General features: G+C 42.6%; 60 protein-coding genes, 1 tRNA gene and 3 pseudogenes (2 of these 64 cut by a window edge). 40 read left to right on the top strand and 24 right to left on the bottom strand.

Annotation, left to right across the window (positions count from 1 at the left end):
• From Bealeia2_RS01160 to Bealeia2_RS01175, 4 genes are all read left to right on the top strand, one after another.
• Positions 1-130 carry the 3' end of a glycosyltransferase family protein gene (locus Bealeia2_RS01160; RefSeq protein WP_331255338.1) on the top strand. The gene continues 1031 nt to the left of window position 1, outside the view, so only the last 130 of its 1161 coding nucleotides appear in the window; the start codon falls outside the window, past its left edge; its stop codon occupies positions 128-130.
• Between the two features lie 87 nt (positions 131-217).
• Positions 218-2731 carry a polysaccharide pyruvyl transferase family protein gene (locus Bealeia2_RS01165; RefSeq protein WP_331255339.1) on the top strand — a complete coding sequence of 838 codons (2514 nt, stop codon included), beginning with the start codon at positions 218-220 and terminating at the stop codon, positions 2729-2731.
• 88 nt (positions 2732-2819) lie between these two features.
• Complete coding sequence (locus tag Bealeia2_RS01170) at positions 2820-2942, top strand: entericidin A/B family lipoprotein (RefSeq protein ID WP_331255340.1); 123 nt, start codon at positions 2820-2822, stop codon at positions 2940-2942.
• A 383-nt stretch (positions 2943-3325) separates the two neighbouring features.
• Positions 3326-4228 (top strand): phosphatase domain-containing putative toxin, encoded by a 903-nt coding sequence (locus tag Bealeia2_RS01175; RefSeq protein ID WP_331255341.1) that lies wholly within the window; start codon positions 3326-3328, stop codon positions 4226-4228.
• Here the strand turns inward: Bealeia2_RS01175 and Bealeia2_RS01180 are convergent.
• Positions 4225-4809, bottom strand: a complete 585-nt coding sequence (locus Bealeia2_RS01180; RefSeq protein WP_331255342.1) for a peptide deformylase — start codon at positions 4807-4809, stop codon at positions 4225-4227. The two genes, Bealeia2_RS01175 and Bealeia2_RS01180, sit on opposite strands and share 4 nt — an antisense overlap.
• Before the next feature lie 306 nt (positions 4810-5115).
• Here Bealeia2_RS01180 and tolB point away from each other — a divergent pair, with 306 nt between their 5' ends.
• The 6 genes from tolB (at position 5116) to Bealeia2_RS01210 (ending at position 11921) form a co-directional block, all read left to right on the top strand.
• Positions 5116-6426, top strand: coding sequence for a Tol-Pal system beta propeller repeat protein TolB (gene tolB / locus Bealeia2_RS01185; RefSeq protein WP_331255343.1), 1311 nt, complete (start codon positions 5116-5118; stop codon positions 6424-6426).
• A gap of 152 nt (positions 6427-6578) precedes the next feature.
• Positions 6579-7073 (top strand): OmpA family protein, encoded by a 495-nt coding sequence (locus Bealeia2_RS01190; RefSeq protein WP_414437820.1) that lies wholly within the window; start codon positions 6579-6581, stop codon positions 7071-7073.
• 201 nt (positions 7074-7274) lie between these two features.
• Positions 7275-8084, top strand: a complete 810-nt coding sequence (gene ybgF / locus Bealeia2_RS01195) for a tol-pal system protein YbgF (RefSeq protein WP_331255345.1) — start codon at positions 7275-7277, stop codon at positions 8082-8084.
• Positions 8072-9052, top strand: a complete 981-nt coding sequence (gene tilS / locus Bealeia2_RS01200; RefSeq protein ID WP_331255346.1) for a tRNA lysidine(34) synthetase TilS — start codon at positions 8072-8074, stop codon at positions 9050-9052. Before ybgF ends, tilS begins: the two co-directional genes overlap by 13 nt.
• A 97-nt stretch (positions 9053-9149) precedes the next feature.
• On the top strand, positions 9150-11375 hold the full coding sequence (gene rnr, locus Bealeia2_RS01205) for a ribonuclease R (protein WP_331255347.1): 2226 nt from the start codon (positions 9150-9152) through the stop codon (positions 11373-11375).
• 141 nt (positions 11376-11516) lie between these two features.
• The gene (locus tag Bealeia2_RS01210) at positions 11517-11921 is read left to right on the top strand and encodes a response regulator (protein ID WP_331255348.1); all 405 of its coding nucleotides are present in this window, start codon (positions 11517-11519) and stop codon (positions 11919-11921) included.
• 76 nt (positions 11922-11997) lie between these two features.
• Here the strand turns inward: Bealeia2_RS01210 and rpsI are convergent, their stop codons facing one another.
• Together rpsI and rplM are read right to left on the bottom strand one after the other, a co-directional pair.
• Positions 11998-12513 (bottom strand): 30S ribosomal protein S9, encoded by a 516-nt coding sequence (rpsI, locus tag Bealeia2_RS01215; protein WP_414437821.1) that lies wholly within the window; start codon positions 12511-12513, stop codon positions 11998-12000.
• A gap of 2 nt (positions 12514-12515) precedes the next feature.
• The gene (rplM, locus tag Bealeia2_RS01220; RefSeq protein ID WP_331255349.1) at positions 12516-12980 is read right to left on the bottom strand and encodes a 50S ribosomal protein L13; all 465 of its coding nucleotides are present in this window, start codon (positions 12978-12980) and stop codon (positions 12516-12518) included.
• A gap of 167 nt (positions 12981-13147) precedes the next feature.
• Between rplM and Bealeia2_RS01225 the strand changes: the two genes are divergently transcribed.
• Positions 13148-14422 (top strand): O-acetylhomoserine aminocarboxypropyltransferase/cysteine synthase family protein, encoded by a 1275-nt coding sequence (locus Bealeia2_RS01225; RefSeq protein ID WP_331255350.1) that lies wholly within the window; start codon positions 13148-13150, stop codon positions 14420-14422.
• A 1-nt stretch (position 14423) separates the two neighbouring features.
• On the opposite strand, the gene hflX is transcribed toward Bealeia2_RS01225, so the two are convergent.
• The 7 genes from hflX to Bealeia2_RS01260 form a co-directional block, all read right to left on the bottom strand.
• A complete protein-coding gene (hflX, locus tag Bealeia2_RS01230; RefSeq protein ID WP_331255351.1) occupies positions 14424-15737 on the bottom strand; it encodes a GTPase HflX in 1314 nt (437 codons plus the stop codon).
• A gap of 18 nt (positions 15738-15755) precedes the next feature.
• The gene (gene hfq / locus Bealeia2_RS01235) at positions 15756-16010 is read right to left on the bottom strand and encodes an RNA chaperone Hfq (RefSeq protein ID WP_331255352.1); all 255 of its coding nucleotides are present in this window, start codon (positions 16008-16010) and stop codon (positions 15756-15758) included.
• A 158-nt stretch (positions 16011-16168) separates the two neighbouring features.
• Positions 16169-16819, bottom strand: coding sequence for an HAD family hydrolase (locus Bealeia2_RS01240; protein ID WP_331255353.1), 651 nt, complete (start codon positions 16817-16819; stop codon positions 16169-16171).
• Positions 16820-16831: 12 nt separating this feature from the next.
• Positions 16832-17341: a L,D-transpeptidase family protein gene (locus tag Bealeia2_RS01245; protein WP_331255354.1), complete on the bottom strand. Its 510-nt coding sequence runs from the start codon at positions 17339-17341 to the stop codon at positions 16832-16834.
• Entirely contained in the window at positions 17338-17841 is a 504-nt protein-coding gene (locus Bealeia2_RS01250) for a hypothetical protein (RefSeq protein ID WP_331255355.1), read from the bottom strand. The genes Bealeia2_RS01245 and Bealeia2_RS01250 overlap by 4 nt, the downstream gene beginning before the upstream one ends.
• Positions 17842-17874: 33 nt before the next feature.
• Positions 17875-18846, bottom strand: a complete 972-nt coding sequence (locus Bealeia2_RS01255; protein ID WP_422388038.1) for an IS701 family transposase — start codon at positions 18844-18846, stop codon at positions 17875-17877.
• 220 nt (positions 18847-19066) lie between these two features.
• Positions 19067-19966 (bottom strand): hypothetical protein, encoded by a 900-nt coding sequence (locus Bealeia2_RS01260; RefSeq protein ID WP_331255356.1) that lies wholly within the window; start codon positions 19964-19966, stop codon positions 19067-19069.
• A 277-nt stretch (positions 19967-20243) separates the two neighbouring features.
• On the opposite strand from Bealeia2_RS01260, the gene Bealeia2_RS01265 reads away from it, so the two are divergent.
• From Bealeia2_RS01265 to Bealeia2_RS01275, 3 genes are all read left to right on the top strand, one after another.
• Complete coding sequence (locus tag Bealeia2_RS01265) at positions 20244-20867, top strand: DsbA family protein (protein ID WP_331255357.1); 624 nt, start codon at positions 20244-20246, stop codon at positions 20865-20867.
• 94 nt (positions 20868-20961) lie between these two features.
• Positions 20962-21036 (top strand) — tRNA-Gln (locus tag Bealeia2_RS01270).
• 34 nt (positions 21037-21070) lie between these two features.
• Positions 21071-22333, top strand: coding sequence for an AmpG family muropeptide MFS transporter (locus Bealeia2_RS01275; RefSeq protein WP_414437835.1), 1263 nt, complete (start codon positions 21071-21073; stop codon positions 22331-22333).
• Positions 22334-22363: 30 nt separating this feature from the next.
• Here Bealeia2_RS01275 and Bealeia2_RS01280 read toward each other — a convergent pair whose 3' ends face one another.
• The gene (locus Bealeia2_RS01280) at positions 22364-23386 is read right to left on the bottom strand and encodes a C1 family peptidase (RefSeq protein WP_331255358.1); all 1023 of its coding nucleotides are present in this window, start codon (positions 23384-23386) and stop codon (positions 22364-22366) included.
• A gap of 263 nt (positions 23387-23649) precedes the next feature.
• Between Bealeia2_RS01280 and Bealeia2_RS01285 the strand changes: the two genes are divergently transcribed.
• Positions 23650-24162, top strand: a complete 513-nt coding sequence (locus tag Bealeia2_RS01285) for a hypothetical protein (protein ID WP_331255359.1) — start codon at positions 23650-23652, stop codon at positions 24160-24162.
• A 21-nt stretch (positions 24163-24183) separates the two neighbouring features.
• On the opposite strand, the gene Bealeia2_RS01290 is transcribed toward Bealeia2_RS01285, so the two are convergent.
• The 5 genes and pseudogenes from Bealeia2_RS01290 to Bealeia2_RS10485 form a co-directional block, all read right to left on the bottom strand.
• Positions 24184-24318 carry a hypothetical protein gene (locus tag Bealeia2_RS01290; RefSeq protein ID WP_331255360.1) on the bottom strand — a complete coding sequence of 45 codons (135 nt, stop codon included), beginning with the start codon at positions 24316-24318 and terminating at the stop codon, positions 24184-24186.
• Positions 24319-24455: 137 nt separating this feature from the next.
• Positions 24456-26075 (bottom strand): protoglobin domain-containing protein, encoded by a 1620-nt coding sequence (locus Bealeia2_RS01295; protein ID WP_331255361.1) that lies wholly within the window; start codon positions 26073-26075, stop codon positions 24456-24458.
• Between the two features lie 63 nt (positions 26076-26138).
• Positions 26139-26333, bottom strand: a complete 195-nt coding sequence (locus Bealeia2_RS01300; protein WP_331255362.1) for a hypothetical protein — start codon at positions 26331-26333, stop codon at positions 26139-26141.
• A gap of 6 nt (positions 26334-26339) precedes the next feature.
• Positions 26340-27605: a citrate synthase gene (gene gltA, locus Bealeia2_RS01305; protein WP_414437836.1), complete on the bottom strand. Its 1266-nt coding sequence runs from the start codon at positions 27603-27605 to the stop codon at positions 26340-26342.
• Between the two features lie 240 nt (positions 27606-27845).
• Positions 27846-28660: pseudogene (locus Bealeia2_RS10485) on the bottom strand (transposase).
• Between the two features lie 206 nt (positions 28661-28866).
• Here Bealeia2_RS10485 and Bealeia2_RS01320 point away from each other — a divergent pair.
• Positions 28867-29205 (top strand): IS630 transposase-related protein, encoded by a 339-nt coding sequence (locus Bealeia2_RS01320; protein WP_331255365.1) that lies wholly within the window; start codon positions 28867-28869, stop codon positions 29203-29205.
• A 22-nt stretch (positions 29206-29227) separates the two neighbouring features.
• Entirely contained in the window at positions 29228-29728 is a 501-nt protein-coding gene (locus tag Bealeia2_RS01325) for an IS630 family transposase (RefSeq protein WP_331255955.1), read from the top strand.
• Positions 29729-29738: 10 nt separating this feature from the next.
• On the opposite strand, the gene Bealeia2_RS01330 is transcribed toward Bealeia2_RS01325, so the two are convergent.
• Complete coding sequence (locus tag Bealeia2_RS01330) at positions 29739-30161, bottom strand: transposase (protein ID WP_331255956.1); 423 nt, start codon at positions 30159-30161, stop codon at positions 29739-29741.
• Between the two features lie 78 nt (positions 30162-30239).
• Here Bealeia2_RS01330 and petA point away from each other — a divergent pair, with 78 nt between their 5' ends.
• The 5 genes from petA to Bealeia2_RS01355 are packed head-to-tail and all read left to right on the top strand — an operon-like array spanning position 30240 to position 33689.
• Positions 30240-30830: a ubiquinol-cytochrome c reductase iron-sulfur subunit gene (gene petA / locus Bealeia2_RS01335; RefSeq protein ID WP_414437837.1), complete on the top strand. Its 591-nt coding sequence runs from the start codon at positions 30240-30242 to the stop codon at positions 30828-30830.
• On the top strand, positions 30823-32061 hold the full coding sequence (locus Bealeia2_RS01340; RefSeq protein WP_331255367.1) for a cytochrome b: 1239 nt from the start codon (positions 30823-30825) through the stop codon (positions 32059-32061). The genes petA and Bealeia2_RS01340 overlap by 8 nt, the downstream gene beginning before the upstream one ends.
• 2 nt (positions 32062-32063) lie before the next feature.
• Positions 32064-32294: a hypothetical protein gene (locus tag Bealeia2_RS01345; RefSeq protein WP_331255368.1), complete on the top strand. Its 231-nt coding sequence runs from the start codon at positions 32064-32066 to the stop codon at positions 32292-32294.
• Between the two features lie 29 nt (positions 32295-32323).
• The gene (locus tag Bealeia2_RS01350) at positions 32324-33085 is read left to right on the top strand and encodes a cytochrome c1 (RefSeq protein WP_331255369.1); all 762 of its coding nucleotides are present in this window, start codon (positions 32324-32326) and stop codon (positions 33083-33085) included.
• A gap of 43 nt (positions 33086-33128) precedes the next feature.
• Positions 33129-33689 (top strand): hypothetical protein, encoded by a 561-nt coding sequence (locus Bealeia2_RS01355; RefSeq protein WP_331255370.1) that lies wholly within the window; start codon positions 33129-33131, stop codon positions 33687-33689.
• A gap of 9 nt (positions 33690-33698) precedes the next feature.
• Here the strand turns inward: Bealeia2_RS01355 and rlmB are convergent, their stop codons facing one another.
• Positions 33699-34427: a 23S rRNA (guanosine(2251)-2'-O)-methyltransferase RlmB gene (gene rlmB / locus Bealeia2_RS01360; RefSeq protein WP_331255371.1), complete on the bottom strand. Its 729-nt coding sequence runs from the start codon at positions 34425-34427 to the stop codon at positions 33699-33701.
• A 150-nt stretch (positions 34428-34577) separates the two neighbouring features.
• Between rlmB and Bealeia2_RS01365 the strand changes: the two genes are divergently transcribed.
• On the top strand, positions 34578-35075 hold the full coding sequence (locus Bealeia2_RS01365) for a CarD family transcriptional regulator (RefSeq protein ID WP_331255372.1): 498 nt from the start codon (positions 34578-34580) through the stop codon (positions 35073-35075).
• Positions 35076-35117: 42 nt separating this feature from the next.
• Positions 35118-36140 carry an NAD(P)/FAD-dependent oxidoreductase gene (locus Bealeia2_RS01370; protein WP_331255373.1) on the top strand — a complete coding sequence of 341 codons (1023 nt, stop codon included), beginning with the start codon at positions 35118-35120 and terminating at the stop codon, positions 36138-36140.
• Here Bealeia2_RS01370 and Bealeia2_RS01375 read toward each other — a convergent pair.
• Positions 36095-36856: a sensor histidine kinase gene (locus Bealeia2_RS01375; RefSeq protein ID WP_331255374.1), complete on the bottom strand. Its 762-nt coding sequence runs from the start codon at positions 36854-36856 to the stop codon at positions 36095-36097. The genes Bealeia2_RS01370 and Bealeia2_RS01375 overlap by 46 nt on opposite strands.
• Entirely contained in the window at positions 36832-38349 is a 1518-nt protein-coding gene (locus Bealeia2_RS01380; protein ID WP_331255375.1) for a PAS-domain containing protein, read from the bottom strand. Before Bealeia2_RS01380 ends, Bealeia2_RS01375 begins: the two co-directional genes overlap by 25 nt.
• A gap of 131 nt (positions 38350-38480) precedes the next feature.
• Here Bealeia2_RS01380 and Bealeia2_RS10655 point away from each other — a divergent pair.
• Positions 38481-38813: pseudogene (locus Bealeia2_RS10655) on the top strand (IS701 family transposase); the annotation flags it as partial.
• Positions 38814-38875: 62 nt separating this feature from the next.
• On the opposite strand, the gene Bealeia2_RS01390 reads toward Bealeia2_RS10655, so the two are convergent.
• Complete coding sequence (locus Bealeia2_RS01390; RefSeq protein ID WP_422388038.1) at positions 38876-39847, bottom strand: IS701 family transposase; 972 nt, start codon at positions 39845-39847, stop codon at positions 38876-38878.
• Positions 39848-39921: 74 nt separating this feature from the next.
• Here Bealeia2_RS01390 and Bealeia2_RS01395 point away from each other — a divergent pair.
• Positions 39922-40233: pseudogene (locus Bealeia2_RS01395) on the top strand (transposase); the annotation flags it as partial.
• A 215-nt stretch (positions 40234-40448) separates the two neighbouring features.
• Here Bealeia2_RS01395 and Bealeia2_RS01400 read toward each other — a convergent pair.
• Positions 40449-41012, bottom strand: coding sequence for a 5-formyltetrahydrofolate cyclo-ligase (locus tag Bealeia2_RS01400; protein ID WP_331255376.1), 564 nt, complete (start codon positions 41010-41012; stop codon positions 40449-40451).
• Positions 41013-41429: 417 nt separating this feature from the next.
• Between Bealeia2_RS01400 and Bealeia2_RS01405 the strand changes: the two genes are divergently transcribed.
• The 6 genes from Bealeia2_RS01405 (at position 41430) to Bealeia2_RS01430 (ending at position 46406) form a co-directional block, all read left to right on the top strand.
• Positions 41430-42440, top strand: a complete 1011-nt coding sequence (locus Bealeia2_RS01405) for an integrase core domain-containing protein (protein ID WP_462346300.1) — start codon at positions 41430-41432, stop codon at positions 42438-42440.
• A gap of 201 nt (positions 42441-42641) precedes the next feature.
• Positions 42642-43094: a hypothetical protein gene (locus Bealeia2_RS01410; protein WP_331255378.1), complete on the top strand. Its 453-nt coding sequence runs from the start codon at positions 42642-42644 to the stop codon at positions 43092-43094.
• A gap of 63 nt (positions 43095-43157) precedes the next feature.
• A complete protein-coding gene (locus Bealeia2_RS01415; RefSeq protein WP_331255379.1) occupies positions 43158-43601 on the top strand; it encodes a hypothetical protein in 444 nt (147 codons plus the stop codon).
• 211 nt (positions 43602-43812) lie between these two features.
• Positions 43813-44574 carry a metal ABC transporter ATP-binding protein gene (locus tag Bealeia2_RS01420; RefSeq protein WP_331255380.1) on the top strand — a complete coding sequence of 254 codons (762 nt, stop codon included), beginning with the start codon at positions 43813-43815 and terminating at the stop codon, positions 44572-44574.
• On the top strand, positions 44567-45427 hold the full coding sequence (locus Bealeia2_RS01425; RefSeq protein WP_331255381.1) for a metal ABC transporter permease: 861 nt from the start codon (positions 44567-44569) through the stop codon (positions 45425-45427). The genes Bealeia2_RS01420 and Bealeia2_RS01425 overlap by 8 nt, the downstream gene beginning before the upstream one ends.
• A gap of 109 nt (positions 45428-45536) precedes the next feature.
• On the top strand, positions 45537-46406 hold the full coding sequence (locus Bealeia2_RS01430) for a metal ABC transporter substrate-binding protein (protein ID WP_331255382.1): 870 nt from the start codon (positions 45537-45539) through the stop codon (positions 46404-46406).
• Between the two features lie 29 nt (positions 46407-46435).
• Here Bealeia2_RS01430 and mutS read toward each other — a convergent pair whose 3' ends face one another.
• Entirely contained in the window at positions 46436-49123 is a 2688-nt protein-coding gene (gene mutS, locus Bealeia2_RS01435; protein WP_331255383.1) for a DNA mismatch repair protein MutS, read from the bottom strand.
• 148 nt (positions 49124-49271) lie between these two features.
• Between mutS and Bealeia2_RS01440 the strand changes: the two genes are divergently transcribed.
• Positions 49272-50288, top strand: a complete 1017-nt coding sequence (locus Bealeia2_RS01440; protein WP_331255384.1) for a substrate-binding domain-containing protein — start codon at positions 49272-49274, stop codon at positions 50286-50288.
• Positions 50289-50321: 33 nt separating this feature from the next.
• Here the strand turns inward: Bealeia2_RS01440 and Bealeia2_RS01445 are convergent, their stop codons facing one another.
• Entirely contained in the window at positions 50322-50495 is a 174-nt protein-coding gene (locus Bealeia2_RS01445) for a hypothetical protein (RefSeq protein ID WP_331255385.1), read from the bottom strand.
• Between the two features lie 318 nt (positions 50496-50813).
• Between Bealeia2_RS01445 and Bealeia2_RS01450 the strand changes: the two genes are divergently transcribed.
• From Bealeia2_RS01450 to iscU, 7 genes are all read left to right on the top strand, one after another.
• Positions 50814-51764: a lytic transglycosylase domain-containing protein gene (locus tag Bealeia2_RS01450; protein ID WP_331255386.1), complete on the top strand. Its 951-nt coding sequence runs from the start codon at positions 50814-50816 to the stop codon at positions 51762-51764.
• Between the two features lie 65 nt (positions 51765-51829).
• On the top strand, positions 51830-52324 hold the full coding sequence (locus Bealeia2_RS01455) for a Smr/MutS family protein (protein WP_331255387.1): 495 nt from the start codon (positions 51830-51832) through the stop codon (positions 52322-52324).
• A gap of 119 nt (positions 52325-52443) precedes the next feature.
• Positions 52444-52743 carry a DUF2312 domain-containing protein gene (locus Bealeia2_RS01460; protein ID WP_331255388.1) on the top strand — a complete coding sequence of 100 codons (300 nt, stop codon included), beginning with the start codon at positions 52444-52446 and terminating at the stop codon, positions 52741-52743.
• Positions 52744-52859: 116 nt separating this feature from the next.
• Entirely contained in the window at positions 52860-53336 is a 477-nt protein-coding gene (locus Bealeia2_RS01465; RefSeq protein ID WP_331255389.1) for an Rrf2 family transcriptional regulator, read from the top strand.
• Positions 53337-53339: 3 nt separating this feature from the next.
• Complete coding sequence (locus Bealeia2_RS01470; protein WP_331255390.1) at positions 53340-54467, top strand: cysteine desulfurase family protein; 1128 nt, start codon at positions 53340-53342, stop codon at positions 54465-54467.
• Entirely contained in the window at positions 54461-55675 is a 1215-nt protein-coding gene (locus Bealeia2_RS01475; protein ID WP_331255391.1) for an IscS subfamily cysteine desulfurase, read from the top strand. The genes Bealeia2_RS01470 and Bealeia2_RS01475 overlap by 7 nt, the downstream gene beginning before the upstream one ends.
• An 11-nt stretch (positions 55676-55686) precedes the next feature.
• Positions 55687-55972: the 5' portion of a Fe-S cluster assembly scaffold IscU gene (gene iscU / locus Bealeia2_RS01480; RefSeq protein WP_331255392.1), read on the top strand. 107 nt of this gene lie beyond the right edge of the window; 286 of the gene's 393 nt are visible here — the first part of the coding sequence; it begins with the start codon at positions 55687-55689; its stop codon lies off the right edge, out of view.

A 55972-nucleotide genomic window follows, 5' to 3' on the forward strand; every position in this document is an offset into this window, starting at 1 on the left:
ATTACACACTTCAGAAAAACCGTCGCTCAACGCTTTGGGTGTTCCAGAACAGGCATCTCAACGTATTGCTGAATACCTTAATTCTTTCATATCGAAGAAAACATCAGAACGCTCTCATTCAGAAAAATAATTTTTCTTATCAAATTTTTAACTCTTTGTTAACTATTTTCTCAGAGTCTTGAAGGGTCTTTTTAACACTTTTTTAAGGGGCCCTTCCATGCTCAAAAAAATTCTCTTAGCCGTTTCACTCTTCGTAGTATGCTCCGAACTCAGCACAATTGAAGCAGGGAAAAAACAGAGCAAGATGGAATCTTCCGATTCCAGTTCCGATAAAGAAGACAAGAATTCCAGCCCCAATTCCACGACGACAAAACAGGAAGAGAAAATCGAAATCGATCTTCAAAAAGAACTCGAAGACATTTTTGATGTCGATCATTACAAGCAAGAACATGAAAAAGAAATTAAAGAATCCAAACTATCACCCCTAGAGCATTTCATGCAGCATGGGTGGGAGAAAGGGCATCAACCCGCATCGTGGTTTAAAACGAATGAATTTAAAAAGCATTTTTCTTTGGAAGGGAAAACCTTAGAACATTTCTTTAGCTGGATTACGGGAAAGCATTCTAAAAAACACAATAGCGAAACGGTGGTTGTCAGTGTCACCTCTCATCCCCCTCGCATTGAAACAACTTGGCTCTCCATTTTTTCCATTTTAAGACAAGATGTTAAAGCTGATCATATCATTCTTTATTTGGCAGAAGAGGATTTTCCTCATAAAAAACTTCCCAAAAGTCTCGTATTCTTGCAAAAAAAAGGATTAGAAATTCGCTACAGTAAAACAAATTACAAAGTTGCAACAAAGCTGATCCCTGCGCTTCAAGACTTTCCAGATGCCACGATTGTCACTGCAGATGATGATCGTATCTATCGCAAGGATTGGCTCAAAGTCTTGCTCAAACAGCACAAAAAACATCCACAAGATATTATTTCCCCATCTGCACGCAAGTATATGTTCGTTGAGGGGAACACTTATGGAAAAACCAATGAAAACTCTTGTCCTCACATTGACTATCTCTTGCAAAGCTATTTTTATGACAACGCCAACTTTGGAATATTTGAAGGATTTTCAGGGGTTTTATACCCTAAAGGAGCTTTACATAAAGATGTCTTTAAGTTTGATATCTTTAAGGCCCTCACACCTTATGCTGATGATGTGTTTTTTCAAGCTATGGCGATTTTGCAAGGCACAAAAGTGCGAGGTCTTCCTCAAGAGATTCAAAAAGACTATCAATGGCCCCCAGAAGTGGATGGAACTCAAATCTCAGGCCTTTTTCACAAACACCTTAAAGCCAATGATTGGATGACCTATCGAATCCTCTATTACTATGGCCTATTGGAAAAGGTGGAAATCACACCCTTGAAGAACTTAAAATGCCAAGCTTGCAAAAGAAAAATCAAACTCTACACTTCTCAAGATACACTTAAGCCCTATAAAAATAATTCCAGTGAGTGCCCAACATGTCTGAACGCCCATAAAAGAAAAATCTTGTGCATTGGCGCCTATCCTTACGGCAATATTGGAGATAAATCCTATGAAGCAGTTCTTAATTACTATCTTGGAGATGGTTTTCGGATGTATTTTGCACCTGACACCCTCCGATTGAATACAAAGGGTGAATACATTGAAATGGATAGCACATCGTCTGATTTAAATTTTGATGCCCTCATTATTGGGGGTGGTGGAATTTTACATGATTGGGCGTCTCAATCCGATTCTTCCATTTCTTATTATATAAAAAAGGGGATTGAGCGTCAGAAACCCTATTTCATTGTTTCAACAGGATTACAAACGGAAATAAAAGACCCCAACATTGAAGAAACGCGAAAAATACTAGGGAAATCTATTGATTTGATGCAAAAAGCTTCCCTCATTTTTGTAAGAAGTCCGAAAGACCTTCAGTTAATAAGTTCAGTATTGGGAGACCCCGTTTCTCACAAACTCTTTTTGTCGCCAGATCTGGGATATCTCTATCCCGGAATTGTTGAGTTACCAAAAATAAAAAAGAAAGAATACGTCACTCTTATCCAAACGGGATCTGCATCTGTTGAAAATGAGCACGTCAGACTTCTCATTAATCAAAAACTGAAAGAGCATTCTAACTCTCAATTAGTAGTCATGAATTGGGGAGGACCAGAAGACCCTTTAGAAAAAAAAGATTTCAAAGAATTTGATCTTTTTTCTGAAACAACAAAAAAATTCTATCCAAATGCTCTTGTCTTCATGGGAAACTCCATTGATCCCAAACTCAAAGAGAAAAGATATAAAAACGCCACAATACGCAAGAGTGATGTCACACCTGAGCAGGCTATTGAAATTCTGGAAAAATCGCACTTTGTAATTACAGGACGTTATCATGGAATGATTTTTGCAAAAGCACTAGGAATTCCCTATAATGCTCCCATTTCAACCCATAAAATCTTGGCGGAAAAAGAATCCTCTTTAGATATCACAAAAACCAATATCCAATTAAATAAAATTAAAAACTTTATTATTTTGAATAGCTCATCCATCGACGACCCGTCTTTGTGGGTGAAGGAAAAGAACGATGATCTCCGCAATACGTATATCGTCAAAACTCATGAAACCTATGGCATTCCCATCTCACACTTGCAAGGGATGAGCAATAAGTTGATTTGGAAAATATTGGCCTTTGGAAATTTGGAGGAGTAATAGGAGAAGTAGATACATAAATTTACCCTCTCTTAAGATATTATGTTTTATGATGGGGGGGTAAGAAATAAAACTGAGGAGAAAAATCATGTTTAAATTCTTAACACTGTTCCTGATTTTGGGAGCAACTTTAAGTGGATGCAATACTACCCGTGGTGTGGGTGAAGATATCCAAACAGTTGGAAAAGGAATTGAAAGAGCGACTGAGTAGACTTCTATAGGAAAAGACAACATGACAAAGTTTTTGACACTCTTTTTGATTGCGGGGGTGGTTTTAAGCAGCTGTGCTGGAAACAGTGGCTCTTATGAAGACCGCCCCATCATAGATTCAGACACTGGAAAAGCGTCAAGGCATTAATACCATTGCAATTAAATCCATATTGTTTTCCAAGCCATCTCTGTGGCGGGATGACAGTATATTTGTTTTTTTGTGTTAAATATTTTTTGCAAATGATATTTCAAGTTGATAACAATGTAAAATCCCTCAAGTTAAAAAATCATTCTCCTTTCCTGAGTATCCTGATCAAACATCTTGTCTCTAAAACACCAATTACGTACACTCAATAATAAAAACAATGCTGGGGGAGACACGCAATGAAAAAAACAAAATTAATTTTGGGAATTTTTCTTTTTCCATTTTCGCTTATGGCAGAAGGTCCAATTTTAATTTTCAACTCTCCTAATGTCCAGGAGTTGCCAGGCGAATTCAGGTCAACATCTCTGATTCCTAATGGCAAAATTCCAGACAAAATTTCCACAGAAGGCTTGGATACACTTAATATTTCAGGAAGTGCCCAATATTCTGAAGAACAATTTTCAACAATCAAAAGGACAATTCCTAATCTGGATTTTGTTTTTGATTTACGTCAGGAATCTCATGGTTTTTTGAATGGTATTGCCATTAGTTGGCTTGCGCCTAAAAATTGGATCAATTTGGGATTAACAGAATCTCAAGTAATTCAAGAGGAAGAAAGTCTTTTAAATTCATTAAAGAACATGAAGACGGTGGAGGTATACCGACTCGCTAAAGAGGCAGATAAGGTGAACGCAACGGTTAAACTCTGGGATACCATACGCCCTAAGAACGTTTTGAATGAGGCTGAAATAATTAAACAAAAAAAACTGACCTATTATCGCATTTATGTAGCTGATGATCGGCCTCCTTTAGACTCAGAAGTAGACCGATTTGTTCCTTTTTGGGAGAACGTTCCACGTAACAAAGCTGTCCACTTTCATTGTGAAAATGGGCATGGCAGAACAACTACTTTTATGGTTATGGCAGATATACTTGAGAGTGCAAAAATAGTTTCTTTATCTGATATTTTTGCAAGGCAAGCTGCCATGGGAGGCGTTGATCTTACAAAGCTTCCGCCTCTAGATAATTATGCACATCCCTATTCTCAGGAAAGATTGGAATTTCTAAAAAAGTTTTATGAGTACGCCAAATCGACCACAAAGCCGCGACCACTTTGGAGCGAGTGGAAGAAGACGAATTAATCGTTGCGTCCTTCCTCCATGGCTTTGGCGCGCATAGCGCGATAGGCCTCGATGCTCATAAGTTTTCCATCTTCAACGCGATGGATAAAGCAAATACCATTAGTGTGATCGACTTCGTGCTGAATAACGCGTGCCAGAAATCCATGAGCGACACCTTCCATTTTTTGGCCCTCTGGCGTATAGCCTTCATATCGAATCGATTTAAATCTAGCCACAGGTCCCGCCAAATCATTAACTGAAAAACAGCCTTCATAATCAGTATGGGTTTCCTCCGAAAGGGGCTCATAAGAGGGATTAATCCAAATGGTTTTGGGCATAGAGTCGGTCAGATCTGGGCGCCATTTTTTCAATTCAGGATCATCATGAACTTCAAAAACTATGGCCCGTTTTCCAATTCCGATTTGCGGGGCGGCAAGGCCTGCGCAATTTTCCTCTTGATCATATTTTGCCTCAAGGATTTTCACATCGTTTTGATCCTCTTCCGACAAAGGAAACTTAAGAGTTTTCGCTGGCACAATAAGAACATTTCGATTCTCGCACGTCTCATCATTGATCACCGTATAGTCTGGTAATTGCGTCATTTTGGACTTCCTTTCTGAAGATTCACAATCTGTCTCGAATCCTGCTTTGATCTCTTTTCGATCATAATGACTTGAACACGCCACCAAAAAGGAGGATAAAGTTAAAAATAAAAAACTACGCTTCAGCATTAAAAATCCTCTTAGATCAAAAGCAATTCAAGATATGCGTTGAGATTTGAGGCACGTCAAGAGCATCCATTAGAGTAACTCCTTATTTATGATCTATGGTTTTTCCTTGGCTTGAAGTTGATAAAACGCTAAAATCCCAACTCGTATTATTTTCTCGAAAAGAAAAAGGGTGAATTTGTGAAGAAATTTCTTTTAGCATTTTCTGTGCTTTTTGTGAGCCTTAGCTCTCTAAAAGCCGAGCTGACAATTGATATTACAGAGGGTGGGAGAGCGCCAGTTCCTATCGCCATTACAGATTTCTCTAAGGGAAGCGACCCCTCACTTGCAAACGTTGCCAGTCAAATTTCTGAGGTGGTTTCAGCAGACTTAGCACGCTCAGGCCTTTTTAAATTAGTAAACCCTCAAGCTTACATTCAAACTTCGGATCAAGTCATGCAACAGCCCGATTTTGGAGGTTGGAAAGTCATTAATACAGAAGCTTTGGTGGGAGGGTCTCTCAAAAAAGAAGGTGGACAAATGCGTGTGGATTTCCGCCTTTTTGATGTTTACACTCAGTCTCAATTGGCAGGACTTTCTTTAGCAAGCGATCAAAACAACTGGCGACGATTGGCCCACAAAATTGCTGATACAATTTATGAGCGCATTACCGGCGATAAAGGTTATTTTGATACGCGTATTGTTTACATCCATCAAAAGGGCCGCTCAAAAGATGTTCAATATCGCCTCGCGATTATGGACCAAGATGGAGAGAATCATCAATTTTTAACCAGCGGTCAAAGTATTGTTTTAACGCCACGCTTTTCCCCCGATGGAAAACAAGTGGTGTATTTAGATTACGGTAAGGATAATAAAAAACCTAATCTCTATCTTTTTGATCTCCAGACCGGAAAAAATCAATCCTTGGGAAGTTTTCCAGGACTTAAGATGTCGCCTCGATTCGCACCTGATGGAAAAACCTTGCTGTTGAGCGTTGCGGATAAAGGTGTCACATCTCTTTATTCCATGGATCTTTCCAACAGGAAAATCTCACGCCTTACGAAATCAACAGGCTCAATTGATGTCTCTCCTTGCTATTCTCCTGATGGAAGCCAAATTGTGTTTACGTCCGATCGTGGCGGAAAACCCAAACTTTATTTGATGAATGCGGGCGGAAGTGAGCCCCAGCGCATCAGCTTTGGTGAGGGCCTTTATTTCACGCCCGTTTGGTCGCCACGCGGTGATTTGATTGCATTTACAAAGCAAGTTCCTGGTGGGTTTTATGTGGGTGTCATGAGGCCCGATGGATCGGGGGAGCGTATGCTTGCACAAGATTATCTTGTGGAAGGCCCCACATGGTCTCCAAATGGTCGTGTTTTGCTTTATACAAGACAGTCTCACAACCGCGCTCCTGTAAAATTATTTGCGGTCGATGTTACCGGATTTAATGAATATGAAGTTGCAACCCCTGGGGATGCCACTTACGGATCATGGTCCCCCTTGATTGATTGAACAAAAAAGGTTAATGTTGCGTCCGAAAGATGAGTGGTGTAATATCACCTTACATCTTTTACGGGTACGTGCTCGGAAAAAGTTTTTTTTATTAACTATTTTTTAAGAGTATTTGAGTAGGGTGACCCTGCTAATATATGAGGGAGAATAAAATGAAATTGAAAGTAATTAGCCTTTTAGCTGCTGCGGCTGCTCTTGCGGCGTGCGAGTCCTCATCTGATGAGTGCTTAGATGTTGCTGGCCAAGGCGGTGCTGCTGGTGCACATGCTGTAATGGGAGCTGCAACTCCTGGTTCTGTTGCTGATTTCGTTGAGAACGTTGGAGACCGCGTTTTCTTCGCTTTTGACAAATCTGCTGTTGAAGCTGAAGGCATGGCAACGATTGAACGTCAAGCCGGTTGGCTGAAGCAATACGGTCAGTACACAGTGACTATTCAAGGTCATTGCGATAGCCGTGGTACTGTAGAGTACAACATTGCTTTGGGTGAGCGTCGCGCTGAAGCTGCGAAGCGTCAATTGGTATCCCACGGTGTTGCTGATGCACGCGTTAAAGTGATCAGCTATGGTAAGAACCGTCAAGTTGTTCCAGAAGATGGATCAGAGTGGGCTTATCAACAAAATCGTGTTGCGATTACAGTTCTCGACTAATCGTTTTTTCACGAAAATAACGAAAAAGCACTGGCAGATTTGTCAGTGCTTTTTTGTTGCAACTCAGATAAAATGACAGAGATCAAATTGACTAAATCGTTTTTTTGAACTAATGTGGCATATATATCACTTTTTAAATTTGGGACTTAATTAAGAATGAAAACGAGCGTACTTCAAAAAAATTTATTCGCACTTTCAGTAATGACTTTGTTGTCTTTTACCCCTCTTAATGCCACAAATGAAGAATTGGCCACTGAGGAAAATGTGGTCAGTGATCTCATGAATCGAGTGAGCGCTCTTGAAGATCAAAATCGAGAACTCATGGGATCGTTTGAAGAATCAAAACACGAAACTCAAGAATTAAAATCACGGCTCGATCGGGCCCTTTCTGATATGGAATTGCGCCTGAATGAACTCGAAGGTCATAAAAGTGGTGCGCCTCTCGGAATCACACCAACTCCCACTGAAGCCAAACTTGGCCAAGAAGAACTTCCCATTCCTTTAGGAGAAGGTGTCAAAAAAGATACGCCTGAAAATATAATGGGAACGTTAGGTGCCGCTGGAAGTGGCGCTGCTGCAGGCGCTGCAGGGATTACCACTATCGCTTCTTCTAAAAAAGAAGAAAAAGCGGAAGGAGGAGAAGCCGCTTACGAAAAAGCCCGAGAGCTTTTGGAAAAAGGGGACTATGAAGCTGCTGAAAAAGCATTTGCAAGTTTTGTGAAAGATCATCCCAAAGATGAACTTGCAGGGAAAGCCCAATATTGGTTGGGAGTGACACATTATGTTCGAGGAAGTTATGAGTCCGCCGCAGCTGCTTTTGCCAAAGGTTATAAAACTTATGGAAAATCTGAAAAAGCACCCGATATGCTTTTCAAATTGGCCAAATCTTTGGAAGCCATGGACCGAAAATCAGACGCGTGCAAAGCGCTTGCACAACTTCAATCAAGCCATCCTAAATCGCATAAATCAGAATCCACAAAGCTCATTAAAGCCCTTTCGTGCCCGAACTAACACCTTATACACTTGAAGAATTTGAGGCCTCCCTCAAATTCTTCTCGTTTCAGCAAATCAAAAAAGTAGCCGTGGCCTGCTCAGGGGGGGCTGATAGTTTGGCGCTCACGTTTTTTTTATCTGATGTGTGCCAAAAGCATCACAAGAAACTCATGGCTTTTCATGTCGATCATAGACTGAGAAAAAATTCCCAAAAAGAGGCTCAAAAAGTGGCGTCATGGCTTGAGGAAAGAAATATTTCCCACAAAATCCTTATTTGGGATCATGAAGGGATTGAATCTCGCATTCAAGAACAAGCCCGTAATGCCCGTTATCAACTTCTCGAAAAGGCCTGCGCAGATCAGGGAATTTCACATTTATTTTTGGCCCATCATCGCAAAGATCAAGAAGAAACATTTTGGATGCGCCTTTTAAAAGGCAGCGGTCCTGAAGGGCTTTCTGGAATGAAATCCAAAATTCGACGCGGGAATTTAACGCTTCTGCGCCCGCTTCTCAATGTGGGTCCAGAACGATTAAGATCTTATTTAAAGGATCTCAACCAGTCTTGGATTGAAGACCCTAGCAATGACAATGAAAAATACCTTCGCATTCGTATTCGCAAAGCCCTTCTGGAAGAGGGGCATTCTTTTGACATGCTCTTAAAAACCATGCAAAAACTTCGGGAGGATGCGGATTATTTTGAGGACCGAGTTGAAAACTGGATGACACAACATGTTTCTCAGCACGAAAGTAGCTCTATTTCTTTTGATTGCAATTTGATAAAAGATCTTCCTCCGGCATTGGGAAAACGAATTTTAGCGACGTGCCTTAAAAGGGTTTCTGATCGCATTTATCCCCCCGATTCAGAATCTCTTGAAAGATTATGGGCTGAACTTTACTCCCCCTCATTTAAAGCCACCACACTTGCGTCTTGCATTATTCGCTTTAAACAAGGGCAAGTAACCGTTGAGCGTGAGACGCGGAAATAAACTGTTTGTAACCCGCGCTCATGCCAGATAAAATCATAAAAGTTCTACAATCACTCAAAGTAAAAATACATTATTTCTCTGAGAAAGTTCTCAAGCCATGAAAAAAGATAAAAGCAAGACGCCTCCTCTCCCCACCAAAGCGGAAATTCTTGAGTTCATTTCTTCAAGTCCTCAGCTTGTAGGAAAACGAGAAATTTCTCGTGCGTTTCATTTGCGAGGGCAAGGCCGCTTGTGGTTGAAAGATATTTTGAAAGAACTGGCTCAAGATGGTCAAATTGAGCGTGGAGCCCGTCGCCATGTCCACGAAAAAGGAAAATTGCCATCAATTCTTTTGTGTGAAGCTACAGCAGAAGTCACTGAACATGGTGAAATTGTTTTGGTTCCCTTGGAAGATCAAAAAGCCCAAGGTCGCATTCTTCTAGAGGATAAACGCGCAACCTCTTTAAATCCCGGTGATCATGTTTTGGTTAAACTGAACTGGATCGCTTCAGAAAAATTTTACGCAGCCCGTCTGATCCGATCGATACCCCGTGCCACCCGCACGATTGTGGGACAGGTAGAAAAAACACCTCGCGGACTTTTCCTTATTCCCGCCGACCGACGGCGGCAAGATGTGAACTTTCCACTCCTTTCTGAAATCCCAGTGGAGCCCGGAGATTTGGTTTTGGCAAAACTCATGCGTCCCCATCGCTCTCATCTTCCAGCAGCTCACGTTCATCAAGTTTTGGGAAAACATAATGACCCCCATGCCATCAGCCTCATTGCACTTTATGAATTTAATATCCCTCATATTTTCTCATCAGAGGTTTTAAAAGAGGCTGAGACGGTCGCAAAATTTCCTCTCGAAGAACATCGTGTGGATTTGAGAGATTATCCACTTGTCACCATTGATGGAGAAGATGCTCGCGATTTTGATGATGCCGTTTGGGCTGAGCATACGGAAACTGGATGGCACATTTTGGTTGCCATTGCCGATGTTAGTTATTACGTCCGTCCCGGAAGCAAATTGGATCAAGAAGCCTATCTGCGGGGAAATTCGGTTTATTTTCCTGATCGCGTTGTGCCGATGTTACCCGAGGCTCTTTCTAACGAAATGTGCTCGTTGAAACCCGATGTTGATCGCGCGTGTCTTGCCGTGCATCTTTGGCTTGATTCAAAGGGGCGATTGAAAAAATATGAGTTTGTTCGCGGTCTTATGCGCTCACGGGCGCGTCTCACATACACTCAAGTTCAAGCCGCCTTTGACGGAAATCCCGATGAGGCCACGGCACATTTTTTAGAAGCCACCATTAAACCCCTTTATGGAGCTTATGCCCTATTGAAAGCTGCCCGCGAATATCGTGGCACTTTGGATTTCGAGATTCCCGAACAAAAAGTAATCATTGATGATTCAGGTCATATTTCTCATATCCTCCCACGGGAGCGTTATGAGAGCCACAAGCTAATTGAAGAATTTATGATCCTGGCCAATGTGGCAGCTGCTCAACAGCTTGAACAATTGCGCATGCCCAATCTTTACAGGATTCATGATGCACCAACGCCTGAGAAATTGGCCGCACTGAGAGAAACACTACAAGGCCTTGGGATTGCTTTTCCTAAAGGCCAAACAGTCACCCCCAAGACATTCCAAAATCTTTTGAATGCGGTTGTCGATAGTCCCCAAGCCAAAATGGTGAATGAGCTCACATTAAGAACTCAGGCCAAGGCTTTGTATCATCCCGAAAATATCGGCCACTTTGGATTGAGTCTTACGAAATATAGCCACTTTACCTCTCCCATCCGGCGGTATGCGGATTTGATCGTGCACCGATCACTTGTCAAAAGTTTAAAATTTGGCCCAGGAGGGCTTGAGGGACACGAAGATCTCTACGTCATTGGTGATCACATATCAACCACCGAACGGCAAGCCGCAGCAGCTGAACGTGCCTCTATTGAGCGCTATATTACTCTCTTTTTAAAAGAGCACTTAGGAAAAGTATTCCGCGGCCATATTACGGGCGTGGCCAATTTTGGGCTTTTTGTAAGCTTGGATGAAACAGGCGCCACAGGGCTGATTCCTATTCGCACATTACCTTCAGATTATTATCTTTATGAGGAACATCAGCATCGTCTCGTGGGGCGAAGCACACGATTCACATTTACCCTGGGAGATCCTTTAATGGTGACATTGAGTGAAGCCAATCCACTCACAAATACAGTCACTTTAGAACTTTACCAAGACAAATCTGCTTCATCATCCTCCAAAAAAGCAAAGGCGAAACAGCCTCTTAAGAAAAAACCGTCTCGCCCTCGAAAATCTTCCAGAAAAGTTACGAAAAATTAACTTTCTCCCCCCTATTTTAAGGGGGTGGGAGAAGGAGCCAACATCCAAAATGCCAGGGAGGCTTTTTCAGTAATGAAATGTGTTCGGTAGGTTTTTTATCAAAACCCACCTTCCCGCACCCATTTTGAACTTGGAGACGTTATGTCTAATCCTTCCGTTTTGATTGTTGAAGATAACGAAATGAACATGAAATTGTGCTGCGATTTACTCGAAGCCCACGACATTTCCTACATCACAACAGGAGAAGGCCAAAAAGCCTTAGAACTTGCGGAAAAAAAAGTCCCTACTGTTATTCTTTTAGACATTCAACTTCCTGACATTTCCGGGGAGGAAGTTCTCAACAGACTAAAAAGCGATCTTATTTTGAAACATATCCCCGTAATCGTCATTACAGCCTTTGCCTCTCCTCTTGATCAGGAGCGCTTCAAAACTTTGGGATGTGATGCCTACCTCCCAAAACCACTTACTATTGAAAGTTTTTTTGGGACATTATTGCCTTATCTGGGTGAATATCTCATCGAAAATCAGTCACAGGCCAAGGCATAAAATTCATCACCCCGGGCAAAAAAACACAAATAAAAAAGGAGGCCGAAACCTCCTTTTTTAGGATCGTAAAAAAACCTTAACGCTTCGAGAATTGGAAGCTACGACGGGCCTTTTTGTGACCATATTTCTTACGCTCAACGATACGACTATCACGCGTCAAGAATCCGGCTTTTTTAAGATCTGTTCGCAGTGTGGGCTCGTAATATGTTAAAGCCTTGCTGATGCCGTGCTTAACAGCGCCAGCTTGCCCGGAAAGACCTCCACCGATAACCGTGCACACAACATCATATTGTGTTTCGCGATTGGCAACTTGAAAAGGCTGGTTGATCATCATACGCAAAACGGGACGTGCAAAATAAACAACACTATCACGACCATTAACGGTCACTTTACCTTTACCTGGCTTAATCCAAACACGGGCAATGGCGTCTTTACGTTTTCCTGTCGCATATGAACGGCCTTGTGCGTCAATTTTTGGAGCAGGCAATTCACCAACTTGATTCCCAGCCACAACGGCTTCAGTCTTTGCAGACTTGTCTTCTGATTTTACGGCATTCTTTAAGTCCGCAAGGGATACTTTCTCTTGTGCCATAGTTATGCACTCCTTGTGTTTTTACGATTCATTGCAGCCACATCCAAAATTTCTGGATTTTGTGCTGCATGGGGATGCTCAGGTCCCGCATAAACCTTGAGATTGCACATTTGTTGACGTCCCAAAGGACCTCGCGTAATCATGCGCTCAACAGCTTTTGTGACCACACGCTCAGGATAGCGCCCCCCCAAAATATTTTCCATGGTGCGCTCTTTAATTCCACCAGGATGTCCTGTGTGCCAGTAGAATTTTTTGTCCTTGAGCTTGTTTCCTGTAAGCTGAATTTTATCAGCATTCACAATGATCACATAATCTCCACAGTCCATGTGAGGTGTGAAAGTGGGTTTATGTTTTCCACGTAGGTGGTTTGCAACGATGGTTGCAAGACGACCTAAAACCAAATCTTTTGCATCGATAAGAATCCATTTCTTGTCGATTTCATTGGCTTTCATTGAATAAGTTTTCATGATGAGCCCTTTTCTCCTTAATTGAACATGAGACTTTTATCTCATTACACGTCATTAAGTCAATCAAATTCATCTCTTGGAAAGAGGTAAAATAATACCATACTCTTATCTGAATCTTAACTATTTTTTGGTATAAATAAGCGTATCAATAAAAAGGGGGATGAACCATGAACGAAAAAGATCATCTTCATTTTGAAACACTTTCTATTCACGCTGGCGACGAACGTGGAATGGGTACGCCTTTGGCGATTCCCATTACCCAAACAGTTGCGTATCGTTTTAAAAGCATTGCAGATGCAGCAAACCTCTTTAGCCTTGAGGCAGAAGGGTCCATTTATTCACGACTCACAAATCCGACCGTTGAGATCCTTGAAAAGAGGATTGCAGCCCTTGAGGGCGGCATTGGAGCGGTAGCAGTTTCCTCAGGCCTTGCGGCAAATCTTTTGGCTCTTTTCCCGCTTATGGGGCCGGGGCTTGAATTTATTGCCTCCAATCGCCTTTATGGAGGCTCCATAGCGCAATTCCATGAGGCGTTTGAAAAATTTGGATGGCATTGCCATTTTGTGAATATTGACGATTTTGAAGGAATTAAAAACCTAATCACCGAGAAAACACGGGCAATTTTTTGCGAAAGCCAAGCCAATCCTTCAACACATATTGCGGACATCGAAATACTTGCAGAAATTGCGCACACCCATGACATTCCCTTAATTGTGGATAATACTATCCCCTCGCCCTATCTCATAAAACCTTTTTTATGGGGTGCTGATATTGTCGTACATTCAACCACAAAATTTATTAACGGTCATGGCACTTCTATGGGCGGTATAGTTGTGGATGGAGGGACATTTCCTTGGAAAGATCAACCTCATTTTCAAAGCCTTCATCAGCCTTCTGGCAGTTACCACGGACTTCAATTTATCGAAAAGTTTCCCAATGCAGCCTATATAACTTATGCTCGCAGTGTGGGGCTGCGGGATCTGGGATTTTGCCAATCGGCTTTTAATGCGTTCGATACATTAAAAGGAATTGATACCTTGTCGTTGCGCATGGAAAAGCATGTGAAAAATGGCCTCAAAATTGCAACCTTTTTGGAAAAGCATCCTCAGATTGAAAAAGTGCATTATGCGGGACTACCTGGAAGTCCCTATTTTAAAAGAGCTCAAAAATATTCGCCTCAAGGCATTAGCCCCGTTTTTTGTTTTGATCTTAAAGGCGGGTATGATGCGGGCGTCAAATTGGTTGAAAATTGCAAACTCTTTGCCCATGCCGCAACCATTGGAGAAGCCACAAGCCTCATTATCCACCCTGCTTCAACGACCCACAAACAACTGGAAGAGGGGCAACTCAAATCCGCAGGCATTTCGCCCAACACCATTCGACTTTCTGTAGGGATTGAGAATGTTGACGATTTAATTCAAGATTTAGAAAAGGCATTATAATTTAAATCTGTTTTTCAAATCGAGCCTTGATAAGGGGGGAAAGTTTTACTTTAAGAGTGATGCCCTCTTCGCCCTCCTCACGATTGAGGATAGCCCCGTTTTGATAAAGCCAAGCCAAAGTCGCGCCATCTTCATATTTTAAATGAATTTCAACTTCTTGCTCTTGATTCAAAAAGAAATCTTCAATTTTTTGAAGAAGATCGAGAATTCCCTCTCCGGTCAAAGCTGAGAGCACAACTTTTTGAGGGTATTCCGTGCGATGGGACGCATTTACAAGAGCCTTTTGGTCTTCAGGATCCAAAAGATCTGTCTTATTTAAAACTTCAATCAGGTGGGAGTTTTCGACATTTTTAAGCCCCAAATCACCTAAAATTTTCATGACATCACCTGCTTGCTGATCCGTATAGGGATGAGAAATATCGCGGACATGAAGGATGAGATCGGCTTCTAAAACTTCCTCCAAAGTAGCCCTGAAAGCCGCAATTAATGAGGTGGGAAGATCAGAAATAAATCCAACCGTATCAGATAAAATAATCTCGCGTCCCGAAGGTAAATCCACGCGGCGCATGGTCGGATCTAAGGTGGCAAAAAGCATGTCTTTGGCCAAAACCTCGGAGTGGGTCATGCGATTAAAGAGAGTGGATTTTCCGGCATTCGTGTATCCCACCAAAGCGACAATTGGATAAGGAACGCGATCACGCGCTTTTCTATGGAGTTTGCGAGTTCTGATCACCGATTCGAGTTCTTTTTTAATTTTCACAATACGGTCATCAATAATTCGGCGATCCAGCTCAATTTGAGATTCACCAGGGCCACCCATAAATCCAAAACCGCCCCTTTGGCGTTCAAGATGAGTCCAAGCCCGGACCAAACGGCTTCGCTGATGACTGAGTGCGGCAAGCTCTACTTGAAGGCGTCCTTCAGCTGTGCGGGCTCGTTCTCCAAAAATCTCGAGAATAAGTTCACTGCGATCAATCACTTTTACATTCCAAGCTTTTTCAAGATTACGTTGCTGTATAGGCGAAATGTGGGCGTCCATGAGGACGAGTGAAGCATTCAGATCTTTGATTTCACCTTTAAGATCATCGACTTGCCCTTCTCCTAAAAAAAGATTGGCGCGGATGGATTTCACATTGAGCATACGGGATCCCACTACAGTGAGATTAATTGCCTCTGCCAAACCCGTAGCTTCTTGAAGGCGCCCTTGAGCATGGTCTCGCGTTTCCGCGCGGGCGCCTTTGGTCACTTGAGGATGTACGATAAAAACAACCCCAGAAGATGTGCCTTCCGGGGTGCTCAGATTTTCATATGTCATAGATTATGACTCACGCGCTCATTCGCTGGCTTCGACCTTCTCTCCTTCGAAGAGTTGAATCGGGTTAATCGGCATGACTGTAGAAATAGCATGCTTATACACAAGTTGGATATGGGCTTCTCGACGTAACAAGACAGAAAAATTGTCAAACCAAGTGACAATTCCCTGCAACTTCACACCATTGACCAAAAACAAGGTCACTGGAGTTTTGTTTTTTCTGAGATAGTTTAAAAAAACGTCTTGGACGTTTTGGCTTTTTTCTGATGAGGACATTGGGTTACCCCTTTACTTTTTTGTTATAAGTGAAAAATGAACAGCGATAAACGACCCTCAATCTAGAAGATTATCTCGCCGTGCCCTATTTCGTTTATAAAGGAGGTTTCGTTAAAAAAACGTTAGCACCACCAATAAAAAATACAGCAAAAGTATACTTACATGTTTTCAATGAATTTTGCAAGCATTTTACAATCACCCAAATGCACAATATTATCTTCTCGGGACGCCTCATCGTGTCCGACCACAATGGGAATACAGCCTGTGGCCTTGGCACAGCGGACATCTACGATGGAGTCACCCACGAACCAAACTTCAGGACCGTGAAAAATACCTGTATTTTCAAGGGCGGCTTTGACGGGAAGAGGGGAAGGTTTATCTTCAGCCGTATCGCGGGCACCTACAACTTTTCCGAAGTGAGGATCCCATCCAATATGACTCACTTCGCGACGCAAGAGCGGGCCATTTTTATTGCTGACCACACCCATGTAAATCCCTTTGCTGAAAATCAGTTCTAAGAGATCATGGGCACCATCGTGGATATCCAGATTTTCGATGTGCGTTTCCAGGACGTGTTCGTAAAAATGTTTTTCCGCCTCTTGCCAATGATGACCGAACATCTCTGGAAAAGAATCCCGAAGCGAAAGATGTGGGGTCGCCCAAAAATCATCTATCGTCATGAGGGGTTTGTCCATGCGAGCAAGCGTTGAGTTGATTCCGTCAAAAGTCGTTTTCCACGTATCGACAAGGGTGTTATCCCAATCAAACAGAATGGCTTGCGGAAGTCTTGAGGGTAGTACAAATGACATGATTTCTTTTCCTTAAGCTCCCAGAGGGGCCTCAACAATTAAACAACTTTCAAGCGTTGCTTCTTTTAATACCTTAACCAAGACCTCTTTTTCAAGTCCAATGCAACCGGCAGTTGATTTTCCCGCAAGCGGCTTTAAATGAACGAAGATAGCGCTGCCTTTGTATGGCACCACAGGGTCATCATTATACCCCATAACAACGATAATATCATAAAGGCGATCTTCTCGCCATAAGTCCTCGTGCCTCCCGGAATAAGGCAATTTTACATAGCGATTGTAAAGTGGATCATTGACGTCATCGCACCAGCCATCCTCTTTTTCGAGGATATGCAAAGGAAGGTCTGTTTCAATTTCAGGAATGCGATCTTTACGATAAAAAACACATCTGAAAGGAAATGTGCCTACGGGCGTTGAGCCATCCCCTTCACTCTTATTTTTGGTGATGCCACCACAACCATGAACAATTGAAAAAGTAGCATTTCCCCAAATGGCCTGTGTACCTTTAACAATCAGATTTTTCATAAGCTTTTTTCACCTAAAAAATTTAATCGCATGTGATTTTCAAGAGTCTCTTTCGGCACTATATGACCCCCCTCATGTTCAATAAATTTAACAAGCAGTGGCGACCCTTTTGCAGTTTCTGAAAACAGTCGTGCGGACTCATAAACAACTTCTAATTTACCTGCAATCAAAGTCAATGAATTGGAGGGAGGCGTGGAGCTCACCAAGCCCCCTGCACCAATTGAAATGATGGGAAAAGGTAACTCTTTAAGTTGGGCAAGATAATTCAAGAAAAAGCCGCCATTAGAAAATCCTATAAATCCGCAGACCGGCTCACCTTGAAGGGCATTCACAATTTTGTCATAGGTTTCTAGAGCTTGTGCGTCTGTATAATGTGGCCAACAAATTTGATTTCTTGCCTTTTCACATCTGTCAAAGGGATGAATGGCTAGGAATTTGACGTTCAGACTTTTCCCAATCTCATTAAGGATGACTCTGTTCTGAATTTCTTGTTCCGACACGAGTTACGCAGTTTGCAGCAAAAGGGTGGGAATCTAAGCGAAAGACATGAGTTTTGTTATTTCTCTAGAGATATCATGCTTAATAACATCCCACTGCTGCTGATAAAAAGAGAAGCCTCCAGCAAGTCGTCTTTTAAATCTTTGAATCCAAGCCGAAATGGCAAGAAATATATGATTTCTTTGGGCTCGTCCCGTGCGAGACTGACAGCGTTCAAGACCGCATGTTTGCTTTAATTCCCGATGATAAACTTCGATTTTCCAACGCGATTTCATGACCAGTTCAATATGATCACGAGAGGGATTATCCCTATTGGTTCCGATATAATCCGTGCGACCGTTTTTGGCAACAAACCGGAAAACAGTAATCCATCCATATCCGCGTAAGTGAACTTTCAGTCCTTCATCTGGAATGTCCAGCTTTTCAAGAGTTTCTCCACGATTCACTTTCCTGTTTTTCTTCAACCCCATCACCCATGTCCAGCCTATGGATTCAATGGCCTTCAGATTATTCAAGCTCGAGTACCAAGCGTCTGCAACCACGTCATCCGGATTTATCCCTCTGTCTTGAGCCAGCTTTAACATTTCCCTGAAATGGTCATTCTTGCTTTTGCCATCGCTGGCTTTATCATAAATACGATAATCAACAGGAATAGAGTCATGACTCCTCAGGCCATGCCATACCAAATTGACAAGACCTATCCCCGCAATAACATCATGGGCATTCCCAGAATACTGATAATGCACAAGCTCTATCTTCTCGCTCCGATTTTTATCCAAAATTGTATCGTCACATACTAAAAAACAAGGTTCTTTCTTGTTAATAAGAGATTGAGTAAGATTCCACACTCCGCTCGGACGCAATGCACTAGAACTCAACCATCGATTGACGCTGTCATGCGACAATGGAATCGGTGACACCTCCGAAAGTGCCAACCCTGAATAGCGCACACTGCTGGCTTGTAAAAATGAACGATAAAGTGATTTTGTGCATTTGTGTCGAGACATCATTTCTTCTCATTTAATAAATATTCCCTCTCACCTTATCTCTTCTCTCTTCTCCTGCAAACTGCGTAACTCGTGTCCGAATCAAAACTCTCTGAAAGACCACAAAGATAAGCCCAAGTTTTTGGAGAGAATGTATCTCCTAATTCTTGTGTCATTCCAGGGTTACAAAATCCCTCTGATGTTATGAGAAAAACCATAATGATTAGATTTCTCAACATTTTTACTGAGGTCTAAGCTTAGTGATCATGAGATTTGCAGGAACTCGACCGCACCCATAACCAAAGCAAAAATCTAAAGGTGTTACACCTTGTGTGTTTTGATATTTCCGAGCCAAGCTCTTTTGATGATAGCTTTTAAATTCTTTGCCGTAAGGCGCCGTATAATTTCCAAAGAGTTGAATATCTTGGCCCCCAAGGTCTCTTAGAGGCACCCCTGTATCATCCTGAACCAAAAGAGAAAAGGATTTGAGGATTTTTTCTTTAAGGTCACCAAACTCTTTATTATGAAGAGCATAAGAGCTGGACTTGATTAAGCAGGCATCCGAAACATCCACTTGGTGTAAAAAGACAAACAATTCATTAGAGTCGGAAATGAGATTCCGTTTTAAATAATAAACAACTTTTTGCTGCCCCCTCCATTCAAAGGAAATTTTTAGCGTTTGAGGATCAATTATTTCATCCTTTACTATTTTTCCACCTGAAAGGAGGATCTCGAGCCCCAGTGCCGCCCGAACCCCGCTTTTAGCATTAAATGTTTGACCCATCGTAGATGTGACAAAAAAGCCTCTGCGCAAAAGCGAGTCCAGCTTGGCAGAAGTGGAATTTGCATTTTCTAAAGAAAGTGGAGCTCCAAGAGGCTCCAACCCGACTAAAACATAAATCTTTGCATCTGGAAAAAGGAGGAGAGGATGCAAAAGATCCGGTCCTCCAAAAGGATAGAAAACATTTTTCACTTGAGGCATATGCGATTTTTGAAAATTTTGAAGTTTGTTCCCAATAAATCTTGAGAATTTCTGGTAGCGATAATCGTTTTGAAAAGAATCGACATTGAGTTCTTTTTTTTCAGCCTCCGCGGCACATAGCGTTGTTGTGACAGATAAAGCCATTAAAAAATAACGCATTGACTAAATACCCTTGTTTGGAAAAGTTAATAATAATCCATAAATTTATGGATTTCAGAAAGTTTGGTAGGAAACACGAAAAGCGTCAAGTCGTTTATCAACTTGGCCTTTTGAGATTTTTATTTTATTTTTTTATAAAAATAGTTTACATTACTTTATTTTTGAATTAAAAAATCATGGAAAGCTCACCCAAACGACGAATTGACATAAAAACAGAAACTCTTGTGATTCTGTAAAGGGTCTTATAAGCTTGGAAAAAAAATTAATGAGGCTAGAGATGGCGAAAAAATTGATGAAAGTGTTTGTATTTTTACTCATCGGTACAAATTATCTTTATGCAGCGAATACGAAAAAAGAATCCGTAAAGCCGTTGCCAGAAATTGTCTTGGGCAAAGAGGGTGCTCCTGTGACGATGATTGAGTACACCTCCATGACCTGCCCCCATTGTGCAGATTTTCATTTGAAAGTTTTACCCGAGATTAAATCTCAATATGTCGATCAAGGTCAACTGAAGGTTATTCATCGCGATTACCCAGGAGATGGATTAAGTCTTAAGGCCACGCAACTTGCGTTTTGTGGGGGGCCTCAGCTTCACCCCAAAATGGTGAATGTGTTTTTCAGCACACAAGAACGTTGGATGTTTGCCAAGGATGCTGAGGCCGAACTCAAGAAAATTGCCTATGAAAATGGTATGACAAAGCATCAGGTAGAATCGTGTCTTCAAAACACGGAGCTTATGGATCAAATCATCCAATCCCGTCAAGAGGGTCAAAAATCCTATAATATTAAAGCAACACCGACACTTGTGATTAACGGAAAAATCATTCCGCAAGCTTTGACGATGGATCAGTTCAAAACCACCATCACACCCATGTTGGTTCACAAAGTTTCTGCGCATTAATAACAAAATTCAGGGATGCGATAAAAAAATCTAAAATTGATGCGTGAAGGTCTTGCAATCTTCCTCAAATCTTTTTATGGTGGCCTCACTTTATTGGGGCGTAGCCAAGTGGTAAGGCAGCGGGTTTTGGTCCCGCCATCCGAGGGTTCGAATCCTTCCGCCCCAGCCATAAATTTAATTTCTGACAAGGAAATTTCAACTTCATCGCATTCTCACTTTTAAAAAATTATTGTGACCGGCGACTATTTGCAATTGGACTCATTGCGTTTACCAATGGCATTCCGTTGATGATGACCTCCTCAACGCTTTCTATTTGGCTCAAAGAATATGGTTTGAGCTATACCGAAATTGGTCTTTTTGCTCTTCTCCATCTGCCCTATGGCATTAAATTTTTGTGGGCGCCTTTTCTTGATGCGTATTCCATTCCATGGTTGAGCCAAAAAATGGGACATCGACGCAGCTGGCTTTTGGCGGTGCAAACGGGAGTACTTTTGAGTCTTTTGATGATGAGCCAATTTTCTCCCGTAGAAGAACGTGAACTTTTTGTCATCTTTGGCGTCCTCAGTACATTTTTTGCAGCCAGCCAACACATCCTTCTTTTAGCTTATCAAATTGAAACTATGGAAGCGCGAACCTGGGGCACAGGCGAAGCTACAAGTGTCCTTGGATTTCGCCTTTCCCTAATGGCCACAGGTGCGGGCGCACTCTATCTTGCCAGCTACACCTCCTGGCAACACGTCTATGAAATATATGCTGCCCTTATCCTCTTAGGAATCGGAATTGTTTTTCTGATTCCTGAACCGATTTCCCCTCGGAAAACGGGAAAATCGACCTCGTTAATTCAAACGCTTTATGAGCCGTTTCAAGATTTCTTTTTTAATCATGGAGGCGTGTTTGTTCTTATTTTTATGATGCTCTTCCGACTTCCCGATAGTATTTTGGGAACTATGCCCAATTTATTTTATCTCTCTCTTGGGTTTTCCAAAATTGACATTGGAAATGCGTCTAAGATTTTTGGTCTCATTGTGACGATTCTTGGTGGATTTATAGGCGCAAGTCTGATTAATCGCATTGGATATCGAAAAACGTTATATTGGGGAGGCATCACCCATGGCCTTTCGTTGCTGATGTTTTTAGCCCTAAATCAGGCCGGCTATTCATTGTCCTGGCTCTATGCGACGGTGGCTTTAGAACATTTTACAAGTGGCTTGGGATTAACCGCTTTTTTCACTTACCAAATGATTTCGTGTAGACCATCATACGCGGCCTCTCAATTAGCACTGATGACGGCAACGGCGTCCATTTCTCAGACACTGATTTCCTCTTGGTCTGGATATCTTGTCGATCATTTGGGATGGAATTTATTTTTTCTTCTTGTGGTTTTTGCAATGATTCCAGGCACTTGTTGGATTCAAAAATTACCCAATATTGCTCAACCCCAAAACCTCATCAAAGAGGGAGCCTGAAGCCCCCTCGCTACTAACGTTTAAAGTTAATTATTTTTTAATGACAACATTTGGCTTTTGAACTGTGGAAATAATCCACGCTTCATCAGTTAAGGAACTGTCTTCAAAATATTTATAAGGCAAGTAGAAATAACCCTTATCTCCCCAGCTTGTACCCCATGAATTGGCACATTTAATAAGCTGTGTTTTATCATCATATCCAAGGGCCAAGACTGCATGTCCCCCCAAAAGAGACTCCTTCTTCACATCTGGTATAGGCACAACGCCTGTTTTAGCCACTTGATCCGACTCAAAACTGTCATAGACGGCAATACCCAATGAAATGAGATCCCCTGAAGAAATAGCCAGTTTCAGAGCATTCAGCCCTGTGACAGAAGGTATAATTGCATCATGAGTCATATAGTTTGGATCCAAGGCTTTATGGCTGTAGGCCTGCGTCCAGGCAGTTACCGGTGGTTTGATTGCAAACTTGGAAACATCATAGGGCCAAACGGTTTCATCAGGCGCACCTGTGGTGTGTATGAACTTAATGCCGTCTCCAATACTCGCCCCAGAATCCTCATTAACTGTCCCCTCTAACTGTCTTTCGCCATAATACACAAACAAACGCGAGGCCGGATGGACATTCACCTTAAGTGTAGGAAGGGCTGTTTTAGGATTGGCCTCACTCAGTTCTTTGAGCTGTCTTGCAAAAAGTGCGCCCACAAGAGAGTTGCCTGTGCAAGATCCTAATGGTCCTTGATCGAAAATGGTTGTGTATTGGCTTAAATCAAAGCTGGTGGGAATTTTTGGTGCGGTCATGTGCAAGAAATGAGAAGACTCTTCTTTTGAGGGTGAATGTTGTAAATGAAGTTTTGTATGGGACTCTTTCATAGAGGCAAGGAATTCTTTGGTCTCATCGCTTGTGGATTTATATCCTCTAAATTTATGAGCACTCTTATGATTATGGTTTACTTCTTCATGTAATTTTTTCCAATTTTGAACGGCAGAAAGAGAAAATGGGACACTCAAGCATGTTGTTACGGCTAATAAAATTCGAAAATTCTTAGTCATAGATGCCTCCATAAGTTTAAAAAACCGCACAGTGCGGCAAATTGAGGCTATGAAAGAAAAGTTAACAAAACATGAAAAAATGGTTAAGGCTTGAATATTTAAAAACTCTTCCGCCCTTGATTTTCTTTGCTTTCAAAAATTTAAAAAATTTATTGGTCCAGAGGAATAGGCCTGTGCTATTCTTTTCAGGGGTTAAGTCTTTATTTTTTAATCCCTAATGATCAAAGGCTCGCTTTGACGTATTTTCAGGAAAGGACTTCACAATGACGCGCAAACTATCATCTCTCTGGACTGTTACGCTTTTAATTATGTCACCTATGTTTTCAATTGCGGCTACCCAGTTGGATCAAGAGAGGGTCACATCCGCTTATGCCACATTTAAGAAAAATGTTCACGCTCAGTATGCGGTTATCGATGGTTATATTTTAGAAATTGAAAAAGATACGCTCAACATGGAGAACGTATTCGCTAAAGCAACCGTTGCACGGGAATTACCAAACATTAAAAATCAATTAACTCACTGGAAAAACAATCTTAATCTACAGCATAATTTCATGGTGAAAACAGATGTAGAAAACTATGTTGCAACTCAAATTAAGACATGGTCTGGACCTGGAAATCTTGCACAGCGTATTGTAAATAGCTGTTCTGATGATTCAGATTTTTCCCAAAGCGTCAGGACAAAGTCTTCAGCCATTGTGAATCTGTTAATACCGGAATTCAAGGGTGAGTTGTGGAAAATTGCCCAGCGCTTTTTGACGGACGCTGAAAAATAAAATATGAAAACCTTTGCGGATTCAGACTTGTGAAAGAATGGCATCCCGCGCAGCATTAGGCGTTAACTCAGTCACATCCAGCTGAAGGTAGGGATCATTTTTAATCCCAATCAAAGACCTTTGGTTGTGAGCGTGTTTGATGTCTTGAGTTTTCATGCGTTCTTTTCGCTCGGGATCAATAATCCGTTTTCTCGTTTCTCTGCGTACTCACCCAATAAACGCCACAGAACCCATATTAAATCTCTTTGGGTTGTATTTCCCGCCGCTTGCGGCGGGGTCCATTTATTCCCCCATCAAGCCGCTTGAGCATTCAATCCGCGCAAGAATCCTTGGGCATTTTCGATAAATTTCAGGTGAAGAATTGACCCTTCTACCGATACAATTTGACAAGAAATTGAAGACCCTCGGGCCAAGATGGAAACCGTGCCTCCCACAACCCCTCCATGTGCTCCGGCCTCAAGAGAAACCCCAGCGCCACCCTCGGAGATATCAATAATTGTTCCTGAAAGGTTTTCTGAACCGACCTTTGCGGTGGCTTTTATATTTAAAGATTTGCGAGGAGATTCACGTCTCTCGCCGGCTTGTGAGTTTCTCAGAAGTTTTGTAAGCCGCTCCTTCAATTCTTCCATTTCTGTGATCAAACCGCTTGAAAGCTGTTCAACACTGTTGGCAAGTCGTCCTGTTTCTGAAGATTCTGATGAGACCCCCTCCATGTTACTTGAAACTTCAATGGTATTGCTCGCAGCTTCTTGCGCATTGCGACTGATTTCAGCCGTGGCGGCTGATTGCTCTTCGACAGCTGCGGCAATGGTTGTTGAAATCGAGCTGATTTCTGTGATGGTCCCATTAATACGCTCAATAGCCGAAACGGCTTCCCGCGTGGCATTTTGGATATTGCGCGCTTGTTGGGCCACGTCATCCGTAGCGCTTGCGGTTTGGGAAGCCAAGTTTTTCACTTCATTGGCCACAACCGCAAACCCACGTCCCGCTTCCCCGGCGCGTGCCGCTTCAATAGTGGCGTTCAAGGCCAAGAGATTGGTTTGGCGAGCAATAGTATTGATAAGATCCACAACTTCGCTGATTTTTTCAGCGGCGTGACTGAGGCTATTAATTGTAACGCCTGCATTTTCAGCGTCATTTACTGCATTTTTAGCCACTAGTGAGGCTTGCCCCATTTGAGATCCAATTTCTTGAGAAGACGCCGCAAGTTCTTCTGTAGCAGAGGCCACAGTTTGAACATTTTGTGTGGTGCCTTCAGCTGCTTGCGTGACCACATTCGTGCGACTTGAAACTTTTTCCGCGGAGACAGACATGGATTTGGCAATACTATTGAGCTCAATAGCACGTTTTGTTACGCCCAAAACAGAGGTTTGGATTTCAGTATCAAGGGCATTTGCCAACTGAAGCATTTCTTTTTGAAGTTGAGCATCTTGTCCTTTTCTGAGGAAAACAGAAATTGCTACCTCCATATCCAGAAGAATAGCTTTTTGAGTTGCAGAAAGAATCCCTGCCAATTTTTTTTGATCTTTTTTATAAAATTCGATCGCAATGTCATTTATTTTTGTTAAAATAAAAACATATCCTCCAATATACCAAACGGGTGTGAGCCCAATTTTGTCATGGGCTGTACCAATGCGCTGGCCTTCATCAAAAAACTTATCATCAAATTTTCCGTCAAATAGAGTGCGCCAATGGCTATGTTGCGCTTTTTTAAGACGATCCACGTTTGAAGGGTTTCCAATAATGTCTTTTGTTGTAGGCCAGGACAACATATGGTCGTAAAATGCAGACAAAATACCTTGGAGTTTAGGCTCCAAAACCTTCCAAAACTCTTGTAAATTACGAGAATCTTCCTGAGTAATCAAAAAGAAGTTGATACGATCTCTATAGCTCACGCCGTTAATTTCAGACATTTTTAGCACCCTTTGTTTTTAATTTTTCTGGGATCACTTCAACAGAAATTCATTAAAAAAGAATTAATAGGGATAGGAGAAAAAAATTGAAATCAACATAACCGCCCCAATAAGGGCCATCACCGCATAGACAATTGTTCGGAAAGAGGTGGATTTATTGTCATTTACAGGAATGCTGCGAGATAAAATCTTTGAGATTTTTTGATCCCGTGCATCCTGTTTTTTAGGCGGCGTTGGCATTTTCTTTTTTGCAGCCATAATGAGCTATCTTTTATTCAAAGGGACAAAGTCGCGGGGGCCATATCCTGTGTAAAGCTGGCGAGGACGCCCGATTTTCATTTGGGGGTCCTCAATCATTTCTTTCCATTGAGCGATCCAGCCAACGGTTCTTGCGAGCGCAAAAAGAACGGTAAACATTGAAGAAGGAATACCCATGGCTTGGAAAATAATTCCGGAATAAAAATCCACATTGGGATAAAGTTTTTTCTCAACAAAATAGGGATCTTCAAGTGCGATTTTCTCAAGTTCTTTAGCCAAATCTAAAAGCGGTTCATTTTTGTGGCCCAGTTCATTTAAAACTTCATGGCACGCTTTTCGCAAAACTTGGGCACGAGGATCGTAATTTTTGTAAACGCGATGACCAAATCCCATCAAGCGGAAAGGATCATTTTTATCTTTTGCTTTTTTGATGTATTCTGGAATCCGATCTTTGTGACCAATTTCACGCAACATATTTAAAACTGCTTCATTGGCTCCCCCATGAGCAGGCCCCCAAAGACAAGCAATTCCAGCGGCAATACACGCGAAAGGATTAGCGCCACTCGAGCCTGCGAGTCTAACTGTAGAGGTGGACGCGTTTTGCTCGTGATCAGCATGAAGAATTAAAATTTTATCTAAGGCACTTGCGGTCACAGGATTCACTTTATATTTCTCACAAGGCAGCGAGAACATCATATGCAAAAAGTTTTCCGCATACCCAAGTGCATTGTCAGGATAAACAAAAGGCTGACCCACGGAATATTTATAAGCCATTGCGGCAATAGTGGGCATTTTGGCAATAAGCCTGTGGGAGGCAATTTCCCGTTGGCGGGGATCATGAATATCTAAGCTGTCATGGTAGAATGCAGAAAGTGCACCTACAACACCCACCATCGTGGCCATGGGATGAGCATCGCGTCGGAAGCCTGAATAGAAATTTCGGATTTGCTCATGGACCATACTGTGCTGAATAATATTATCATAAAAGCTTTTGTAGTTTTCTTGTGTGGGGAGTTCGCCTTCAAGCAAAAGATAGCACACTTCCAAAAAATTACTTTGCTCTGCAAGTTGTTCGATGGGATATCCACGGTGTAAAAGAACGCCTTTATCGCCATCGATAAAAGTGATTTTCGATTCACAACTGGCCGTTGAAGTGAAGGCCGGATCATACGTGAAACTGCCCGTTGATCCATAAAGAGATCGAATGTCAATAACAGAAGGACCTAGTGTTCCATCCAAAATGGGAAACTGTGCAATTTCGCCCGTGGGCATAATGAGTTTGCTATCGTCTTTGTTTCCTTGAGTCATTGCGTTCACCGAACTTGTCATGAGAATTCTCCCTATTTTTTTATCAGATGGTACTGATGAAGTAGTTAAGAATCAATTTAAAAAGAGTTTATACCTTTAAAATGTGAAATTTTCATAAATTATAGGAAAATTTAACAAATTGTTAAAATTTCGAAGATAAATTGCTGCGTAAAAATTTATTTTAAATGGAGATTTTATACTCCTTTAACTTGAAGATGCCTTATTAAGGATCTGAAAGTTATCATTAATGCGGTCAACCATAGAGCTGGCGATTTGAGGCCACGTAGCAAAGAATGCGTCAAGGGCTTGCCTAAATTCAGCGGCACTTTTAAAGACACGATTGTTGCATACGTACTCGTTCATCACTTTCCATAACCTCTCAATCGGATTCAAATTGGGGCTGTAAGGAGGGAGCTAATGCAGGACAATTTCATAGTCCTCGGCAGTCTGCTTTGTTTCTTTGCTGATAGTATAAGGGAATTTTTGGGGCCTTGGGATATTTCTTTCGCAAGGCGGCAAAATGCTTTTCCATGGCCTTGCTATCAATGGTTTCATGGGCTGCAATGGTAACATTCCTGGTTTCTAAATTGAACGGCGTCCGCTTTGAAAGGAGTTTCCTTTGGTTTTTTGAAAGAAAAATTGTTGCGGATGAGCCACTTGTTCATTCCTGAAACAGTAAAATGGACGCCAAAAGTGTAATCCACATAGGCGCAAATAAGCTCAGCTTTGAGGTGGATTTTGTCCTCAAAATGGCTGATTAGCTGAAAAGTTTGATGGGAAGTGAGATGGCTTTCAGAGCCGCCATTTTCAGGTTTCAGTTTCCTGCTATTCTTGTAATCGTTAAGATGATCTTGAACAGTTTCATAGCGAATTCGCAAAGCTTGAGCGATTTGCATTTGAGTCCAACCTTCTGCATTTAACATCACGGCTTTGATGCAATCTGCCACGCGACGCTCTCTCTCTTTACTGCGCTGAAATTCTAGTTCTTGTTTTTCTTTAATTGTCAGTTCAATTTTCATGCCTTGTTTATACATAAATTTTATTGAATTACAACGGTTGTTTCGTTCATTCCTCTGATTAACAAGGCTTCTTCATTGCCGAGCGGTATATAGCAAAGGCGAGATAATTTTATTATAATACAGGATGACTTTAAAATGTCAGAGTTTTATAGTCCTTCCCCTATAAATAGATAGATTTTTAGGAAAAGTTTAGGTATAAGGAGCGTATGGCAAAAGCATATTCGGAAGAGCTGCGAAAAAAGGTCATCTCCTCCATTACGAGCGGCGGCCGTAAGCGGGAGGCTGCAAAGGTTTTTAACGTTGGAGAAGCCACGATCTATCGATGGATATGTCTTCATAAACAAGGGGATATTAAACCGAAAAAACGCACTTCTTATCCGCGTAAAGTCGATGAGCAAAAACTCAGAGACTACGTCGCTCAAAATCCGGATCATACGCTCAAACAAATCGCCGAAGCTTTGGGGTTGAGATTCCAAAACGTGAGTAAATGGCTTAAACGTTTAAACATTACACGAAAAAAAGACGACGCTTTACAAAGAACGTAACGAAGACAAGCGGGCCGAATTTATAAAACAGCTTGAGAAAATAGATCCTGAAACAATCGTGTGGATTGATGAAGCTGGGATTGATAATCGCCTTTATCGAGAGCATGCCTGGGCGCCGCGCGGACAAAAGGTTGACGCGGAGATCCCGGGCCAAAAAAGAGAGCGTGTCAGTATCATTGGCGGTCTCATGAAGGGTGCGTTCGTGGCGCCTTTCACCTTTCAAGGTGGATGTCATGCAGATCTTTTTAATGCTTGGCTTGAGGAGGTTTTATTGCCGAATTTATCAAAAAATACCACCCTGATTATGGACAATGCCGCCTTTCACAAATCGCCAAAAACGAAAGATTTGATTGAGAAATTTGGCTGCCATCTCCTCTTTCTCCCAACTGACTCTCCTGACCTCAATCCTATCGAGCATTGGTGGCACAAAATCAAATCCATCCTCCGTCCCCTCGTCCAGCAAAACCCAGAAAACCTTCATCAACTCCTTGATAAACTCCTCAGCCAATGTCTATCCATATAATGGAGAAGTACTATAGCTTGTCATATCTCATGCCGAGCCTTCTGTTTTCTTTGATTTTTCCAAAAAACATCTCGATGCGGCTGCGAAGCTTGTAGATCTTTTTGTCGCAATCAATTGGAATTTTGCGATTTTTTCGTCCCGGAATCACGGGGATATTATTGTTCGACATGAGGTCTCGACGATAACGATCTGAATCGTAACCCGCATCTCCCAGCGCGTAACAGCCGACAATGTCTTCAAAAAGTCCGCTCGCAACCGTGACATCGTGAACGTTTCCGCCGGTTAATTGACCCTCGACAAAGTGCCCTTCGGCCGTCATGACCCAGTGGAGTTTGGTGGTGATCCCTGCGCGGCTTCTTCCCCGACTGCAGACGATTCTGTCGCATCTGTTGTGTGAGTACGCACCTCTGAAAAACTTTCTTAACTTTTCAATTCCACTCTATACGTTTTTTGAAGATTATATTATGGTGTGCTCAATTTAAATAAACGTCCACGGGAGGGAATGCACGGCATGGCCGCACAAACTCTAGATAAACCAGTATCTCACGATGAAAAGGCGCATGCTGCGTCACGGAGAGATTTTTTGATTTTAACGGCAGGGGCTGTGGGGGCCGTAGGCACAGCTGCAATCGCCTGGCCTTTCATTGATAGCATGAATCCGTCTGCTGAAGTTTTGGCGCAATCCACAACAGATGTGGACTTGTCCGCGATTCAAGTAGGTCAAGCGATTACCGTCATGTGGCAAGGAAAGCCCGTTTTTATTCGCCACCGCACATCCGAGGAAATTAAAGCTGCAGAAGAAATTCCCATGTCAGAACTCATGGATCCCGAATCAGATGAGGCGCGAGTTAAAAAGGGCAAGGCGGAATTGCTTGTAGTTGTGGGCGTTTGTACCCATCTCGGTTGCGTGCCCAATGGACAAGCGCCTACGCAAGATCGGGGGAAATATGGTGGGTGGCTCTGCCCTTGCCATGGATCTCTTTATGATACTTCTGGGCGCGTGCGTCGTGGCCCTGCGCCCCTAAATCTTTTGGTCCCCCCTTATATGTTTTTAACCGATAAAAGCATCCGAATTGGTGCCGAGGAGAAAACCAATGGATAAATGTTCCTCCGTCGTAAAATGGATTGACCATCGTCTTCCTATCTTCACTTTCATGAATCATGAACTGCAAGAATACCCCACCCCGAAGAATTTGAACTATTGGTGGAACTTTGGATCGTTGGCAGGAATTACTCTTGTTGTGATGATTATGACCGGCATTTTCTTGGCCATGCACTATGATCCCAATAGTTTAACGGCATTTGATAGCGTTGAGAGCATTATGCGCAACGTAAATTACGGATGGCTCTTGCGTTATATTCATATGAATGGCGCAACTATGTTTTTTATCGTCGTTTATATTCATATGTTCCGCGGTCTTTATTATGGATCCTATAAATCACCGCGAGAGCTTTTGTGGATGCTTGGCGTTGTGATCCTGATTTTAATGATGGCTACAGCCTTCATGGGATATGTGCTTCCTTGGGGTCAAATGAGTTTTTGGGGTGCGACTGTGATCACAAATCTTTTCTCTGCCCTTCCTTTTGGAGATTCGATTGTACAATGGCTTTGGGGTGGTTTTTCTGTAGACAACCCGACATTAAATAGATTTTTTGTACTTCATTATCTTTTGCCTTTTCTAATTATTGGCGTTGTAGCCCTTCATTTAGTGGCCCTTCATCAGCATGGATCCAACAATCCTCTAGGAATTGACCGAAAAGAACCCCGTGATAGTATTCCTTTCCATCCTTACTATACGGTCAAGGATCTTTTTGGACTGGGTGTTTTTCTTTTGTTCTGGGCCTACCTCGTCTTTTATGCACCCAATTTCTTTGGGGAGCCGGATAATTATATTGTGGCAAATCCGTTGGTGACACCACCTCACATTGTTCCTGAATGGTACTTCTTGCCCTTTTACGCTATTTTACGATCCATTCCCAATAAGCTCATTGGTGTGATTGCGATGTTTGGTGCAATTCTGGTGCTCTTCTTTTTGCCTTGGCTGGATTCCTCAAAAGTAAGAAGCGCGAGATTTCGTCCTATTTATAAGTGGTGCTTCTGGGCGTTTGTGATTGATTGCTTTGTCTTGGGCTGTGTTGGGGCTCATGCACCAGATTATGTCTATGAGAGTTTGGGCGGTATGGGGAATCAGACTTTAGGACAAATCACCACTCTGATTTATTTTGGATTCTTCCTCGTGCTTTTGCCGATTTTGGGGCGCATTGAAAAGCCATTGCCCTTACCCAATAGTTTGAGTGAGGCCGTCCTAAAGACAAATCAAAAGGGGAAATAAGAATGCGCTTTAAATCAGTTTTTCTTCTGCTGACATCCTCGGGTTTTTTGGCTTCATCGACACTTGTTGGAGAAGGTGAAAAAGCTCCAAGTCATCAAGATTCCATTTATCAGAACTCTTCTTGTCAGGCTTGTCACTCAGGTGGGCCATTTTCTCGCCACAAGTTAAAAGCGTTGGGATTTAGTGTTGATAAAATAAAAGAAGTATCCAAAAAACATAAAGTGACTGAATAATGATAAAATGCAAAAGAGGGAAATTCATAATGAATTGGAATTTTTTAGCCCCCATTTTCGTTTACTTCTTGCTGATTTCCTCACCGATTTTGGCCAATGAAGAAGCCCGCCCCTTACCGGATCATAAGTGGACTTTTGAAGGGGCATTTGGAACTTTTGATTTGGCCTCTTTACAAAAAGGGTTTCAAATTTACAAACAAGTCTGTTCAGCTTGCCATAGCATAAAACGTATCCATTTCAGGAATCTTTCAGCACTTGGATATAATGAGGCCGAAATCAAAGCGATTGCTTCTGACTATGAAGTGACTGATGGGCCCAATGATTTGGGAGAAATGTTCACTCGCAAGGGTACGCCTGCAGATGCAATCCCAGGTCCTTATGCCAATGATAAAGCAGCACGGGCTGCCAATAATGGTGCGCTTCCACCGGATCTTTCTCTGGTTGTAAAAGCCAGAAAAGGCGGTGCGGATTATATCTTTGCGCTTTTAACGGGATATGAGAATCCACCGGCTGGAAAACACATACCTCAAGGTATGCATTACAATCCCTATTTTCCCGGTGAGCAAATTGCCATGACGCCTCCCCTTTCCGAAGGGCTTATTACCCATAGTGATGGAACAACACCAACGGTTCAGCAAATGGCTCATGATGTCGTGAATTTCCTGACCTGGGCTGCAGAACCTGAAATGGTGGAACGCAAACAAATGGGGCTTAAAGTTCTCTTCTACCTCTCTATTTTTACCCTTTTGATGTATTTTGTGATGCGTCGGGTCTGGGCAAGAGTCAAATAAAAGAGTAGACTCTCATAAATAATAAAAACTCTTGGGGCATGCGATGGAAAAACTTTTGACTGCATTGGCTTTTGGAAGCTTTTTTCTTGCTCCTCCTGCTCTTAAATCCTCTTCAGATGCTCCAATTTTGCCTCCCTTAGGCAAAGCAAGTGTTTATTATTCAGCGCCTGCTGAAAATCTTGATGTGATCCCCACACAAGAAAGCCTTGACTACACAGGTCTTCATTTTCCCCATATGGCAAGAATTGTGAGATTTCAGTTTGAGGCCTATCCTCAACAAAAGCGTTTTCAAAATATCAAGACTATTGTTCTTGATTATGGTGTCAAGCCCCCTGAAAAAGTCCCCCCTTCTGCTTCACAGAATCCCGATGCTGTTGTCGATACCAATTGGTGGTTTCCAAAGCCTCAGCGGTATTTTCTTGCGCTGAAGTTCTATACAACTGATCCTAAAAATTTGAAAACTCCCTCATTTCAAATTACAACCCTTCTTCCCGTAAAAACCAGTATGGGGGCCACTGAAGCCTTTCTCTTCATGGTAAATGAGGCGTTTGATGAACTTCAAAATCACTTGAACGAAAATAATATTCTTTTAGATTTAGGCTGATTCCAAAGTCTACTTTTTCGCCAAGGCATAAATCGAAATTCCCGCAGCCACAGAAACGTTCAAAGTGGGAAATTCTGCATTTGTGGGAAGATTAACCAAAATATCACAATGCTCACGGGTGAGGCGTCGTAAACCTTCGCCTTCAGCGCCCATCACAATGGCTTTTTTTCCCGGAAGATTTGTATCATCTAAAGGTTTTGTACCTTCTTCCGCAAGACCAATGACCCAAATGTGATTCCTTTTTAAGGTATCCAATGTTCGGACAAGGTTTGTGACGAAAATAACAGGAAGACGCTCAAGAGCTCCTGAGGCAGTTTTGGCCAGGGAACCACTTAAAGGCGGCGCATTGCGATCGGTCATAATAAGGGCTTTGACGTTAAAAGCCGCACACGTTCTTAAAATGGCCCCCACATTATGAGGATCAGTCACGTGGTCCAAAATAAGCAAAAGATCATCATCTTCAAGTTCAACAAGAAGATCTTTAATGGCCATTTGGGGAAGAGGTTTAGTTTTAAGGCCAATTCCTTGGTGAACGGCACCTGCTGGCAAGACCCGCTCCATTTCGCGACGCTCAAGAATTTGAAAAGAACATTTTTTAAGAAGTTCTTCTGGCATTTCATCATAAACTTCTTGCGTAAGAATTAATTTTTCAAAAGATCTTTCTTCATTTTGAAGGGCCGCTAAAACGGCATGAGTACCCCAAATCCAAAGAGTCGGAGCGTTTGATTTATGTTTCATGGGAACTCTTTAAAATAATTTTTTAACAAACTCTGGTCTTGTAACTCAAAAAATGATACATATATATGTACTAGTCAGCAAGTGTTATTCGGACAGTCCTGATGATTATTCTTTGAATTTTGACCATAAATTATGTCGTGGAGTGGTAAAATGCCTGAAAAAATTAAGTTTTCTGCCGGAGATTATGTCGTTTATCCTGCCCACGGAGTTGGAAAACTCATGAGCATCGAGACACAAGAAATCTCGGGTCATAAATTAGAAGTCTTTGTCATCCACTTTGAAAAAGATCGGATGACCTTGCGTTTGCCTGTGGCCAAAGCGAAAGCGGCAGGTCTGCGTGGCATTTCTGCGTCTAAAGATATGAGTTCTGCCATCAATGCGCTTAAAACCAAAGGCCGCATCCGCAAAACAATGTGGAGTCGTCGTGCACAAGAGTACGAAGCAAAAATAAATTCCGGAAACCCGGTGAATTTGGCCGAAGTCATTCGTGAGTTGCACCGGACTGCAACACAACCTGAACAATCTTATTCCGAACGGCAAGTTTATATGTCGGCTTTAAATCGCCTTGTGTCTGAACTGGCAGCCGTTGAAAAAATTGATTTTGACAAGGCTGCCGAAAAGGTTGAGAAAATTCTCGAAGCCGCATAATCTGCTCCGATTATTTATTAATTTCAACGAAGGATTTCTCAAGTGATTGATCATTTGCATCAAACCGATGTGGCTATTATTGGGGCGGGACCTACAGGACTTTTTGCTGTTTTTGAATGTGGAATGATGCGTCTGAAATGTCATGTCATCGACCCTCTTGAGATGGTGGGCGGACAATGTTCGGCCCTTTATCCTGAAAAGCCAATTTATGATATTCCCGCCTATCCCAAAATTGGGGCACAGGAGCTCATCGATAATTTGATGACTCAAATTAAGCCCTTCCATCCTGAGTTTCATTTAGGCCAACAGGTCATGAAACTGGAGCGTACGCAAGGGAATCGGTGGATGCTTTCCACAGATCATGGCACAACCATTGTAGCCAAAGCCGTTATTATTGCAGCCGGTGTTGGAGCTTTTGGACCCAATCGTCCTCCCCTTGAAGGAATTGAGAACTATGAAGGTCAAAGCATTTTTTATTACGTAAAATCCCGAGAGAATTTTCGAGATAAACGCGTGCTTATTGCCGGTGGAGGTGATTCGGCGGTTGATTGGGCAATTTCCCTTGCGGAAGTAGCAAAATCTGTAGGTGTTGTGCATCGTCGTCCTAAATTTCGATGCGCCCCTGAAAGCGAAGCGAAACTCCATGAATTGGAAAAAGCCGGCAAAATTGAGCTTCTGATTCCTTACCAATTGGAGGGTTTAAAGGGACAGGGAGACCAACTAGACTCTGTTGTCTTGAAATCTCTTGAGGGAGAAGAAAAAGATTATCCCTGCGATGTCCTGCTACCCTTTTATGGCTTGGCTATGAATTTGGGCCCCATTTTAGAATGGGATTTAGCACTTCATCATAATCATATTGAGGTTAATCCGCAAAGCTGCGCAACCTCACTTGAGGGTGTTTTTGCTATTGGGGATATTGCAACTTATCCAGGAAAGCTCAAACTAATTCTCACAGGTTTTGCAGAAGGTGCCCATGCCGCTCATGCTGCACGTGCTATTGCTCATCCCGGTGAGACCCTTCATTTTGAGTATTCTACAACTTCAGGAGTTCTCGGGATCGCTTGAGGCATCGCACAACTTTGCGGTAAATAACACGTCACAGTCGTGCCTTTTTTGACTTGTGATTCAAGCTCAATTCGACCACCATGAAGCTCAATGAGACTTTTCACCAAAGAAAGCCCAAGGCCCACACCCGAGGCCCGTTTGTTTCCACGCTCAAACTTTCGGAAGACCCGCTCTTGATCTTCTTTGGCGATTCCAATGCCGCTATCAGAAACCGCAATCACAAGCTCATTATTCTTTACTTCCGTCTGAATTGTGATTTTCCCGCCGTCATGGGTATAGTTAATGGCGTTGCTGATGAGATTAAAGATGGCCTGTTTCAATCGTTTTTCATCACTAATCCAAGTGGTGCAATTGAGATCACATTTCACTTTGAGACTTTGTTTTTTCGCCTCAGAACGATGTGTTAAGAGTTGTATGACCTCTTCAATCAAATTTTGAATATTAAATTCTGAAGGCGTTATGGACATATATCCTGCCTCAATTGAGGACAAATCTAAAATGTCATTAATGAGTTTTAAAAGGCTCATCGAAGATTCCAAAACGCCTTTCACATAATCTTCTTGTCTGACATTGAGTTCGCCAAAATAACGTTGTTGTAAGATCTCAGAAAACCCAATGATGGTATTGAGCGGGGCTCTCAGTTCATAGGAAATATTGGCAATGAATTCGGATTTTACACGATCTGCGGCCTCTAAAGCTTCATTTTGACGACGCAACGCTTCTTCAATGTGATAACCTGCTGTAATATTTGTATAACTGAGAAAACTTTCACCATTAGGAAGGGGCACATAGTAAATTCAATAACGGAACTATCACTGCGTAAAATCTGACCGCGTTTACCAACTCTGTCTGTGGTGTTTTCTATGATGCGATTTTTAAGGAGGGGCCAATTTTCTTCTTGAGAAAAGAAAGGACGAATGTGTTCAATAATATCAGAAAGATGATCCCCAGGTGTGCATTGATCTTCCCTGAGATTCCAAATTTTTCGAAAACTTGAATTTGTAAGCGTCAACCGATTGTCGGGACCAAAAACAGCGACCCCTTCAAAAAGATTATCAAGCGTCGTGCGTTGAACGGCTACAAGGGCATTGTTTTTGCGGATCAACGACAAATTATCCGTCACGTCTTCAAACATAAAAACAAGTCCCCCCAAAGGATAGGGAGCTGTAAACATGCGCAGTGTTCTTTCATCGGGCCGATGAATCAATTCTTCCTGAGGTTTGATGAGATCTTGAAATTGCATTATACGTTGTTTTTTATAGGCGGGAAAATCCGCATATTCAGGAAGCGCTCTTTTTTCACGAAGAACCTCCAGTACATCATCAAGACGTGGATTTCCCTTCAGGTATTTTTCCTCAAGGTGATTCATTTGAAGATATGCACGATTATAATAAGTTAATCTGCGATCAGCATCATAAATCCCCACAGCGGTGGAGAGGTGATCAAGAATATTATGATAAGCGAGGAGAATAGCTTCTTTTTCTTTTTGAAGTTTCTCAAGGTCATTGATATCAAGCGCAAAGCCAAAAGTTCCATTTTCTGTGGGGTCTATAATTTCTCGGATTGTAAAAACTTTGCATTCTTCTTCAATAATGAGGAGGGTTGTGATTTCTTGTGTGCATTTTTCTGCTAACGCCTCATTAGCAAGTGCTTGGCCTTGCCCTTTGGGGATCAACTCAAGTTGATTTTTAATCACCTCAGAAAAACTGGCCTCAAGGGCATTTTGATAGGCTTGATTACAATAATCTAATTTCAGATCCTGATTGCGACGCCAGATGGGGAAGGGCATCGCATTGAGAATATTTTCATAAATACTCAAAAGCTTTTCATTGCGCTCCGAGGCTTCCAAAACAATTTTCTGACTATGAACTTGTTCGGTGACATCTCGGACCCAGGTCACAAAACGATTTGTACTTTGAAGACGCGTACCTTTGATGAGATAAATTGCGTTTTTATGTCCGCATTTAATCCGCAGAGAAAAGGAATTATCTTTTTCAATTAGCTCATGAAAGGAGGCCTCAAGTTGAGTGGCGCTTTCTCCTTCGAGATGAATCATTAAATCAGAAAGCGTAAAATGCTCAGACTTCAAATAATCAAAAATGCGTTGAAATTGATTTGAGGATTCATAAGCCTTGTATCCCTGCCAAAGGCACCATCCTTCAGGATGGGTCTGAAGAAGGCCTGTAAGATCATGAAATTTTTTGTGCATTCTACGTTTGCACTCATAAAGGCTAACGCCACAAACAATCAAAGCAGCTGCAATAAGGGCACGAGTTACGCAGTTTGCAGGAGAAGAGAGAAGAGATAAGGTGAGAGGGAATATTTATTAAATGAGAAGAAATGATGTCTCGACACAAATGCACAAAATCACTTTATCGTTCATTTTTACAAGCCAGCAGTGTGCGCTATTCAGGGTTGGCACTTTCGGAGGTGTCACCGATTCCATTGTCGCATGACAGCGTCAATCGATGGTTGAGTTCTAGTGCATTGCGTCCGAGCGGAGTGTGGAATCTTACTCAATCTCTTATTAACAAGAAAGAACCTTGTTTTTTAGTATGTGACGATACAATTTTGGATAAAAATCGGAGCGAGAAGATAGAGCTTGTGCATTATCAGTATTCTGGGAATGCCCATGATGTTATTGCGGGGATAGGTCTTGTCAATTTGGTATGGCATGGCCTGAGGAGTCATGACTCTATCACGAGTTACGCAGTTTGCAGCAAAAGGGTGGGAATCTAAGCGAAAGACATGAGTTTTGTTATTTCTCTAGAGATATCATGCTTAATAACATCCCACTGCTGCTGATAAAAAGAGAAGCCTCCAGCAAGTCGTCTTTTAAATCTTTGAATCCAAGCCGAAATGGCAAGAAATATATGATTTCTTTGGGCTCGTCCCGTGCGAGACTGACAGCGTTCAAGACCGCATGTTTGCTTTAATTCCCGATGATAAACTTCGATTTTCCAACGCGATTTCATGACCAGTTCAATATGATCACGAGAGGGATTATCCCTATTGGTTCCGATATAATCCGTGCGACCGTTTTTGGCAACAAACCGGAAAACAGTAATCCATCCATATCCGCGTAAGTGAACTTTCAGTCCTTCATCTGGAATGTCCAGCTTTTCAAGAGTTTCTCCACGATTCACTTTCCTGTTTTTCTTCAACCCCATCACCCATGTCCAGCCTATGGATTCAATGGCCTTCAGATTATTCAAGCTCGAGTACCAAGCGTCTGCAACCACGTCATCCGGATTTATCCCTCTGTCTTGAGCCAGCTTTAACATTTCCCTGAAATGGTCATTCTTGCTTTTGCCATCGCTGGCTTTATCATAAATACGATAATCAACAGGAATAGAGTCATGACTCCTCAGGCCATGCCATACCAAATTGACAAGACCTATCCCCGCAATAACATCATGGGCATTCCCAGAATACTGATAATGCACAAGCTCTATCTTCTCGCTCCGATTTTTATCCAAAATTGTATCGTCACATACTAAAAAACAAGGTTCTTTCTTGTTAATAAGAGATTGAGTAAGATTCCACACTCCGCTCGGACGCAATGCACTAGAACTCAACCATCGATTGACGCTGTCATGCGACAATGGAATCGGTGACACCTCCGAAAGTGCCAACCCTGAATAGCGCACACTGCTGGCTTGTAAAAATGAACGATAAAGTGATTTTGTGCATTTGTGTCGAGACATCATTTCTTCTCATTTAATAAATATTCCCTCTCACCTTATCTCTTCTCTCTTCTCCTGCAAACTGCGTAACTCGTGCCAAAAACGGTCGCACGGATTATATCGGAACCAATAGGGATAATCCCTCTCGTGATCATATTGAACTGGTCATGAAATCGCGTTGGAAAATCGAAGTTTATCATCGGGAATTAAAGCAAACATGCGGTCTTGAACGCTGTCAGTCTCGCACGGGACGAGCCCAAAGAAATCATATATTTCTTGCCATTTCGGCTTGGATTCAAAGATTTAAAAGACGACTTGCTGGAGGCTTCTCTTTTTATCAGCAGCAGTGGGATGTTATTAAGCATGATATCTCTAGAGAAATAACAAAACTCATGTCTTTCGCTTAGATTCCCACCCTTTTGCTGCAAACTGCGTAACTCGTGAAGGGCTGAAAATTCAAGATATGAAAAAGCAATCTCCATCAATTCCTCCTGTTAAGGGGGAAATGAAGATATGAAAAATAGCCCCAAGGTCGCCTTGTTTTTTTTATATGGCCTCCCATAACTTTGATTTAATCATAATTATGGATGGCTCACTAGGAGAAGAGTTGAAAAGGAAGATCTCAGCTGAGTATCGAAATAATCTCTTTTTCAGTGATAATATAATCTAATCGTTCATCGCAATCCTCTTGAGGTAGGTTTTGGAGCTCTTGAAAAGAATAAGCATATCCGATCGCGATGATTTTATGGTTTTGACGAAATGCATTTAAGGTTCTATCAAAATGCCCTTTTCCATACCCCAAACGATGCCCTTTGCGGTCAAAGGCTAAAAGAGGAACAACAATGATTTCAGGCAGAATTATCTCGGAAGAAGAATTGGGTTCGAACGTTTGAAAAGAACTTTTTATAAGAGCAATTTTAGGATCCCATTTTTTAAAAATCAAATGATGATCTGTAATCACAGGCAAGGAAATTACCGACCCCTTTTCTCTCAGGCTTTCCAAAAGAGGTTTCGTATCAAGCTCTTCTTTTAAAGGATAATAAAGTGCAACATTTAAGGTGTTCGGAAATGATTTCAAAAAAACATTTCGCGCCAAATTTGAGGCCTCTGGCAAGGTAGGGGCAAGCTTTAATCTCAGCGCTTTCATCTCTTGGCGGAGTTTTTGTTTGGCGTGGATGAGGGACATCGGAATCCTTATTAAACGGTGTGATGGTGCCAAGAAGAACGTGGGCATGTGAAATCCTCTCGTGGCCCACAGTGAAGTAGGTGGGTGCCGTATATCCAAGCCCACGGGCTTGGTCAGGGACAGCCCCCTCGAGAAAATTATCGGCCCCAGGGATTGTCTAGCCTTCACAGAACCCCCAGCGATCCACCACGCTTTAGATGTAGTGACAAAATTCACGAATTGCAAGTGATTCACATCAGAGATACAACTGTAGTCTTGAAACGATCTGTCCGAGTTCAGATAGAAGTGAGACAAAATTGGGAGGGATGGAGATGAGCTGAGCGCGCTCCCAAATTGCGCTGTAGCGAGGCTCATCTCCATTGCCACACCCAACCAGGCCTCAAGAATAGGAAATCTAAAAAACCTATTGATGGAGGCCTGGATGAGGATCCCGGATTACATAAAAATAAGCATAGGCTTTATGCATATGCGCGCACACAAGACTGTTTTGACGCCTATCGCAAACGGTATGAAGACGGCGTGAGGCTCTGGGAAAAGCTGAAATCTGAAAACGTTTGCGATTCCAGGTGCCAAGACATTTGCGCCATGTCTCGCGCAACTTATTATCGCCACAAGAAGATCCTGAAGGACCTTAACAAAGGGAGTGTTCCCCCTTCAAAAAAGCCACGAAATCTCAACAAACCGCACTGGGGAGAGGCAGAACTTCAGCTTGTGAAAGTGCGCCGCGAAAATCCCACCTATGGCAAAGAGAAAATCGCCATCATTCTCAAGCGAGACCATGGGCAAATCCTGAGCGAAAGCACCGTCGGCCGTCTCCTGACCTCCCTCAAAAACAAGGGGCTTGTGCAAAAATCACCCTCCGCCCTGAGAACAAAAAGAAAAAGACAATTTAAAAGCCATGCAAAGCCCTGGACATTTAAGGATTATAAAACGATGAGGCTTGGTGAACGGGTTCAGATTGACCCTATGACGGTGACGAAAAATGGTATCTGTTTCAAGCACTTCCAGGCTTGGGAAAGAGGCTCGAAATTTATCTATGCGAGTGTGTATGCCCATGCCAAGAGCTCAAGTGCCAAACGCTTCTTGCTTGAGTTTGTAAAGCAGGCCCCCTTTAAAATTCAATCCATTCAAGTTGATGAAGGATCTGAATTTATGGCGGAATTTGAGGAAGCCTGTGAAGATCTGGGCATTCCCTTAATTGTTTTGCCCCCCAAAAAGCCCACTTACAACGGCGGCGTTGAGTGGGGAAATCGTATATTCCGGGAGGAATTTTACAACCAAAACAAAGTCCTGGCTGATTCCATAGCTTCTATGCGCTTTGAGCTCTCTCAAGCTGTCTCAAAGTATAATTCTTATCGGCCTCATCGCGCCTTGAAAGGCCTCACTCCTTTGCAGTATATTCACTCTCATATTCTCGAGGCCTCTTGAGTCTCATTTGTTATGAACTCCTACACTTTAACTCTCTATTTTTCATTTAAAGATCATTTTCAGAAAAGTCTTTTGATGATGGGTCACGCAAAATGATTTCGATCGCCATTGAGATCTGGGAGGCCGGGGTAGAGTATTTAAAAAAGCACTTTGCGTCGCTTCAGGATTTTGGGTTATAGTTTTAAAAAACGGGAGGCCTTCATGAAAAGCGTATTATCATTTTTGAGTCTTATTTTATTTTTTGTAGGGGGGCTTGAAGGCAATTCTCCACGGGAAGTTAAGGAAACTGTTCCACAAGAGATTAAGGAAGCTCATCCTCGGGGTGTTAAGGGGCCTTTTGACTGTCAAACACAGGCGATTGGATGTATTGACGATGAGCATTATCCTTATAGGCTTCCTCGTGGAAATTTAAATATATATTGGAATGGGCGGAATACAGATCAATGGGCTCTCTGTTGGGATGGGTGGAGCGGATGTATGCCATGTGCTTACCACGGAGATTCAAGAAGTACTATTAACGTAAAATTAAAGGCATTATGTAACTCTCCAGATGGGTGTTATAAAAATGGAGAAAAAGTTCCCTGTTGCAATGATGAAGACAAAGATTGTTGTACGGGTCAATGTTATACGGACTTCTTGTCAAAAAATACATGATTTTTTTACAAATGTGACTTTTTATTTTAATTGGATGTAAAATGAAAAAAGTGGAGGATTTAAATGAGGGTTATTTTTTCAATTTTAAGTTTGATTTTACTTTTTGGAAGTGAAAATACTATAGCTGTGCCCCATCCAACGGGAAATGCTGATCACCTTAAAAACAACGGAAACGCAAAAATAGCGCGTGATTGTCCTGGTTCTGCTCAAGTTTCATGTTTTAAAAATTTAGATCAAAGCAATCAAACTTACTATGGGTCTTTGCAATCCTCATGGAGTAAAACGGATAATTTTCCCCTGTGTTGGGATACTGATGTTGGTATATTTGGAAAATGCGAACCCTGTCAGTATAAGCACTCAGGAAAGAGTTCTGATCAAATCATGCAAGATTTAACAAATTTGTGTAACTCTAGTGCAGGTTGCTATGTAGATGGAAAGGCTGTCAAATGTTGCAACAAACACAACCCTACCGATTGTTGTAATGGGGATTGCGTTGCTAACCTTTAAAATTACGGATTTGTTGAAATCCTTTATAAGTCTTTCCACTTTCTGATTGACAGGAGCTCCCTGGTGTTGGCTATAATAATGACGTAAAGTTGAGAATGAGTTGCAATTGCAAGTGTGGGTCTTCAATGTCGTCAAAACGTCTTTTTATTAAGCCTCTGTTTCAAAGTGGGTTCATGCGCTTGAGTTTGGCTCTGGTGGCAACTTCTGCTGTTTGGATGGCTTGCTTGTGGGCCGCCTAGATCCACCTTCTATTACTCTTCAAAATTTGTCCGTGCAGTATGGGCACAAAACCATTATTCACGCCCTTTCAGGGGAGTTTAAACCGGGAAGTTTAACGGCCATTGTAGGTCCCAATGGCGGCGGAAAAAGCACTCTTTTAAAAGCTATTTTAAAGCTTATTCCCAATGTGACGGGTGAGATCAAATTTCAGCATGCGATCCCTCAAGAAGTGGCTTATTTGGCGCAACAAAATCTCATTGATCGCCAATTTCCATTGACCGTTTCGGATACAGTGGCTTTGGGGCTTTTCCGGAAATTAGGACTTTTTGCCCGGGTTTCAGAGGATGATAAAAAAGCCATTCAAAACGCTCTTGTGCGGGTGGGTCTTGAAGGTTATGAAAACTCTCCGTTAGAAGCCCTTTCGGGAGGGCAATTCCAAAGGGTTCTTTTTGCGCGCCTCATTCTCCAAAACTCACCCATTATTTTTTTGGACGAACCCTTCAATGCGATTGATATGCGCACTATTGAAGATTTGATGGATATCGTTAATGAATGGAGACAAGAGGGCCGTTTGATTGTGGTCGTTCTTCATGATATCGATCTTGTACGTGATTTTTTTCCTGAGACGTTGCTCTTGGCGCGCAACCTCATCGGATGGGGGAAAACAGAAGACATCTTAACGCAAGATCGACTCATTGAGGCTATGCACACCTCCCGCACGTGGGATGGAGAGGGAATTCATCATCATGGCTGATCTTTATGATTTTCTCATTTCTCCCTTCGTGGAATTCCTTTTTTTAAGGCGCGCTTTAGTCGCATGCTGGGCGCTCGCTTTGGGTTGTGGTCCTGTTGGAATCTTGCTCGTTTTAAGACGTATGACGTTGATGGGGGATGCCCTTTCCCATGCAATTTTACCAGGGGCGGCCATTGGTTTTTTCTTTGCGGGACTTTCGTTGCCCGCCATGAGCTTGGGCGGTTTTTTTGTGGGCATTCTTGTGGCCCTTTTGGGAGGGCTCATGTCACGCATGACCATCTTGAATGAAGATGCGAGTTTTGCGGGATTTTATTTGATTTCGCTTGCCCTTGGAGTTTTGATCGTAAGCCTTCACGGAAATCAAGTCGATTTAATGCATGTCCTTTTTGGATCGATTTTGGCTGTCGATGTGCTTTCTTTATACATGGTCACAGGCATTGCGAGCCTTACCATTGTGACGATTGCCATTATTTATCGACCACTAATTATTGAATGCTTTGATCCTGGGTTTTTAAGATCCGTGGGTGGTGCGGGTGGTCTTTATCACGGTATTTTCTTAGGTCTTGTCACCATGAATCTTGTGAGTGCTTTTCAAGCTTTGGGCACATTAATGGCTTTGGGGATGATGATTTTACCAGCAATTTCAGCTCGCCTTTGGGCACGGCATGTCTGGTCTCTCTTCCTGGTTTCTATTCTCATTGCCATGACGGGGGGATATGTGGGACTTCTTTTATCCTATCATTTGAATTGGCCATCAGGTCCGGCCATTGTCATGGTCGTTGGAATGATATATCTCATCTCTTTAGTTTTTGGACGAGGCGGAAGCCTCAAACGACGCAAAGGGTATACATAAAATGCGGTTTTATAGAAATGCTGGTAGTCATTTTAAAAAGATCCTGAAACAAGTTCAGGATGACGTTCTCTACTTAACGAAATTCCATTTCAAAAAAACTATTTTTGTAATGATGGTTACTTTTCTTTTTCATACTCCCCTTATGGCAGCGCCCCTTAAAGTCGTCACTAGTTTTTCAATTTTGGCAGATATGACAAAGGAAGTGGGGGGGGAGTGGATTGACGTTAAACCTATCGTTGGGCCTAACCAAGACACGCATGTTTATGAGCCAAGGCCTTCGGATTTAAAAAATGTCGCGCAGGCTGATCTCATCATCATCAATGGATTGGGATTTGAAGGGTGGATCGAACGCCTTACCCAATCTTCTGGGTATCAAAAAGAAGTTGCTGTGGCCACTCAGGGGCTCCAACCTCATCGCATGAATCATGATGGTCAAGAGGTGCCTGATCCTCATGCTTGGCACTCTCCTCAAAATGCTCTCATCTATGTGGAAAATATTTCAAATGCTCTTCAAAAAGTCATTCCCGAACATGCTGCAGATATTCAAAAACGTGCCACATCTTATCAAGAAAAAATAAAAGTTCTTGATCAAGAAATGAAGGATACATTTTCCATCATTCCTATTGAAAAGAGGAAAGTTATTACGGCTCACGACGGCTTTGGATATTTGGGACAAGATTATGACATTACGTTTTTAGCACCTCTTGGGATTTCAACCGATAGTGAGCCTTCGGCCCATCAACTGGCAGTCTTGATTAAGCAAATTCATCATGAAGGTATTAAAGCCATCTTTATCGAAAATATTTCAAACCCGCGATTGCTCGAGCAAATGGCCAGTGAAGCGGGTGTTTCTCTTCAAGGCGTTCTTTATTCGGATGCGCTTTCGGCGCCCGGTACTGAAGCCGATACTTATCTTAAGATGATGCATCACAATATTGGCGTTTTGAAAAAAGCATTCACCGTTAATTTGAGTCAATGAAAGGCTTTTCTTCAAATTGTGGGGAAAAATTACGCTGTCATCGATTTTAGTCGATACAATTCCTCAAGCGCATCACGCGGGGAGAGTGCATCGGGATTGATGGATTTGAGGGCATCTTCCAATGGAGATATATAAGGTTTTTCCGCCTCTTTGAATTCAAAAAGGGGAAGCACTGGAGCTGCTTTTGGTTTTTCCAAGCGCTCGAGAATTTGGGTGGCGCGGGTGATTACGGATTTGGGAAGGCCCGCTAATTCCGCAACATGAATGCCGTAAGATTGATCCGCTTTTCCCGGAATCACTTGGTGCATGAAAATGACTTTACCCTCCCATTCCTTAATCTTGACGGTATGGCATGTAAGTTCTGAGAGCTTTCCCTCCAACTCACTCAATTCATGGTAGTGAGTTGCAAAAAGGGTGCGGGATTTAAGTTTTTGACATAAATATTCCACGCATGACCAGGCTATAGAAAGTCCATCATAGGTGGATGTACCCCGGCCAATTTCATCTAAAATCACAAAGCTTTTGGGGGTGGATTGATGAAGAATAGTTGCTGTTTCTACCATCTCGACCATAAAGGTCGAGCGGCCTCTTGCCAAATCATCGGAGGCACCAATGCGGCTAAAAATACGATCCACAATTCCAATTCTAGCACGTGTTGCCGGCACAAAAGAGCCCATTTGTGCTAAAATTACAATTAGGGCATTTTGCCGCAAGAAAGTGCTTTTTCCGGCCATATTGGGCCCCGTTAAAAGCCAAAACGGACTTGATTGATCCAAAACACAATCATTAGGAATAAAAGCGTCTTGATTTTGGGATTTAAGGCCCACCTCTACAACGGGGTGGCGCCCGCCTTGAATTTCAAGGATGGTTGAATCCTCAAGTTCCGGTTTTGTGTAATTTTCCACACTTGCCAAATGAGCATGAGATTGTGCAACATCAAGAGCGGATAAAGCTTTTGCGGCGCGCACAAGATCATCTGATGCTTTTAAAATGTCATCTCGCAAATTCTCAAAAAGACGCATCTCTAAGGCCAAGGCTTGATCTGCTGCCTGCATTAATTTTTGCTCAAGTTCGGAAAGTTCAACCGTTGAATATCGCATTGTATTGGCGGTAGTTTGGCGATGAATAAAGCGATCATCCAATTTTTTATGGTGATTGGCGCCTACCTCAATATGATATCCAAGAACATTATTAGTCTTGATTTTAAGGGCACCAATGTCTGTTTCGCCTGCATACTTTTCCTGTAAACTTTGAATGTGGGTGCGTCCCTGATCGCGTAATTGAATGAAGGTATCAAGTTCTTCCAAAAATCCTTCACGGATGAAATTTCCGTCCCGCGTTAAAAGAGGGAGGTGATCAGAAAGGGCGCGGGTAAACTTTTCAAGAAGGGGTTCAAAATGCCCCAAATGATGCACCAATTTTTGAAAAACATCGGGGGTTTGGATCAAGTTTTTAAAATACGTTTTAAGGGCTGAAATCTGATGAAGGGTAAGTTTGATGGCCCCCAAATCGCGAGGCCCTCCCCGCCCCAAACTCAGACGAGACAAGCATCGTTCAAGGTCTGGAATGGGTGCAAGAAGTGTGCGAATATCTGCTAAAACTTTTCCATTGCAAAAGAAGAAATCTACAAGACTGAGACGCTTTTCCAAAACCTCCACATCCAAGAGTGGTAATGCCAAATGATGGACCAAAAGCCGTCCCCCACCCGAAGTCAGCGTATGATCCAAATGATCTAAAAGACTGCCAGAACGCTGCCCCGTAAGCGTATAAAAAAGCTCTAGATTTTTCCGTGTAGCCCCGTCCATATAAAGATGATTTTCAGCACTTAAAGTGCGGGGGGGATTCAGACGCGGCAAAGCATCTTTTTGGGTTAAATAAATATAATCTAACACCGCCCCAGCTGAGGCCATCTGAAGGCGACTTTTAAATCCAAACGCATCAAGGGCTTTTGTGGCAAAAACCTCCTGCAATCTCTTTTCTCCATTTTCCGCATCAAAGCGACTTTTGGGAAAAGGCTTGAGGCGTTTTTTCCAATCTTGAAAGGTTTCAAAAAGGTCGGGCTCCTCGAGAAGAAAATCAGGCAGCAAAATCTCTTTGGGCTCAAGGCGAGACAAGAGCGATCCGAGGGCCCCAAAATCTGTTTGTTCGATAAAAAAGTCGCCGGTAGAAAGATCACAAACACTCACCCCCACTTGGCCTTTTTCTTTGCCAGAAGTTCCTGGTACAAGGGCCATCAGGAAATTATTAAATTTAGAATCGAGTAAATTTTCTTCCGTTAATGTTCCTGGGGTGACCACACGGACGACTTTTCGAGCTAAGGGACCTTTGGCATTTTTCCGAGTTTTGGGATCTTCCGCTTGTTCACACACGGCCACTGAAAATCCTTGTTTGATGAGGCGCGAGAGATAATTGTCACTCGCGTGAAAGGGCACACCACACATTGGAATTTCGTCCCCATCTCCGGCTTTTCCACGGCGGGTGAGGGTGATGTCAAGCGCCTTTGATGCCACAATCGCATCTTCAAAAAAGAGCTCGTAAAAATCACCCAAACGATAAAACAAAAGGCAGCCTGGATTTTGAGATTTAATTTCCAAATATTGCGCCATCATGGGAGTGAGAGTGGGTACTTGGGATTCAAGATGTGTTTTGTTTAAATTCATGACCATTTCAATAATGCTGTTGACGGAGAGCATGAGACCCTTACTATGAGGTTTCATTTATCAGGGATGAGGGCCCAAAATGCAAGCGGTGGAATTCAGTAAAAATTCTATAGATTCATGTCAGGCCGAAAGAAACCTTGGCGATGCACCAAGGAATCCTCTTTTTCCTGATCGTTTTTTTCGTGATGTCATTTTTCAAATGCTATTGAAACAAGTTCAGCATAACCGTCTTACTGTTGCTCTTCTTCTTACTCTAACACTTGTCTTTTCCCTTGAGGCCAGGAATGAAATCCGCATTGTGGGATCGGCTACCGTTTTTCCGTTTGCAGCCTCTGTTGCTGAAGAAACAACCCGTCAGTCAGGTATTGCAACGCCTATTGTAGAAGCGACAGGTACGGGTGGAGGACTTAAACTTTTCTGCCAAGGATTGGGGGAGCGCACGCCCGACATCGCCATTGCCTCCCGCCCTATGACGGAGACGGAAAGAAAAATCTGCCTGAACCACGGTGTGAATCGTATTTTTGAGATGAAAATTGGAATGGACGGGATTGCCTTGGTGTCTTCAAAATCAGGGTCGACTCTTGCACTTTCGAAAATTCAACTCCGAGAAGCTTTGGCTTATGCTCTTCCCTCTCCTCAAGGGGTGGTAAAAAATACTCTCAGGCGATGGAGCGATATTGATGCCCATTTGCCCGAAATGAAAATTACCGTTTTGGGGCCCTCTCCCAGTTCAGGTACACGGGACGCATTCCTTGAACTCATCATGGCGCCATTTTGCAAAAGCCAAGGTGATTTTGAGGAACGGGACTGTACAGCGCTTCGCGAAGATGGCGGATATGTGGATGCAGGTGAAAACGAGAATCTTATTGTTCAAAAATTGATTTCCAATCCCAAGCTTTTTGGGATCGTAAGTTTTAGTTATCTTGTTCAAAATAAAAATAAACTTCAAGCCGCCCGTATTGATGAGATAACGCCCAGCATTCAAACTATCTCTTCAGGAATTTACCCCATTTCACGGGCACTATATCTTTATGTCAAAATGGAGCATCTTAAGGATCATGCTGAAATTAAAACATATTTAGATGAATTTATGAGTGATCGGGCCTCAGGTCCCCAAGGATATCTCACCGAAAAAGGCCTGATCCCCCTCCCACGTGAGGAAAGAGGTGTGATCCGGAATCGGATCACTCAGGAGTTTAAAAAAGGGAATCTCAATCGTTAATTAAGCGTGCTCTTGTTAAGACACTCTTAAGGCTTAGGGCATGTAGTTATTGCTGACGATCATGAGGTGTTGCAACTCATGGGATGTGTTGGGTGAAAGCATCTGCCCATAAAAGAATGCAATTCCTACGAAAGTCGAGCAAATCCCAAGCACAGGGATAGAATTCTTTGCAAGTTCCCGAAGTCTTTTAAGGTTAAATTTTGTCATGGCGGCCCCCTTTCAATGATGGTGTTTGCGCTTTGGCAAGTCCTATAATCGTCGAAAGATGTTAATGGAACCTTAACAAGAGGGTTAATAGTTTAGTAATCAATTTTAATTATAAGTGTTAATAATAGCTAAAATTAAATAAAAATATGGCGTTCTGAGATTTTTGATCAAAAAAGAATTTTTGAAAAAAATTGTGGATAAAATTCGGGATAAAATGTGCATGGAATTTTAGTGATTTTTTAACGATTTATAAGTAAACTTCAAAAAGCTAAATCTTGGCATAGGATTTGCGTATATAAAGCCAAGGAAAAAATAAAAATGCAGGGAACAAAAATGACAACTGCCATAGAATCCACCGTGAAAGTCGTTTTAGGATTTACCGTCCTTTGGTTTATTTTTGTTTGGGTGGCCTTGATCGATAATGCTGAAGCCGTTCAACGTGTAACGGCTTTAAGCTGGCGCTTTGCAGGTCCTAAAATTATTACCCCTCAAAGTTATGATCGGATGAAAAGTGCTGTCTCAGGCACTTCGTGTGAAGATTATGTAGCTTCAGCGGAACTTCGTCATGGCATTCCTGAAGATCTTCTTCAAGCGGTGGCGAAGGTTGAGTCAGGCAAGTCTGATGGAAAGGGTCAAGTGGTGGCATGGCCTTGGACGGTGAATGTTGAAGGCAAGGGATATTCCTACCCTTCAAAACAAGCCGCTATTGATGCCGTTAAAAAATTCCAAGCAGAAGGCAAAAAAAGCATTGATGTGGGATGCATGCAGGTAAATCTTCTTTATCATCCCAAGGCTTTTCCAACGTTATCTGCGGCCTTTGATCCTCATCATAATGTGGAATATGCGGCCCGTTTTTTAAAAGGATTGAGGAATGATCAATCGAATTGGCACCAGGCCGTGGCCCACTATCACTCTGCAAATCCAGAGCATCATATTCCTTATCGTCAAAAAGTGATGAGTCAGTGGAATAAAGAAAAGAAGATTGCCAACAAAGCTCCTCAAGATCTGCGTCTCGTCCAAGCTGAGTCGGTAGCCTCTCAAGGTAAAACTCATCGCTTGAATGATCGTAAATCTTATATGGGACTTGAGAAAAATACCAATTTGCAAAATGGAAATGTTCGTAAAGTTACCCGCGCAGGCACAGGGCGAAGGTCTATTGCGGCACAAAGGCAGGCTATGGCGCCACGCATTATTCGGGCGAGTGATGCGAATCTCTCTACTGCTAAGCGTGTGGGAAGAATCTCTCGCGCTGTGGCCAAGAGTCATTAGACTTTTAGGGGCGTTTTCGATTAGTCTAGGTGAGTTTTAAAACTCACCATCAGGATGCAATACCATTGAAGGACTCAAAGCCCCCCTATAAAAGACCTGAGGACAAAAGTTGGGATGCGTTTTTAAAAGGTGTAACTCCTCTAAAACCTCAAAATCAAATTCCTTTTGCTTTGGCAAAAACCGTGCCTGTTAAAAAGACGTCTGCCCCTTTATCAACTGCTTTTGAATTTGAACGTGAGGTGAAACCTCTTCCTAAAGTTTCGAGAAAAGATATCAAACGCGTTCATCTGGAGGGACGTCTGGATCTTCATGGACTTACGCAAGGGCAAGGCTATGCAGCTCTCCTTAAATTTGTTGAGGGCGCTGTGGCTCATGAGAAAAAAACGGTTCTTGTCATTACCGGCAAGGGCGCCCTTGAAAATCCAGAAACGTTAAATAAACTTCTGCCGCGTTGGTGCGAAACGAATCCTTTGAGTCAATTGGTTAAAAGCATCGCTCACGCCAAAGTGGAGCATGGCGGTAGAGGTGCCTATTACGTTTTTTTAAGAAAGTTAAAATAGGGGGGTATCAATTGCTTTGGTGAGCATGAGGGTGTTCTTTATTTTTTCCCCCTTGTGATCTGGGAGCAAGTTCTATACTTCCTAGAGTTGATTTATTTTTAAAGAAAAGGAGAGAAAATATGACGAATTATGGTGGCGTATCGGGTGCACAACTTAGATCGTTTATTGAAAGAATTGAAAAGCTTGAAGAAGAGAAAGCTGAAATTGCTGAACATATTCGCGAAGTTTTTGGTGAAGCTAAGGGTAATGGCTTTGATGTCAAAATCATGCGTCAGGTTTTAAAAATGCGAAAAATGAAACCGGAAGAGCGCATGGAGCACAGCGAACTTTTAGATATTTATTTGCTTGCGTTAGGCATGATTGCAGCAAGTGCTGCGTCTTCTGAGGATTTAACCGAAGATCTTTCAACGGCGGCCTAATAAATCCTGACTAAATATGTCAGGATTCATAGCCAATTATCTTTCTTGCCAATGCTTTCATTGTAGTTTATAAGTTGATCAGTTTGTAAGGGATTCAACTGAGCAACAGACCTAGTATGAAGATTGGCACGAAAGAACGCTATGCCGTAATGGCTTTGATTGACCTAGCTCACCACGCGCGGGATGAAAAACCTGTGTCCATTTCCGATGTGGCGTCTCGCCAATCCATCTCCATTCCTTATCTTGAACAAGTTTTTGTAAAACTGCGCCGGAAGGGCTTTGTGAAAAGTCAGCGCGGCCAAGCAGGCGGTTATTATTTATCACGGCCTCCTGCAGAAATTCGTATTTCCGACATTTTGGAAGCCATGGACGCAAGTCTTCAGGCCACCCGCTGTTCCTTTGGATCCGGTGAGGGGTGTCTTCACGATAAAGGTCGTTGCATGACCCACGATTTGTGGGAGGGTCTTTCGGAAACTATGCATAATTATCTTAAGAATATTACGCTTTTGGATGTAGTGGAGGGGCAGCTGCCCCATCAAAAATCATGTGCTAAAAAAAGCTGCGATCAGCGCACGGTTGCGTGGATGGCCTAAATCATGAATCAAAAATCAGAACCCATTTACCTTGATTACAATGCTTCAGCTCCCCTTTTGCCGGAGGTGAAAAGCGCCATGATTTCGATGATGGACTTTTGTGGGAATTCAGCCTCCGTTCATACTCACGGTCGGAAAATTCGATCCTATGTCGATGTTGCCCGAAGGGAAGTTCTTGCGGATGTGGATGCCAAGGGTGCGCGATTGATTTTTACGGGAAGTGCAACTGAAGCCAACAATATGGTCCTTAAAGGTATTGTTGCAAAATCATTTGTGATTTCTGCAATTGAACACGCCTCTCTTTTTCAAATCTCAGAAGATGTGCATCACATTCCTGTCGATGAAAATGGCATCGTAAAACTCTCAGCCCTTGAGCAAATTTTAAGAACTCTGGAACCTCCCGCTTTAGTTTCTGTTATGCTTGTGAATAACGAAACTGGTGTGATTCAGCCCGTGGAAGAAGTTGTGCGCATTGCACATTCTTATAGTGCTATCGTACATACGGATGTTGTTCAGGCCTTGGGCAAGGTCCCTGTCTCTTTCCATGGCTTGGGTGTGGATGCGATGACGTTAGGTGCGCATAAGTTTGGAGGACCTCCTGGCGTGGGGGCTCTGATTATACACGATGGACTTAATTTCAAGCCGCTGATTACGGGCGGGGGACATGAGCAAGGATTTCGCGCAGGAACGCAAAATGTAATGCTGATTGAAGGCTTCCGAATTGCCCTTCATGAAGCAACCCAGAATTTTGAAAAATACCAACAACTCGGAATCTTGCGGGATCGTCTTGAAGGCGAAATTTTAAAAATTTGTCCAGAGGCAAAAATTTATGGCAGAGGAGCCAAGCGCGTTCCTAACACAACCGTTATTGCTATGCCTCATGTGTCTTCAGAAGTCCAATTGATGGCATTTGATTTGGCAGGCATTTCGATCAGCATTGGATCAGCGTGTTCCTCTGGAAAAGTGAAACCCAGTCATGTTTTGAGTGCCATGGGAGTGCAAAATCTCCACCAAAATGGAGCCATTCGAGTGAGTCTGGGGTGGAATACAAAGCCTCAAGATATCGAAGTTTTTGTGAGCGAATGGAAGCATATTTATCAAGGAAACTTACAAAGGTTAGCTGTATGTTAAATCGTCCCATCTATCTGGATTATCAGGCGACAACTCCGTGTGATCCTCGGGTTCTTGAAGTGATGCTTCCCTATTTTTGCGAGAAGTTTGGAAATCCACATTCGCGAAATCATGCCTATGGCTGGGAGGCGGAAGAGGCAGTTGAAGACGCGCGCTCAAAAGTCGCTAAAGTTATTGGAGCGTCCCACAAGGAAATAATTTTTACAAGTGGGGCCACCGAATCTAATAACTTGGCGCTTAAAGGCGTGATGAAATTTTACGGTAAAGACAAGCCTCACATCATTACATGTCAAACGGAACACAAATGCGTTTTGAATACCTGCCGAGAGCTCGAACAAGGGGGATTTAAGGTTACCTACCTCAAAGTCAAACCCAACGGTTTAATCGATCTTAAAGATTTAGAAAGTGCCATCACACCGGAAACAGCGATTGTTTCGATTATGGCGGTGAATAATGAAATTGGCGTGATCCAACCCTTGCACGAAATTGGAAAACTCTGCCGTGAAAGGGGTGTTTTCTTTCATACAGACGCTGCCCAAGCGGTTGGGAAAATTCCCTTGGATGTTGAGGCGATGCAAATCGATCTTTTGAGTATTTCTGGTCATAAACTTTATGGACCCAAAGGTATCGGTGCGCTTTATGTGAGGCGTAAGCCAAGAGTGCGATTGCAGGCCCTGATCAGCGGTGGTGGACAAGAACGCGGTATGCGTTCAGGAACTCTTTCCCCTGCCCTTTGCGCAGGTTTGGGGGAGGCGTGTGCTATTGCGCAAAATGAGATGGTCCAAGAAAACTCTCACCTCATGAAACTGCGTGATCGATTTTACCAAGGGATTCTTTCTCAATTGGAAGAAGTCTATTTAAATGGAGATTTAGAAAAGCGCATTCCTGGAAATCTCAACATCAGTTTTGCCCATGTGGAAGGAGAAGGCCTCATGATGGGCATTAAAGATTTGGCTGTGTCCTCGGGATCGGCGTGTACATCCGCCTCCCTTGAGCCATCTTATGTTTTGCGGGCCTTGGGCGTGAATGAAGAAATGGCGCACACCTCTTTGCGCTTGGGATTTGGGCGATTTACGACGGAAGACGAAGTCGATCGTGCTGTTGAGGTAATTGTGCGGGAAGTTAAAAGACTACGCGAAATGAGCCCCCTTTGGGAAATGTTTCAAGACGGTATCGATTTGAAGTCCATTCAATGGGCGGAACACTAAGGAGAATAACCATGGCTTATGCTGAAAAAGTAATCGATCATTATGAAAATCCACGGAATGTAGGATCCCTTGACAAAGACGATCCTCGTGTGGGGACCGGTCTTGTGGGCGCGCCGGCTTGTGGGGATGTGATGAAACTCCAAATTAAAGTGAGTGATGAGGGCGTCATTGAGGACGCAAAATTTAAAACTTTTGGATGTGGTTCGGCTATTGCGTCAAGTTCACTTGTGACCGAATGGATTAAGGGAAAAACATTGGAAGAAGCCTCTGCTATTAAAAATACAGAGATCGCACAGC

It is taken from the genome of Candidatus Bealeia paramacronuclearis (assembly GCF_035607555.1).
Lineage (GTDB): Bacteria > Pseudomonadota > Alphaproteobacteria > UBA9655 > UBA9655 > Bealeia > Bealeia paramacronuclearis.

What these genes read in the sequence shown, in the direction of transcription:
- Bealeia2_RS01165 (WP_331255339.1), top strand. Translation starts at nt 218, where the DNA reads ATGCTCAAAAAAATTCTCTTAGCCGTTTCACTCTTCGTAGTATGCTCC.
- Bealeia2_RS01170 (WP_331255340.1), top strand. Translation starts at nt 2,820, where the DNA reads ATGTTTAAATTCTTAACACTGTTCCTGATTTTGGGAGCAACTTTAAGT.
- Bealeia2_RS01175 (WP_331255341.1), top strand. Translation starts at nt 3,326, where the DNA reads ATGAAAAAAACAAAATTAATTTTGGGAATTTTTCTTTTTCCATTTTCG.
- Bealeia2_RS01180 (WP_331255342.1), bottom strand. Translation starts at nt 4,809, where the DNA reads ATGACGCAATTACCAGACTATACGGTGATCAATGATGAGACGTGCGAG.
- Bealeia2_RS01190 (WP_414437820.1), top strand. Translation starts at nt 6,579, where the DNA reads ATGAAATTGAAAGTAATTAGCCTTTTAGCTGCTGCGGCTGCTCTTGCG.
- ybgF (WP_331255345.1), top strand. Translation starts at nt 7,275, where the DNA reads ATGACTTTGTTGTCTTTTACCCCTCTTAATGCCACAAATGAAGAATTG.
- rnr (WP_331255347.1), top strand. Translation starts at nt 9,150, where the DNA reads ATGAAAAAAGATAAAAGCAAGACGCCTCCTCTCCCCACCAAAGCGGAA.
- Bealeia2_RS01210 (WP_331255348.1), top strand. Translation starts at nt 11,517, where the DNA reads ATGTCTAATCCTTCCGTTTTGATTGTTGAAGATAACGAAATGAACATG.
- rpsI (WP_414437821.1), bottom strand. Translation starts at nt 12,513, where the DNA reads ATGGCACAAGAGAAAGTATCCCTTGCGGACTTAAAGAATGCCGTAAAA.
- rplM (WP_331255349.1), bottom strand. Translation starts at nt 12,980, where the DNA reads ATGAAAACTTATTCAATGAAAGCCAATGAAATCGACAAGAAATGGATT.
- Bealeia2_RS01225 (WP_331255350.1), top strand. Translation starts at nt 13,148, where the DNA reads ATGAACGAAAAAGATCATCTTCATTTTGAAACACTTTCTATTCACGCT.
- hflX (WP_331255351.1), bottom strand. Translation starts at nt 15,737, where the DNA reads ATGACATATGAAAATCTGAGCACCCCGGAAGGCACATCTTCTGGGGTT.
- hfq (WP_331255352.1), bottom strand. Translation starts at nt 16,010, where the DNA reads ATGTCCTCATCAGAAAAAAGCCAAAACGTCCAAGACGTTTTTTTAAAC.
- Bealeia2_RS01240 (WP_331255353.1), bottom strand. Translation starts at nt 16,819, where the DNA reads ATGTCATTTGTACTACCCTCAAGACTTCCGCAAGCCATTCTGTTTGAT.
- Bealeia2_RS01245 (WP_331255354.1), bottom strand. Translation starts at nt 17,341, where the DNA reads ATGAAAAATCTGATTGTTAAAGGTACACAGGCCATTTGGGGAAATGCT.
- Bealeia2_RS01255 (WP_422388038.1), bottom strand. Translation starts at nt 18,846, where the DNA reads ATGTCTCGACACAAATGCACAAAATCACTTTATCGTTCATTTTTACAA.
- Bealeia2_RS01260 (WP_331255356.1), bottom strand. Translation starts at nt 19,966, where the DNA reads ATGCGTTATTTTTTAATGGCTTTATCTGTCACAACAACGCTATGTGCC.
- Bealeia2_RS01265 (WP_331255357.1), top strand. Translation starts at nt 20,244, where the DNA reads ATGGCGAAAAAATTGATGAAAGTGTTTGTATTTTTACTCATCGGTACA.
- Bealeia2_RS01280 (WP_331255358.1), bottom strand. Translation starts at nt 23,386, where the DNA reads ATGACTAAGAATTTTCGAATTTTATTAGCCGTAACAACATGCTTGAGT.
- Bealeia2_RS01285 (WP_331255359.1), top strand. Translation starts at nt 23,650, where the DNA reads ATGACGCGCAAACTATCATCTCTCTGGACTGTTACGCTTTTAATTATG.
- Bealeia2_RS01290 (WP_331255360.1), bottom strand. Translation starts at nt 24,318, where the DNA reads ATGAAAACTCAAGACATCAAACACGCTCACAACCAAAGGTCTTTGATT.
- Bealeia2_RS01295 (WP_331255361.1), bottom strand. Translation starts at nt 26,075, where the DNA reads ATGTCTGAAATTAACGGCGTGAGCTATAGAGATCGTATCAACTTCTTT.
- Bealeia2_RS01300 (WP_331255362.1), bottom strand. Translation starts at nt 26,333, where the DNA reads ATGGCTGCAAAAAAGAAAATGCCAACGCCGCCTAAAAAACAGGATGCA.
- gltA (WP_414437836.1), bottom strand. Translation starts at nt 27,605, where the DNA reads ATGCCCACGGGCGAAATTGCACAGTTTCCCATTTTGGATGGAACACTA.
- Bealeia2_RS01320 (WP_331255365.1), top strand. Translation starts at nt 28,867, where the DNA reads ATGGCAAAAGCATATTCGGAAGAGCTGCGAAAAAAGGTCATCTCCTCC.
- petA (WP_414437837.1), top strand. Translation starts at nt 30,240, where the DNA reads ATGGCCGCACAAACTCTAGATAAACCAGTATCTCACGATGAAAAGGCG.
- Bealeia2_RS01340 (WP_331255367.1), top strand. Translation starts at nt 30,823, where the DNA reads ATGGATAAATGTTCCTCCGTCGTAAAATGGATTGACCATCGTCTTCCT.
- Bealeia2_RS01345 (WP_331255368.1), top strand. Translation starts at nt 32,064, where the DNA reads ATGCGCTTTAAATCAGTTTTTCTTCTGCTGACATCCTCGGGTTTTTTG.
- Bealeia2_RS01350 (WP_331255369.1), top strand. Translation starts at nt 32,324, where the DNA reads ATGAATTGGAATTTTTTAGCCCCCATTTTCGTTTACTTCTTGCTGATT.
- Bealeia2_RS01355 (WP_331255370.1), top strand. Translation starts at nt 33,129, where the DNA reads ATGGAAAAACTTTTGACTGCATTGGCTTTTGGAAGCTTTTTTCTTGCT.
- rlmB (WP_331255371.1), bottom strand. Translation starts at nt 34,427, where the DNA reads ATGAAACATAAATCAAACGCTCCGACTCTTTGGATTTGGGGTACTCAT.
- Bealeia2_RS01365 (WP_331255372.1), top strand. Translation starts at nt 34,578, where the DNA reads ATGCCTGAAAAAATTAAGTTTTCTGCCGGAGATTATGTCGTTTATCCT.
- Bealeia2_RS01380 (WP_331255375.1), bottom strand. Translation starts at nt 38,349, where the DNA reads ATGCACAAAAAATTTCATGATCTTACAGGCCTTCTTCAGACCCATCCT.
- Bealeia2_RS01390 (WP_422388038.1), bottom strand. Translation starts at nt 39,847, where the DNA reads ATGTCTCGACACAAATGCACAAAATCACTTTATCGTTCATTTTTACAA.
- Bealeia2_RS01400 (WP_331255376.1), bottom strand. Translation starts at nt 41,012, where the DNA reads ATGTCCCTCATCCACGCCAAACAAAAACTCCGCCAAGAGATGAAAGCG.
- Bealeia2_RS01410 (WP_331255378.1), top strand. Translation starts at nt 42,642, where the DNA reads ATGAAAAGCGTATTATCATTTTTGAGTCTTATTTTATTTTTTGTAGGG.
- Bealeia2_RS01415 (WP_331255379.1), top strand. Translation starts at nt 43,158, where the DNA reads ATGAGGGTTATTTTTTCAATTTTAAGTTTGATTTTACTTTTTGGAAGT.
- Bealeia2_RS01425 (WP_331255381.1), top strand. Translation starts at nt 44,567, where the DNA reads ATGGCTGATCTTTATGATTTTCTCATTTCTCCCTTCGTGGAATTCCTT.
- Bealeia2_RS01430 (WP_331255382.1), top strand. Translation starts at nt 45,537, where the DNA reads ATGATGGTTACTTTTCTTTTTCATACTCCCCTTATGGCAGCGCCCCTT.
- mutS (WP_331255383.1), bottom strand. Translation starts at nt 49,123, where the DNA reads ATGAAACCTCATAGTAAGGGTCTCATGCTCTCCGTCAACAGCATTATT.
- Bealeia2_RS01445 (WP_331255385.1), bottom strand. Translation starts at nt 50,495, where the DNA reads ATGACAAAATTTAACCTTAAAAGACTTCGGGAACTTGCAAAGAATTCT.
- Bealeia2_RS01450 (WP_331255386.1), top strand. Translation starts at nt 50,814, where the DNA reads ATGCAGGGAACAAAAATGACAACTGCCATAGAATCCACCGTGAAAGTC.
- Bealeia2_RS01460 (WP_331255388.1), top strand. Translation starts at nt 52,444, where the DNA reads ATGACGAATTATGGTGGCGTATCGGGTGCACAACTTAGATCGTTTATT.
- Bealeia2_RS01465 (WP_331255389.1), top strand. Translation starts at nt 52,860, where the DNA reads ATGAAGATTGGCACGAAAGAACGCTATGCCGTAATGGCTTTGATTGAC.
- Bealeia2_RS01470 (WP_331255390.1), top strand. Translation starts at nt 53,340, where the DNA reads ATGAATCAAAAATCAGAACCCATTTACCTTGATTACAATGCTTCAGCT.
- Bealeia2_RS01475 (WP_331255391.1), top strand. Translation starts at nt 54,461, where the DNA reads ATGTTAAATCGTCCCATCTATCTGGATTATCAGGCGACAACTCCGTGT.